The 55223-nt window shown below is 70.6% G+C and carries 53 protein-coding genes, 2 pseudogenes and 1 riboswitch (1 of these 56 running past the window's edge); of the genes and pseudogenes, 17 read left to right on the plus strand and 38 right to left on the minus strand.

The annotated features are described in order from the left end of the window. From FHX80_RS29605 to FHX80_RS29620, 4 genes are all read right to left on the minus strand, one after another. On the minus strand, nucleotides 1-197 hold a 197-nt coding region (locus FHX80_RS29605; protein WP_145767565.1), incomplete at its 3' end, for a CNNM domain-containing protein. Beyond that, a complete protein-coding gene (locus tag FHX80_RS29610) occupies nucleotides 194-1531 on the minus strand; it encodes a hemolysin family protein (protein WP_145767566.1) in 1338 nt (445 codons plus the stop codon). The genes FHX80_RS29605 and FHX80_RS29610, both read right to left, overlap by 4 nt. Nucleotides 1532-1804: 273 nt before the next feature. Then, the gene (locus FHX80_RS29615; protein WP_145767567.1) at nucleotides 1805-2230 is read right to left on the minus strand and encodes a GNAT family N-acetyltransferase; all 426 of its coding nucleotides are present in this window, start codon (nucleotides 2228-2230) and stop codon (nucleotides 1805-1807) included. A 114-nt stretch (nucleotides 2231-2344) separates the two neighbouring features. Then, nucleotides 2345-3637: a cytochrome P450 gene (locus tag FHX80_RS29620; protein ID WP_145767568.1), complete on the minus strand. Its 1293-nt coding sequence runs from the start codon at nucleotides 3635-3637 to the stop codon at nucleotides 2345-2347. 355 nt (nucleotides 3638-3992) lie between these two features. Between FHX80_RS29620 and FHX80_RS29625 the strand changes: the two genes are divergently transcribed. Beyond that, nucleotides 3993-4220 (plus strand): antitoxin, encoded by a 228-nt coding sequence (locus FHX80_RS29625; RefSeq protein WP_093551072.1) that lies wholly within the window; start codon nucleotides 3993-3995, stop codon nucleotides 4218-4220. Further along, on the plus strand, nucleotides 4217-4588 hold the full coding sequence (locus FHX80_RS29630) for a fic family toxin-antitoxin system, toxin component (RefSeq protein WP_145767569.1): 372 nt from the start codon (nucleotides 4217-4219) through the stop codon (nucleotides 4586-4588). Before FHX80_RS29625 ends, FHX80_RS29630 begins: the two co-directional genes overlap by 4 nt. A gap of 90 nt (nucleotides 4589-4678) precedes the next feature. On the opposite strand, the gene FHX80_RS29635 is transcribed toward FHX80_RS29630, so the two are convergent. The 4 genes from FHX80_RS29635 to bioB all read right to left on the minus strand — a co-directional run bounded on the left by FHX80_RS29635 (nucleotide 4679) and on the right by bioB (nucleotide 8702). Then, nucleotides 4679-5377, minus strand: coding sequence for a class I SAM-dependent methyltransferase (locus FHX80_RS29635; RefSeq protein WP_145767570.1), 699 nt, complete (start codon nucleotides 5375-5377; stop codon nucleotides 4679-4681). A 164-nt stretch (nucleotides 5378-5541) separates the two neighbouring features. Beyond that, a complete protein-coding gene (gene bioD, locus FHX80_RS29640; protein ID WP_145767571.1) occupies nucleotides 5542-6231 on the minus strand; it encodes a dethiobiotin synthase in 690 nt (229 codons plus the stop codon). A gap of 1 nt (nucleotide 6232) precedes the next feature. After that, nucleotides 6233-7537 carry an adenosylmethionine--8-amino-7-oxononanoate transaminase gene (locus FHX80_RS29645; protein WP_145767572.1) on the minus strand — a complete coding sequence of 435 codons (1305 nt, stop codon included), beginning with the start codon at nucleotides 7535-7537 and terminating at the stop codon, nucleotides 6233-6235. Beyond that, on the minus strand, nucleotides 7530-8702 hold the full coding sequence (gene bioB, locus FHX80_RS29650; RefSeq protein WP_145767573.1) for a biotin synthase BioB: 1173 nt from the start codon (nucleotides 8700-8702) through the stop codon (nucleotides 7530-7532). The genes FHX80_RS29645 and bioB overlap by 8 nt, the downstream gene beginning before the upstream one ends. Before the next feature lie 142 nt (nucleotides 8703-8844). Here bioB and FHX80_RS29655 point away from each other — a divergent pair, with 142 nt between their 5' ends. Next, entirely contained in the window at nucleotides 8845-9987 is a 1143-nt protein-coding gene (locus tag FHX80_RS29655; RefSeq protein ID WP_145767574.1) for an 8-amino-7-oxononanoate synthase, read from the plus strand. A 45-nt stretch (nucleotides 9988-10032) separates the two neighbouring features. Here the strand turns inward: FHX80_RS29655 and FHX80_RS29660 are convergent, their stop codons facing one another. Both FHX80_RS29660 and FHX80_RS29665 read right to left on the minus strand, forming a co-directional pair. Next, nucleotides 10033-10239 (minus strand): DUF397 domain-containing protein, encoded by a 207-nt coding sequence (locus FHX80_RS29660; RefSeq protein WP_145767575.1) that lies wholly within the window; start codon nucleotides 10237-10239, stop codon nucleotides 10033-10035. A gap of 25 nt (nucleotides 10240-10264) precedes the next feature. Next, nucleotides 10265-11125, minus strand: a complete 861-nt coding sequence (locus tag FHX80_RS29665) for a helix-turn-helix domain-containing protein (RefSeq protein ID WP_145767576.1) — start codon at nucleotides 11123-11125, stop codon at nucleotides 10265-10267. Nucleotides 11126-11329: 204 nt separating this feature from the next. Between FHX80_RS29665 and FHX80_RS29670 the strand changes: the two genes are divergently transcribed. Continuing rightward, nucleotides 11330-11761, plus strand: a complete 432-nt coding sequence (locus tag FHX80_RS29670; protein WP_145767577.1) for an ATP-binding protein — start codon at nucleotides 11330-11332, stop codon at nucleotides 11759-11761. Nucleotides 11762-11786: 25 nt separating this feature from the next. Here the strand turns inward: FHX80_RS29670 and FHX80_RS29675 are convergent, their stop codons facing one another. Beyond that, the gene (locus FHX80_RS29675) at nucleotides 11787-12704 is read right to left on the minus strand and encodes a LysR family transcriptional regulator (RefSeq protein ID WP_145767578.1); all 918 of its coding nucleotides are present in this window, start codon (nucleotides 12702-12704) and stop codon (nucleotides 11787-11789) included. A 72-nt stretch (nucleotides 12705-12776) separates the two neighbouring features. Between FHX80_RS29675 and FHX80_RS29680 the strand changes: the two genes are divergently transcribed. Beyond that, nucleotides 12777-13433, plus strand: coding sequence for a LysE family translocator (locus tag FHX80_RS29680; protein WP_145767579.1), 657 nt, complete (start codon nucleotides 12777-12779; stop codon nucleotides 13431-13433). Between the two features lie 46 nt (nucleotides 13434-13479). Here the strand turns inward: FHX80_RS29680 and FHX80_RS29685 are convergent, their stop codons facing one another. The 3 genes from FHX80_RS29685 to FHX80_RS29695 all read right to left on the minus strand — a co-directional run bounded on the left by FHX80_RS29685 (nucleotide 13480) and on the right by FHX80_RS29695 (nucleotide 15410). Further along, complete coding sequence (locus FHX80_RS29685; RefSeq protein WP_145767580.1) at nucleotides 13480-13953, minus strand: C40 family peptidase; 474 nt, start codon at nucleotides 13951-13953, stop codon at nucleotides 13480-13482. A 3-nt stretch (nucleotides 13954-13956) separates the two neighbouring features. After that, nucleotides 13957-14129: riboswitch (cyclic di-AMP (ydaO/yuaA leader) on the minus strand. A gap of 329 nt (nucleotides 14130-14458) precedes the next feature. Beyond that, complete coding sequence (locus FHX80_RS29690) at nucleotides 14459-14767, minus strand: hypothetical protein (RefSeq protein WP_145767581.1); 309 nt, start codon at nucleotides 14765-14767, stop codon at nucleotides 14459-14461. 7 nt (nucleotides 14768-14774) lie between these two features. Then, a complete protein-coding gene (locus FHX80_RS29695) occupies nucleotides 14775-15410 on the minus strand; it encodes an ATP-dependent Clp protease proteolytic subunit (protein WP_145767582.1) in 636 nt (211 codons plus the stop codon). Between the two features lie 99 nt (nucleotides 15411-15509). Between FHX80_RS29695 and FHX80_RS29700 the strand changes: the two genes are divergently transcribed. Further along, the gene (locus FHX80_RS29700) at nucleotides 15510-15794 is read left to right on the plus strand and encodes a type II toxin-antitoxin system Phd/YefM family antitoxin (RefSeq protein WP_145767583.1); all 285 of its coding nucleotides are present in this window, start codon (nucleotides 15510-15512) and stop codon (nucleotides 15792-15794) included. A gap of 203 nt (nucleotides 15795-15997) precedes the next feature. Here FHX80_RS29700 and FHX80_RS29705 read toward each other — a convergent pair whose 3' ends face one another. Both FHX80_RS29705 and FHX80_RS29710 read right to left on the minus strand, forming a co-directional pair. Further along, entirely contained in the window at nucleotides 15998-17047 is a 1050-nt protein-coding gene (locus tag FHX80_RS29705; protein WP_145767584.1) for an NAD-dependent epimerase/dehydratase family protein, read from the minus strand. Nucleotides 17048-17111: 64 nt separating this feature from the next. Further along, nucleotides 17112-17825 carry a lysophospholipid acyltransferase family protein gene (locus tag FHX80_RS29710; RefSeq protein WP_145767585.1) on the minus strand — a complete coding sequence of 238 codons (714 nt, stop codon included), beginning with the start codon at nucleotides 17823-17825 and terminating at the stop codon, nucleotides 17112-17114. Nucleotides 17826-18652: 827 nt separating this feature from the next. Between FHX80_RS29710 and FHX80_RS29720 the strand changes: the two genes are divergently transcribed. Continuing rightward, nucleotides 18653-19096 carry an Ldh family oxidoreductase gene (locus tag FHX80_RS29720; RefSeq protein ID WP_244318740.1) on the plus strand — a complete coding sequence of 148 codons (444 nt, stop codon included), beginning with the start codon at nucleotides 18653-18655 and terminating at the stop codon, nucleotides 19094-19096. A 113-nt stretch (nucleotides 19097-19209) separates the two neighbouring features. On the opposite strand, the gene FHX80_RS29725 is transcribed toward FHX80_RS29720, so the two are convergent. From FHX80_RS29725 to FHX80_RS29740, 5 genes and pseudogenes are all read right to left on the minus strand, one after another. Continuing rightward, nucleotides 19210-21330: a glycoside hydrolase family 6 protein gene (locus FHX80_RS29725; protein ID WP_145767587.1), complete on the minus strand. Its 2121-nt coding sequence runs from the start codon at nucleotides 21328-21330 to the stop codon at nucleotides 19210-19212. A 237-nt stretch (nucleotides 21331-21567) separates the two neighbouring features. Continuing rightward, nucleotides 21568-22314 (minus strand): annotated as a pseudogene (locus FHX80_RS36120) (cellulose binding domain-containing protein); the annotation flags it as partial. A gap of 39 nt (nucleotides 22315-22353) precedes the next feature. After that, nucleotides 22354-23148 (minus strand): annotated as a pseudogene (locus tag FHX80_RS36125) (GH12 family glycosyl hydrolase domain-containing protein); the annotation flags it as partial. Then, the gene (locus tag FHX80_RS29735; protein WP_145768110.1) at nucleotides 23145-25898 is read right to left on the minus strand and encodes a glycoside hydrolase family 48 protein; all 2754 of its coding nucleotides are present in this window, start codon (nucleotides 25896-25898) and stop codon (nucleotides 23145-23147) included. The pseudogene FHX80_RS36125 and the gene FHX80_RS29735, both read right to left, overlap by 4 nt. Before the next feature lie 174 nt (nucleotides 25899-26072). Continuing rightward, nucleotides 26073-27611 (minus strand): glycoside hydrolase family 10 protein, encoded by a 1539-nt coding sequence (locus FHX80_RS29740; protein WP_208764832.1) that lies wholly within the window; start codon nucleotides 27609-27611, stop codon nucleotides 26073-26075. A gap of 1007 nt (nucleotides 27612-28618) precedes the next feature. On the opposite strand from FHX80_RS29740, the gene FHX80_RS29745 reads away from it, so the two are divergent. Continuing rightward, nucleotides 28619-29011: an SSI family serine proteinase inhibitor gene (locus FHX80_RS29745; RefSeq protein WP_145767588.1), complete on the plus strand. Its 393-nt coding sequence runs from the start codon at nucleotides 28619-28621 to the stop codon at nucleotides 29009-29011. Nucleotides 29012-29135: 124 nt separating this feature from the next. Here FHX80_RS29745 and FHX80_RS34915 read toward each other — a convergent pair whose 3' ends face one another. The 5 genes from FHX80_RS34915 to FHX80_RS29770 form a co-directional block, all read right to left on the minus strand. Next, nucleotides 29136-29294, minus strand: coding sequence for a hypothetical protein (locus tag FHX80_RS34915; RefSeq protein ID WP_167523771.1), 159 nt, complete (start codon nucleotides 29292-29294; stop codon nucleotides 29136-29138). A 66-nt stretch (nucleotides 29295-29360) separates the two neighbouring features. Then, complete coding sequence (locus FHX80_RS29755; protein ID WP_145767589.1) at nucleotides 29361-30311, minus strand: cytochrome c oxidase assembly protein; 951 nt, start codon at nucleotides 30309-30311, stop codon at nucleotides 29361-29363. 139 nt (nucleotides 30312-30450) lie between these two features. Beyond that, the gene (locus FHX80_RS29760) at nucleotides 30451-31476 is read right to left on the minus strand and encodes a 6-phosphofructokinase (protein WP_145767590.1); all 1026 of its coding nucleotides are present in this window, start codon (nucleotides 31474-31476) and stop codon (nucleotides 30451-30453) included. A gap of 143 nt (nucleotides 31477-31619) precedes the next feature. Then, a complete protein-coding gene (locus FHX80_RS29765; protein ID WP_145767591.1) occupies nucleotides 31620-32348 on the minus strand; it encodes a type 1 glutamine amidotransferase in 729 nt (242 codons plus the stop codon). A 34-nt stretch (nucleotides 32349-32382) separates the two neighbouring features. Next, nucleotides 32383-33621, minus strand: a complete 1239-nt coding sequence (locus tag FHX80_RS29770; protein WP_145767592.1) for a Mur ligase family protein — start codon at nucleotides 33619-33621, stop codon at nucleotides 32383-32385. 486 nt (nucleotides 33622-34107) lie between these two features. On the opposite strand from FHX80_RS29770, the gene def reads away from it, so the two are divergent. Further along, nucleotides 34108-34662 (plus strand): peptide deformylase, encoded by a 555-nt coding sequence (gene def / locus FHX80_RS29775; RefSeq protein ID WP_145767593.1) that lies wholly within the window; start codon nucleotides 34108-34110, stop codon nucleotides 34660-34662. Nucleotides 34663-34676: 14 nt separating this feature from the next. Here def and FHX80_RS29780 read toward each other — a convergent pair whose 3' ends face one another. Continuing rightward, entirely contained in the window at nucleotides 34677-35327 is a 651-nt protein-coding gene (locus FHX80_RS29780) for a TetR/AcrR family transcriptional regulator (RefSeq protein ID WP_145767594.1), read from the minus strand. Between the two features lie 172 nt (nucleotides 35328-35499). On the opposite strand from FHX80_RS29780, the gene FHX80_RS29785 reads away from it, so the two are divergent. Further along, nucleotides 35500-36729: an acyl-CoA dehydrogenase family protein gene (locus FHX80_RS29785; protein ID WP_145767595.1), complete on the plus strand. Its 1230-nt coding sequence runs from the start codon at nucleotides 35500-35502 to the stop codon at nucleotides 36727-36729. Between the two features lie 155 nt (nucleotides 36730-36884). Next, entirely contained in the window at nucleotides 36885-37283 is a 399-nt protein-coding gene (locus tag FHX80_RS29790) for a hypothetical protein (RefSeq protein ID WP_145767596.1), read from the plus strand. 54 nt (nucleotides 37284-37337) lie between these two features. Here the strand turns inward: FHX80_RS29790 and FHX80_RS29795 are convergent, their stop codons facing one another. The 3 genes from FHX80_RS29795 to FHX80_RS29805 all read right to left on the minus strand — a co-directional run bounded on the left by FHX80_RS29795 (nucleotide 37338) and on the right by FHX80_RS29805 (nucleotide 39208). Then, nucleotides 37338-37826 carry a glutathione peroxidase gene (locus FHX80_RS29795; RefSeq protein WP_145767597.1) on the minus strand — a complete coding sequence of 163 codons (489 nt, stop codon included), beginning with the start codon at nucleotides 37824-37826 and terminating at the stop codon, nucleotides 37338-37340. A gap of 220 nt (nucleotides 37827-38046) precedes the next feature. Further along, on the minus strand, nucleotides 38047-38613 hold the full coding sequence (locus FHX80_RS29800) for a GNAT family N-acetyltransferase (RefSeq protein ID WP_145767598.1): 567 nt from the start codon (nucleotides 38611-38613) through the stop codon (nucleotides 38047-38049). 13 nt (nucleotides 38614-38626) lie between these two features. Then, nucleotides 38627-39208, minus strand: coding sequence for a helix-turn-helix domain-containing protein (locus tag FHX80_RS29805; protein WP_167523772.1), 582 nt, complete (start codon nucleotides 39206-39208; stop codon nucleotides 38627-38629). Between the two features lie 165 nt (nucleotides 39209-39373). Between FHX80_RS29805 and FHX80_RS29810 the strand changes: the two genes are divergently transcribed. Further along, on the plus strand, nucleotides 39374-39811 hold the full coding sequence (locus FHX80_RS29810; protein ID WP_145767599.1) for a DUF7144 family membrane protein: 438 nt from the start codon (nucleotides 39374-39376) through the stop codon (nucleotides 39809-39811). Nucleotides 39812-39954: 143 nt separating this feature from the next. Then, complete coding sequence (locus FHX80_RS29815) at nucleotides 39955-40143, plus strand: DUF6011 domain-containing protein (RefSeq protein WP_244318741.1); 189 nt, start codon at nucleotides 39955-39957, stop codon at nucleotides 40141-40143. A gap of 57 nt (nucleotides 40144-40200) precedes the next feature. Here FHX80_RS29815 and FHX80_RS29820 read toward each other — a convergent pair whose 3' ends face one another. Together FHX80_RS29820 and FHX80_RS29825 are read right to left on the minus strand one after the other, a co-directional pair. Beyond that, nucleotides 40201-41082 carry an acyl-CoA thioesterase gene (locus FHX80_RS29820; protein WP_145767601.1) on the minus strand — a complete coding sequence of 294 codons (882 nt, stop codon included), beginning with the start codon at nucleotides 41080-41082 and terminating at the stop codon, nucleotides 40201-40203. Between the two features lie 46 nt (nucleotides 41083-41128). After that, nucleotides 41129-43642, minus strand: coding sequence for a DEAD/DEAH box helicase (locus FHX80_RS29825; protein ID WP_145767602.1), 2514 nt, complete (start codon nucleotides 43640-43642; stop codon nucleotides 41129-41131). 182 nt (nucleotides 43643-43824) lie between these two features. On the opposite strand from FHX80_RS29825, the gene FHX80_RS29830 reads away from it, so the two are divergent. Continuing rightward, complete coding sequence (locus FHX80_RS29830; RefSeq protein ID WP_145767603.1) at nucleotides 43825-44616, plus strand: metal-dependent hydrolase; 792 nt, start codon at nucleotides 43825-43827, stop codon at nucleotides 44614-44616. A 24-nt stretch (nucleotides 44617-44640) separates the two neighbouring features. Here the strand turns inward: FHX80_RS29830 and FHX80_RS29835 are convergent, their stop codons facing one another. After that, nucleotides 44641-45402, minus strand: coding sequence for an Lrp/AsnC family transcriptional regulator (locus FHX80_RS29835; protein WP_244318665.1), 762 nt, complete (start codon nucleotides 45400-45402; stop codon nucleotides 44641-44643). Between FHX80_RS29835 and FHX80_RS29840 the strand changes: the two genes are divergently transcribed. Together FHX80_RS29840 and FHX80_RS29845 are read left to right on the plus strand one after the other, a co-directional pair. Beyond that, nucleotides 45389-45817 (plus strand): hypothetical protein, encoded by a 429-nt coding sequence (locus tag FHX80_RS29840; RefSeq protein WP_244318666.1) that lies wholly within the window; start codon nucleotides 45389-45391, stop codon nucleotides 45815-45817. The two genes, FHX80_RS29835 and FHX80_RS29840, sit on opposite strands and share 14 nt — an antisense overlap. A gap of 144 nt (nucleotides 45818-45961) precedes the next feature. Beyond that, nucleotides 45962-46834, plus strand: coding sequence for a methylenetetrahydrofolate reductase (locus FHX80_RS29845; protein WP_145767604.1), 873 nt, complete (start codon nucleotides 45962-45964; stop codon nucleotides 46832-46834). 27 nt (nucleotides 46835-46861) lie between these two features. Here the strand turns inward: FHX80_RS29845 and FHX80_RS29850 are convergent, their stop codons facing one another. From FHX80_RS29850 to FHX80_RS29865, 4 genes are read right to left on the minus strand one after another with little or no spacing between them, the layout of a single operon-like run. Further along, complete coding sequence (locus FHX80_RS29850) at nucleotides 46862-48634, minus strand: ABC transporter ATP-binding protein (protein WP_145767605.1); 1773 nt, start codon at nucleotides 48632-48634, stop codon at nucleotides 46862-46864. Further along, a complete protein-coding gene (locus FHX80_RS29855; protein WP_145767606.1) occupies nucleotides 48631-50391 on the minus strand; it encodes an ABC transporter transmembrane domain-containing protein in 1761 nt (586 codons plus the stop codon). The genes FHX80_RS29850 and FHX80_RS29855 overlap by 4 nt, the downstream gene beginning before the upstream one ends. Before the next feature lie 55 nt (nucleotides 50392-50446). Beyond that, the gene (locus tag FHX80_RS29860; protein WP_145767607.1) at nucleotides 50447-52228 is read right to left on the minus strand and encodes an ABC transporter ATP-binding protein; all 1782 of its coding nucleotides are present in this window, start codon (nucleotides 52226-52228) and stop codon (nucleotides 50447-50449) included. Further along, complete coding sequence (locus FHX80_RS29865) at nucleotides 52225-54081, minus strand: ABC transporter transmembrane domain-containing protein (protein ID WP_145767608.1); 1857 nt, start codon at nucleotides 54079-54081, stop codon at nucleotides 52225-52227. The genes FHX80_RS29860 and FHX80_RS29865 overlap by 4 nt, the downstream gene beginning before the upstream one ends. A 270-nt stretch (nucleotides 54082-54351) precedes the next feature. Between FHX80_RS29865 and FHX80_RS29870 the strand changes: the two genes are divergently transcribed. Beyond that, a complete protein-coding gene (locus tag FHX80_RS29870; protein ID WP_375885405.1) occupies nucleotides 54352-55092 on the plus strand; it encodes a L,D-transpeptidase family protein in 741 nt (246 codons plus the stop codon). Here FHX80_RS29870 and FHX80_RS29875 read toward each other — a convergent pair. Beyond that, on the minus strand, nucleotides 55083-55223 hold the 3' portion of the coding sequence (locus FHX80_RS29875; protein ID WP_145767609.1) for an FAD-binding and (Fe-S)-binding domain-containing protein. 2799 nt of this gene lie beyond the right edge of the window; only the last 141 of its 2940 coding nucleotides appear in the window; the start codon falls outside the window, past its right edge — the gene reads right to left on this strand; its stop codon occupies nucleotides 55083-55085. The two genes, FHX80_RS29870 and FHX80_RS29875, sit on opposite strands and share 10 nt — an antisense overlap.

A 55223-nucleotide genomic window follows, 5' to 3' on the forward strand; every position in this document is an offset into this window, starting at 1 on the left:
ATGCCCAGCTGCGCCGCGGCGAGCAGTGCCGAGACATGTTCGAGTCCCCAGATGACGCTGCGTGCGCGCCGGTTCCCGTTCTCCGCCTGCGGTTCGATCTGGCTGCGCCGTACGGAGATCAGAGCGAACTCCGCACCGACGAAGAAGGCGTTCACGACCAGTGTCATCAGGCCGATGAAGAGCTGTACGGCGGTCATCGCTCGTCCTCCGGCAACTCGTCGGAGCCAGGCAGCGGCGCGTGCAGCAGTGCCCGCGCGGCACGGCGCCCGGAGGCGTCCACCACGTCGAGCCGCCAGCCGGCGAACTCGACCGAGTCGCCCACCACGGGGATCCGGCCCATCTCCGAGGCGATCAGCCCGGCAAGCGTCTCGTACGGTCCGTCCGGCACTCTCAGTCCGATCCTCTCCAGCTGGTCGGTCCGGGCCGCGCCGTCGGCCGACCACAGGGTGCGGCCGTCGGCGTCCTCACCGGCCGGTGCGAGGTCCGGCGTCTCGTGCGGGTCGTGCTCGTCTCGCACCTCGCCGACGACCTCCTCGACGATGTCCTCCAGCGTCACGACGCCCGCCGTGCCGCCGTACTCGTCGATGACGACGGCCATGGCGAGCTTGCCGGAGAGCCGGTCCAGCAACCGGTCCACGGTCAGTGTCTCCGGTACGAGCAGTGGCTCGCGCAGCAGGTCGGCGACCCGCTTACGGGGCCGCAGTTCGGCGGGGATCGCCAGCACGTCCTTGATGTGGGCGACGCCGACGACGGTGTCGAGGCTGCCCCGGTACACGGGGAACCGGGACAGTCCCGTCGCCCGCGTGGCGTTGGCGACGTCCTCCGCGGTGGCCCGTATCTCCAGTGCCGTGACCTGGACCCGCGGGGTCATCACGTTCTCCGCGGTGAGCTCCGACAGATTGAGTGTGCGAACGAAGAGTTCGGCGGTGTCCGCCTCCAGGGCGCCCACCTTGGCGGAGTGCCGGGCCAGCGCCACCAGCTCCTGAGGACTGCGGGCCGACGCCAGCTCCTCGGCGGGTTCGAGCCCGAAACGGCGCACGATCCGGTTGGCCGTGTTGTTGAGGTGGCTGATGAAGGGCCGGAAGAGGGCCGTGAAGGCCCGCTGCGGGGTAGCCACGGTCTTCGCCACCGCGAGCGGCGATGAGATCGCCCAGTTCTTCGGGACGAGCTCGCCGACGACCATCAGGAACACGGTGGACAGCGCCGTACCGATGACGAGGGCCACGGACGACGCCACGCTGGGCGACAGCCCGAGGGCCTCGATCGGTCCGCGGATCAGTTTCGCGATGGAGGATTCGGAGAGCATGCCGACCACCAGATTGGTGACGGTGATGCCCAGCTGGGCCCCGGAGAGCTGGAAGGTGAGGCTGCGTACCGCCTTCATGGCGCTCGCGGCGCCACGTTCCCCCTGCTCCACGGCCCGTTCGAGCTGGCCGCGTTCGACTGTGGTCAGGGAGAACTCCGCTGCGACGAAGGCGCCGCAGGCAAGCGACAGCAGCACCGCCACGAGCAGCAGAAGCACTTCGATCATCGGTTCACCTCCGTCCCATGATCGAGCAGGGACAGGGGGATCGCTCGGTGTCGGCGATATCGGCTACTGGGAGGCTCGCCCATGGGCGGACGCTCACACCTTTCGTCAGGATCGGCAGGGGGAACACCTATGGTAAAGGATCAGCAAAGTCACTCGCAGCTCCACCCGCCGGTACCCCTATTCCCCGGCTATTTCATCAGGCGTACGCGGGCCGCAGGGGCCGGAGCCGTCATCGGCGGCTGCCGCGCGTCACTCGCCCTCGCCTCTGACCCCTCACCCCCGCAGCGGCTTCACCCAGCGCCGCCAGTGGTCCTCGCGGTGGTAGCCGGACGCGGCCCAGGTGTGGTGCGCGCGCTCGTTGGCCTCCAGGACCATGGCATCGGCGCGTCGTCCGCCGAGCGCGGTGAACCGCTGTTCCGCCGCTTCCATCAGCGCGGTGGCGATGCCTTGCCGGCGGCACCCCGGGGCAACGGCCAGTCGGTAGGCGGAGCACCGCCACCCGTCGAAACCGGCGATGACGGTGCCGACCATTACCCCGTCACGCTCCGCGAGGAGCAGGGCTTCCGGGTCGCGTGCGACGAGCCGTCCCACCCCGTCGCGGTCGTCACTGATGCTTGTACCTTCAGCCGCCGTGCGCCAGAACCGCAGCACGGCGTCGATATCGGTGGGGGCGGCGCAACGGATATGGAGATCACTCATCGGCTGAGCCAAGCAGAACGCCGCTCCGCACGGCGAACGAATTCTCCCCGATCAAGGGATCACGGGATCAGGCGATCGGGCGATCCCGTGTCACGAGTGTGCTCCTGCACCGCCTCAGCGCAGATGCACCGGCAGCGACTCGATGCCGTAGACGATCGACAGCTTGCGGAAGGTGAGATCCTGCGGCGGTACCGCGAGCCGCATGCCGGGAAACCGCCGGGTCAGGGCCGGATAGGCCGAGCGCAGTTCCATGCGCGCCAGCTCGGCCCCGATGCAGCGGTGGATGCCATGGCCGAAGGCGAGATGCCCTGCCGGGGTGGTGCGGTGCGGGTCGAAGCGGCCGTCGTCCTGGACGTACGACGGGTCCCGGTTGGCGCCGCTCAGGGAGCAGAGCACCATGTCACCGCGCGGAATGACCACCCCGGCTATCTCGATGTCCTGACGGGCGAACCGGGGGAAGGCGAGCTGCACGGCGGAGAGGTAGCGCAACGCCTCTTCGACGAACGGCACGGTCATGGTGTCGTCCGTACGCAGCCGAGCGAGGACGTCCTCGTTCCGCAGCAGCACGAGGGAGCCGAGCGCGATGGTGCTGGCCGTGGTCTCGAATCCGCCGGTGAGTACGCCGTCGGCGAGGCCCGCGAGTTCCTCGTCGTCGACGCTGTCGCCGTGCTCCCGCACGATCATGCCGAGCAGGCCGTCCCCCGGCTTCGCCCGCTGCGCCCTGACCACCTCCCTGAAGTAGTCCAGGGACGCGGACATCGCGCCGAAGGGCGCGGTCGTTCCGCCGAAGAGGTCGAAGCGGTCCATGGCCAACTGCTGGAAGTCGTCGCGGTCCTCGTACGGCACGCCGAGCAGTTCGCAGATCGTGAGGGAGGGGATGGGCAGCGCGAACGCGTGCACCAGGTCGACCGGGCCCCGCACGGCCTCCATCGCGTCGAGGCGTTCCTCGACGATGGCATCGATCCTGGGAGCCAGACGACGGAGCCGGCGCATCGTGAACTCAGGGGTGAGGATGCGGCGCAGCCGTGTGTGCACGGGCGGGTCGCTGAACCCCAGTCCGCCGGGGCTCTGCTCGGCATTGATCCCGGCGTTCGTGGCGAGATGGGCGAAGTCCGTGCTGAATCCTTCGGCGGAGCCGAGTACGGCCTTGGATTCCTCGTAGCCGGTGACCACCCAGGCGTCCATCCCGAACGGCAGCGAGACCCTGGACACCGGCGCGCTCACCCGGGCGTCGGCCAGTTGCCGCACCGGATCCAGACCGTCCCTGCGCAGCAACATCAGCAGATCCTCGGGCAGCAGCCTGATCGTGGAGGACCCGATCCCGTGCTTCTGAATCCTGGCCAGGTAGCTGCGACCGAATCTGGCGGTGATACGAGAACGGATCGTCGTACTCAATGTGCACTCCATGAGTCGTCGCGAGATCTGGACGGTTGGCACGCACACGACGCCGGGAATCGGCCGACCGCGCTGATGTCGCCTGCCTGACCAGGAATTATGACTACTTGTTCGGACGAGGGGGCACTCGGGTGCGATATCCGTCGGTCATCTTCGACCGTAGGCGCGCGGGGGCGCCGACGGTCGTGCCCGGCGGGCTGCGGAGATGTGGGGCATGCGGCCTGCGCCGTTGCGCCGGGCGGCTGCGATACGGCGCCCCGCGGCGCGGCCCGGAGGACTGGGATCCGCCTTCGGCCCGCGCTCGTCAGCGGTCGTCTGCGGCCGGCTCCCCTTGCCGATGCTAGCGGTCCCGCGCTAGCGTGATGGGGTGCCCAAGACTCAGCTGAACGTTCGAGTGGACGAGGCCACCGCCGAGGCCGCGCGACAGCGCGCGCTCCAGAGGGGGATGAGCGTGAACCGCTACATAGAGGAGCTTGTCAGACAGGATGCGGGCGAGGTCGGACACACCTTCGTCGAAGCAGCCGCCGACTTCATGAAGCAGTACGAATCGGTGTTCGCCGAGGAGTTCGGCCCGGAGCGCAAAGGCACCCGTTGAACCTCCGGATCCATCTTTCCTGGCTGCTCATGGTCGCGGAGCACAAGACGCCCGGCGACCCTCAGGTCACCGACTGGGGCGCGCTCGTCGCCGCCGTCGCCCGGCACGAGGCGGAGATCTTCGGCAGCCCCGTCTACAGCGACCCGCACTCCAGGGCCGCGGCACTCCTGCAACTGCTGCTGCACGTGCCCGCGCTGGAGCGCTCCAACGCGATGTTCGCCTCAGCCGTGGCATACGGCTATCTCGTCGCGTCGGGGCTGAAGGTCATCACCTCGCCCGAACAGGTGCGCGACCTGGCACTGCTGGTCAAGGAGGGCAAGGCGGACGTCCGCGCCATCGCCGACGAACTGCGCCAGTGGAGCCTGTGACGGGCTGACCGCACCCCCGACGGCAAAAGGGCCGGGGCCGGACGCCTGGGCCCGCGCCCCGGCAGGGACGCGCCGGACGCCCCCGCGCGGTCACCTGCGCGGGGGCCGCCCCGGCTCAGCCGCGGTCGGCCGTCGCGCCACGCCCAGTACACAGGCGGACGTGGGAAGCCGGACACCGCCCTCGGGAATGCGGATGCCCCGCTGCCTCTCCACCACGAACCCGGCTGCCTCGATCGCGGCCCGCGCATCGCGCGACGTGTGACAGCCACCGGTCAGCAGCGGCCAGAACGTCCGGTCCAGCACCCGCTGCGTGGCGGCCATGGCCCTGTCGTCGGCCCGCACGTGTTCGAAGAAGCGCAACTCGCCGCCCGGCCGCAGAACCCGTCGGATCTCCGAGAGCGACCGCCGCACATCCCGTACGGTGCACAGCACCAGTGAGACTACGGCGGCGTCGAACGTCTCGTCCCTCACCGGGAGCGCCTCCGCCGTACCCGGCACGACATCCACCGGAATCCCGGCGCCGAGTGCTGCCCGTTCCGCCAGTTGCCGCAGCGTGCGCTCCGGTTCGATCGCCACCACCTCGGACACCGCCGTCGGGTAATGGCCGAAGTTGAGACCGTTGCCCGCCCCGACCTCGATCACCCGGCCCGAGAGCCCCGACAGCAGTTCCGCCCGCACCGCGGCGATGCCCGCCGTGGTATCCGCGGCCACACTCATCCGGGCGTAGTAGCGGGCGAAGACGGGGTGATGCACCGCGTCTTTGGGAACCTTCGTGTTCCGCAACCGCATGACGGACCTCCTCGACGGGGCCGGCGAGCGGGAGCCGGGGCGCCGGGTGCGCCCGGCCCGGTCCGCTCGACCGATCAGGTTCGGCCACCCCGATTCTGCCCCGTCCCGCCCGGCCCGGGCGCTCCACCCGGGGGCCGGCCCGCGTCCCGCTCAGTCCGTCCCGGTCAGCCCGGCGGGCGGACCCCGCCCAGTTGTGCGGTCAGCCAACTCCCCGCCCGGGCACGGAAGTCCGCGGGGCTCAGGTATCCCGCACCCGCCGGGATCACACCGAGCAGCGGTGCCCCCGCGGCCACCGGGAGATCCGTCAGATTGCAGCGCTCCGCCAGATCCGGTTCGGCGGGCATGCTGCCGACCACCACGCCCAGGCAGTCGAGTCCTCGGGCGCGCAGTGCCTCCGAGGTCAGCGCCGTGGAGTTGAGCGTGCCGAGCCCGGCGGGCGCCACTACCAGGACCGGCGCCGACAGCAGCCGTGCCGCGTCCGCCAGGGTGGACCCGTCGTCGTCGAACCGTACGAGCAGCCCGCCCGCGCCCTCGACCAGGACGAGATCGTGCTCGGCCGCCAGTTTCTCGGCCGCCTCGACGATCTCGTACGGGCGTACCGGCGCGAGCCCGGCCCGTCTGGCGGCCGTGGCGGGCGCCAACGGCTCGGGGAAACGAGCCAGTTCGACCGCCGTCACATGGCTGCCCGCCAGCCGCGCCACCTCTGCGGCGTCACCCGGCTCACCGGGTGCCAGACCCGTCTGCGCCGGTTTGAGCACCGCTACCCGACGGCCCGCCCAAGCCGCCGCCACGGCCGCGGTCACGATCGTCTTACCGATCTCCGTGCCCGTACCCGTCACCACCAGAACACTCATCTCAGCCCTCCCGCGCTGCCGCGCACACCGCACGGCAGATCCGTGCCACGTCGTCGTCCCCGGTCACATACGGCGGCATGGTGTAGACGAGATCGCGGAACGGCCGCAGCCACACGCCCTCGCGCACCGCCGCCCGGGTCGCCGCCGCCATGTCCACCTCGTGATCGAGCTGTACGACGCCGATGGCACCGAGCACCCGTACGTCCCGGACTCCGGGCAGTCCGGACGCCGCGGCCAGACCGTCGCGCAGACCGGCTTCGATCCGCTTGATCTCCTGTTCCCAGTCCTGACCGAGCAGCAGGTCGACGGAGGCGCATGCGACCGCAGAGGCGAGCGGATTGCCCATGAACGTCGGGCCGTGGGCGAGTACCGGTACCTCGCCGCGCGAGATCCCCTCGGCGACCGCGGTCGTGCACAGCGTCGCGGCCATCGTCAGATAGCCGCCGGTCAGGGCCTTGCCCACGCACATCACATCGGGTGAGACCCCGGCGTGTTCCGCGGCGAAGAGCTTGCCCGTACGGCCGAATCCCGTGGCGATCTCGTCGAACACCAGCAGCACGCCGTGCGCGTCACACGCCTCGCGCAGCACGCGCAGGTAGCCGGGTGAGTGGAACCGCATCCCGCCGGCCCCCTGTACCACCGGTTCGACGATCACCGCGGCCAGCTCATCGGCATGGTGCGCGATCAGTTCCCGCAGATGCGCCGCGTACGCGGCGTCCGGCTCCATGCCGAAGCCGGCCGGGGGCTCGTCCGCGAAGACCTGTTGCGGCAGCGCACCCGACCACAGCTCGTGCATGCCGCCCTCGGGGTCGCACACGGACATGGGCTGCCAGGTGTCCCCGTGATAGCCCCCTCGCCAGGTCAGCAGGCGCTGCTTGGCGGGCCGGCCGGCCGAACACCAGTACTGCAGGCACATCTTCACGGCGACCTCGACCGAGACCGAGCCGGAATCGGCGAGGAAGACGTGTTGCAACGGTTCCGGGGTGATCTCGACCAGCCGGGCCGCCAGCCGGACGGCGGGCTCATGGGTGAGCCCGCCGAACATCACGTGGCTCATCCGGTCCAGCTGGCCGCGGGCGGCCTCATTGAGCACCGGATGGTTGTAGCCGTGCACGGCCGACCACCAGGACGACATGCCGTCGACCAACTCGTTCTGCCCGTGGGCCGGTTCGGCGAGCCGGAGCCGTACCCCGGACGCGGACTCCACTACCAGCGGTTCCTGCCGGCCCGGCATCGGGCCGTACGGGTGCCAGACGTGGGCCCGGTCCAGGGCGCGCAGATCCGCGGGGGAGAGCGGCTCAGGCATTGGGTGCGAGATCCGTACCCGCGCCGCGACGGCGGACCGCCACCAGATCCGTGCGTGCCACGGAGGCCTCCGAGGCTTCCGCCGGAGCGGCCGCCGCCTCCGGTCCTTCGCCGCAGGGCGCGCATCCGCCGGAGTGCGAACCGCAGTCTGCGCCCGCCTCCGCACGGTGCCGGGGAAGCGTGGTCGTACCGGCCCCCTCGACCTCGAACCCGGCGTCCGCGATCATGTCGAGGTCCGCCTGCCCGGCCTGGCCCTCGCTCGTCAGATAGTCGCCCAGGAAGATCGAGTTGACCAGGTGCAGGGCGAGCGGCTGCATCGAGCGCAGATGCACTTCGCGCCCGCCCGCGAGCCGTACCTCCACATCCGGGCAGACGAACCGCACCATCGCCAGGATCCGCAGGCAGCGCTGCGGAGTCAGGTTCCACTCCTTGGCGAGCGGCGTCCCTTCGAACGGGATCAGGAAATTGACGGGCACCGAGTCGGGGTCCAGTTCGCGCAGCGCGAAGACCACATCGACCAGATCGGAGTCGCTCTCACCCATTCCGGCGATCAGCCCCGAACAGGCGGAGAGACCGGCGGCCTGCGCCTGGTGCACCGTCTCCACCCGGTCCGCATAGGTGTGGGTGGTCGTGATGTCCCCGTACGTCCCCTCGGACGTGTTGAGGTTGTGGTTGTACGCGTCGGCGCCCGCGGACCGCAGCCGGCCGGCCTGGCCGTCCGAGAGCAGACCGAGGCAGGCACAGACCTCGACGCCCTCGTTCTGCTCCTTGATCGCCTCGATGGTCTGCGACACCCGGTCGACGTCGCGGTCGGTCGGACCGCGACCGCTCGCCACCAGGCAGACCCGCTTGGCGCCGCCCGCGACCCCGGCGGCAGCCGCCTTCGACGCCTCGTCGGGCTTCAGCCAGGTGTACTTGAGGATCTCGGCCTTGGAGCCCAGCCGCTGCGAACAGTACGAGCAGTCCTCGGGACAGAGCCCCGACTTCAGATTGACCAGGTAGTTCAGTTTCACGCGCCGCCCGAACCACTGGCGTCGCACCTTTCCGGCCGCGGCCACCACGTCGAGCAGATCGTCGTCCGGGCTCGCCAGTACAGCGAGCGCTTCTTCACGGGTCGGCAGCTCGCGCCGCAGTCCCTTGTCCACCAGCGTGTTCAGGAGGTCCATGGCGATGATCCTGACGCACGGCACGCCTCCGAGCCAAGGAAGAACCGGACAACAGAGAGGCGTGAGGGTGTGTGCATGGCCACACCCTGTCCGGCTTCGCCCCCGGTTAAGGTCTGTGAGTTGCCTACAAAAGGGACCGCCAATGCCCTTCGCCCCGTTCGACTGGATCGACGACGAGGCGCGCCGCCGCGCGGACGCCGGACTCGTCCGGACGCTCCGGCCCCGGCCCGCCGAAACGGAACTGCTCGATCTCGCGAGCAACGACTACCTCGGCCTGACCAGACACCCGGAAGTGACCGCGGCGGCGGCCCGCGCGGCGTGCCGCTGGGGTGCGGGGGCCACCGGATCCCGGCTGGTCACCGGGTCCACCACGCTGCACGCCGAGCTCGAACGGGAACTGGCCGAATTCTGCGGTTTCGAGGCCGCCCTCGTGCTGTCGTCGGGCTACGCGGCCAACCTCGCCGCGCTCACCGCCCTCAGCGGCCGGGGCTCACTGATCGTGTCGGACGCGGGCAACCACGCCTCGATCGTCGACGGCTGCCGGCTCTCCCGGGCCGAGACCGCCGTCGTGCCGCACACCGACCCCGAGGCCGTGCGCAAGACGCTCCGCGCGCATGACGGCAGGGCGCTGGCGGTCACCGACTCGGTCTTCTCCGTCGACGGCGATGCCGCGCCGCTGGCCGCGCTGGCCGAGGTCTGCCGTGCGGAGGGCGCCGCGCTGCTCGTCGACGACGCGCACGGTCTGGGGGTGCTCGGGGAAGGCGGGCGCGGCGCTCTCGCGGCCGCCGGTCTCGCGGGCGGCGAGGGCGTCGTCGGCACGCTCACCCTCTCCAAGGCCCTGGGCAGCCAGGGCGGCGCGGTACTCGGCCCCGCCCGGGTCATCGACCACCTGGTCAACACCGCCCGTACGTTCATCTTCGACACCGGTCTCGCCCCGGCCGCCGCCGGCGCCGCACTCGGCAGCCTGCGGCTGCTGCGCCGCGAACCGGAACGAGCGGGCAGGGCCCGGGCGGTCGCCACCGCACTGTACGAACAGTTGACCGCGGCCGGTCTGGTCGCCGTACGGCCCGATGCGGCCGTGGTCTCGGTACGCGCGCCTTCGGCCGACTCCGCGGTCCGCTGGGCGGCCGACTGCCGTACGGCCGGTATGGCGGTCGGGTGCTTCCGGCCGCCGTCGGTGCCGGACGGCATCTCCAGGCTGCGACTGACGGCGCGGGCCGACCTGACGGACGCGCAGATCGCGACCGCGGTCGCGATCGTACGGCGGACCGCTCCGGACGCCTGAGACGGCAGCGCCGCCATCGGGCGCCGTGACCGGCCCGCCGTCGGGTCAGCGGACCGAGTTGCGGCTCAGACCGTGGACGAAGGAGGTCCAGGCCGCGGCCGAGAACTGCAGCGGCGGCCTGGACACATCCTTGGAGTCGCGCACGGCCAGCTGTCTGCCGCCGAACGGTGCGGCCTCCACGCAGTTGTTCATTCCCGTGCTGCGGCTGCTGCGCCGCCACCGTAACGCGTGCTGTGCGAGGCAATCCGACATGACGCCCCCCTCGGGCAGTCCGTAGTTACTGACCGGCGCGGTCGATCGCGGCGATCAGGTCCAACGAGTGCTCCGGCGACAGCGCGTGTGCCTGCAGGGTGCGGAAGGCCGAGCTGTACGCCTCAAGGTCTTCTTTCCGCTCCAGGTAAAGGCTACTCGTCAAATGGTCAAGAACGACCACATCCAGATCAGAAGTGGTCGGAAAAGAGAAGATAACGAAAGGTCCGGTGAGGCCGACGTAGCCGCCGACCGAGAAGGGCAGCAACTGAAGGTTCACGTGCGGAAGCTGGGCCAGCCGGATGAGATGACGCAACTGCTCCCGCATCACCCGTTGGCCGCCGACCGCGCGCCTCAGCACCGCCTCGTCGAGCACCGCGCTCAGTCGCAGCGGCGGATCGCTCCGCAACACCCCCTGCCGGGCGAGCCGCACCTCCACCAGTGAGTCCAGCTGGCCGGCCGGCAGCCCGTCGAGTGCCGCCCGGGTCACCGCACGTGCGTAGTCGGCTGTCTGCAACAGGCCCGGCACCACCGAGGTTTCCAGCGTGCGGGCCGTACGCGCCTGCGACTCCAGGCTGATGAAGTCACGGTACTGGGGCGGGATGAGACCGCGGTAGGCGTGCCACCAGCCCGCACCGCCACCGCCCGCCGAACCGGCGAGCGCCTCCAGGACGCCCCGCAACTGCGGGTCGTTCACGCCGTACGCGTCCAGCAGCCGGGTGACGTCCCCCGGCCGCACCCCACTGATGCCGGTCTCGATCCGGCTCACCTTCGACTGGTGCCAGCCGAGCAGTTGCGCGGATTCCCGGCTGGTGAGCCCCGATGCATGGCGCAGACTCCGCAGCTCCTCCCCGAGCTTGCGGCGTCGCACCGCAGGTCCGTGCTGCATGTAGTGACTCCCTCCCAGTCCCTGCCGAGCGGACAGTGTGCCGCTCCCGCACGGCATCCAGCGAAGAGTTCACCGCTTTGAGCGACAGATATATGCATATCTTGGTGGATCGTCGTCACAGAGGGCAGCATCAGTGGCAATGTGGCGCGAAGCACAGCACGGACCGATCGCGGGTCGGTCCGGGTGGGAAAGGGGCGGCCGGCCATGGCGGACCATCAAGAGGCAAGTGTCACGCTGCCGAGCGAGCCGGTCTCGGTCGCCGCGGCCCGCAGGTATGTGGCCAGAGTGCTGGCCGAATGGGGACTGTCCGACGGGAGCGAGGCCGCCGACACCATCCGGCTGATCGTCTCGGAGCTCGCGACCAACGCGGTCCAGCACACCTTCGGCCAGTCGCCCATCTTCACCGTGGACCTCCGGCTGGAGCGCGAGGAACAGCTGCACGTCGGAGTGACGGACAGTCACCCCCGCTGGCCCCAGCGGCTGCCCGCCGCCGTCCAGCAGGACAACGGGCGCGGCATGGTGATCATCCGCTCGCTGGCCAAGGAATACGGTGGCAAGCTGACCGTCACGCCCACCGCCGACGGCGGCAAGACCGTCTGGATCGCCCTCCCCTGGAACGTCCCCGTCCAGAGCTGACCGGACCCGTGGCCCGCCGCCCCGGTCACTGCGTCGCGGCGGCCCGTCCGAATCCGCTGCGCAACAGGGCCCGCAGGGTCTCCGCAGCGGCGCTCGACCGGTCACCGCGGTGCACCACCGAGATCGTCCGGCGGAACGCGGCAGGAGCCAGCCTCCGTACGGACAGCGGGGTCGGCGACATCGCCGCGACCATCTCGGGGACCACCGCGATCCCGATGCCCGCGCTGACCAGCGCGCACACCAGCGCATAGCCGGGCGACTCGCAGACCACCGCGGGCAGTGCGCCCGCCTCGGCCAGTGCGCTCTCCACCCCACGCCGCGGTGGATGCGTGGGCGCGCTGCTGATCAGCGGCCGGCCGGCGAGGTCCGTCACCGGGAGCCGCCCGCTGCCGTCGGCCAGGACCTGCCCGACGGCGGTGATCAGCACCAGTTCCTCGACCAGCAGGGGCACGGTACTGACGCCGGAGGGCAGCGGTGTCGCGGTGGCCGGTTCGTACGCGTGCGTCAGCGCGAGGTCGACCTCGCCCGCCGCCACCGCCGCCACCCCGCCCGGCGGCTCGTACTCCGTGACGACCAGCTCCACATCCGGGTGCGCCCGGCGGAAGGCGCTCAGCACGGGAGGCAGCAGATGAACCCCCGCAGTGGTGAAGGTGCCGACCCGCAGACGTCCGCCGGAGAGCCCGGCGAGACGGGCCAGCTCGTGGCGGGCCTGGTCCATCTCGTCGAGGATCCGCCGGGCCCGGCCGGCGAGCAGCTCACCCGCGGCCGTGAGACGGGCGCCCCGGTGGTGCCGGACCAGCAGTGCGGCACCGGCCTCCCGCTCCAGTTTGGCGAGCTGCTGGGAGAGAGCGGGGGCGGTGTAGCCCAGGCGCGCGGCGGCCCGGGTGATCGAACCGGCCTCGGCGACCGCGACCAGCGCCGCAAGCCGTGTCGGGTCGTACATTAAGCATTCCTTTTGGCAGACCCACGAGATTGCAAGTACATGCTAAAGGCGGTTCGGGTCCAGGGTGGAGCCATGGACGCCCAACTGACGGCCTTCCTCGGGGTTGCCGCCGCCATGGTCGCGCTGCCCGGAGCCGACTTCACCGTCGTCGTACGCAACGCTCTCGCCTCGCGGTCGGCGGGGGTGGCGACCGCGCTCGGCGTCGCCGGTGGCCTGCTCGTCCACACCGCGCTCGCCGTCGCGGGGCTGGCCGCCGTGCTGGTGGCGGTGCCGGTGCTGTTCCGCACGGTTCAGCTACTCGGCGGGGCGTACGTGCTCTACCTGGGCGTCAGTGCGCTCCGCGCGGCCCGGCGCAGCCAAGGGCGGGCACACGCCACCGAAACCGTGGCGGACCGGGCGGACGACGACGCGGAGCCCGCGAAGGGGACCCGGCGCGCACTGCGCCAGGGCTTCCTCACCAACGCGCTGAACCCCAAGGCGCCTGTGCTCTTCCTCAGCCTGCTTCCGCAGTTCGTCCCCGCCGGGTCCGCCCCGCTGCCCAGAACGCTGCTGCTCGCCGCGATCGTCGTACTGCTGGCACTGATCTGGTTCCCGGCCGTGGCGCTCCTGGTGGACCGCCTGGGCCGGTGGCTGCGCCGGCCGCGTACCGCCCGGGCGATCGAGGGCGGCAGCGGCGCGGCACTCACCGTGCTGGGCGTGGTACTGGTGACCGGCACCCTGCTGCACTGACCCGACAGCCCCTCGCACGCGGGTCCGGCGGTGGGACGAGGGTCCGTCAGCGGACCCGCCCGTAGTAGACGTTCTTCGTCCAGATCTTCTCCATCCGGACCACGGCGCCGGATTTCGGCGAGTGCCAGATCCTTCCGCTGCCCGCGTAGATGCCCACGTGGTAGACGCTGCGGCCGGAGTGGAAGAAGACCAGGTCTCCGCGTTGCCGATTCGAGGCCGAGATGTGACGGGTCTTGTTGTACTGCTGCTGGGCCGTGCGCGGGAGCTTCTTGCCCGCTTTCCCGAACGCGTAGAGCGTCAGGCCCGAACAGTCGAAGCGGCTTGGGCCGGTGGCACCCCACCGGTAGGGCGATCCCTTCTTCGACGCGGCGATGTTGAGCGCCTTCATCGAATGAGTCGCGGCCTGGGCGTCGGTCACGGCGCCGGGGACGAACAGTGTGCCGCCGACGGCGGCGAGAGTCATGACCGAGGCCGTGGTGGCGCGGGCGAGCAGAGACGGGACATGAACCTGCGCAGTCATGCGCAACCCTTCGTCAGCCGCCTGTGAAGGATGACCTGTCGGGTTCGGGCTGGCGAAGTTGCCCGGCCGCACATGGCGGCTTCACCCCGAGGGACAACCGGATAGCCGGTCGGCCCGTTGTGCTCGGGTCCTCCACTCCTGCCGATCCACTCCTGTCGACCAGGCATCCGGACAGCGGCAGGACTCGGCGTCCGCCCGGACCGCCCCGCCGCGGTGGCGGGGGCTTGTCGTCCCAGGGATCTTGACTCACCGAACGCCGGATTTCCGGGATAAAACAGTCATATGTGAGGATCGGCACGACTAACCTGATCAGGTGGACAATGGGCCTTACGGGGACCTGCCGAGCCTCCCCTGTCAGCGCCGTACCAGCGACGGAACGGCAGATTTCGCCCACGATCCACCTCGAAAGCGCAAGTCGAGCCATCCCTCGTGCGAGGCATCGGGTACGCCGAACGAGCGAGAAATTCTGGTCAAGCCGTCGGGCGTGTCGGCGTAGGCGAGTTGATCAACTCGTCGGGGCCGGCGGCACGGTGATCCGTCCGGTGCGTCGTTCGCCGTCCAGTACCCGCAGCGCCCGGGTCAACGTGGCGGAATGGATACGCGCTTCGCCCCGCTCGTGCATCAACGCGAGTGCGTCCCGCAGCGCCGCCGCGTACGAGGCGAGCGCCTGGGCGGCGCGCAGGGCACGGTAGGTGTCGTCGGCGTGGGCCGGGTTGATCCGGCCCAGCTGGTCGACGACTTCCAGATAGCGGTCGATGAACTCGCCCTCCGCGCGGGTCAGGGCGGGCAGTGGTGGGAACTCCGGTGGCTGCATCGGGGGTTCACCGCGCGGCGGCCGGTGGCAGCGCGGGGCCGCGGTTCTGCACGATGTGGTCGATCAGCCCATAGGCCTTGGCGTCCTCGGCGTCGAGGATGAGATCGCGCTCGGTGTCGGCGGTGATCTGCTCGGCGGAGCGGCCGGTGTGACGGGCCAGCATGCCGGTCAGCGTCTCGCGCATCCGGGCCAGTTCCCGGGCCTCGATCTCCAGGTCGGACGGCTGTCCCTGTACCGGTTCGGCGAGCTCGGGCTGTTGCATCACGACCCGTGCGCCGGGCAGCGCGTGCCGTCGGCCGTGAGCTCCGGCGGCCAGCAGTACGGCCGCGCCGGCGCCCGCCTGGCCGAGGCAGAAGGTCTCCACCTCGCAGGTGAGGAACGCCATCGTGTCGTAGACGGCGGTCATGGCCCCGAACGAGCCGCCGGGGGAGTTGATGTAGAGCTGGATGGGCCGGTCCGGTGCGTCGTGCTCCAGGTACATGAACTGGGCGACCAGGTCGTTGGCCGCCGTGTCGTCGACCGGGGTGCCGAGGAAGACGACGCGTTCGGCCAGCAGCTTGGAGTAGGGATCGAGGGTGCGCGTCCCCTGGGACGTGCGCTCGGTGAACTCGGGCAGTACGTAGCGGGCGGCGGGGCGGTGCATGGCGAAGGCCTCTCCTCCGGTGCGCAGGGGTCCGTGCGGGCGCCTGCGCACGCATCCGTAAAAAATGTACAGGACGTACAGAAGGATATGATGGGGAGCATGGCCTACGAGATTCCGGTGACGCAAGCCCGAGCTGAGCTCGCCGAACTGATCAACCGTGTTGTCTACGGCGGTGAGCGAGTGGTTGTGACGCGGCACGGCAAACCGCTCGTGGCGCTGGTATCGGCCGCTGACCTGGAGCGACTTGAGGACGAGGAGGCGGCGGAGCAGGAGCAGGTGATCAGCTCGGTCTCCTCGATCGGCTCTTTGCCGTCCGCTACCGGCGAACGGCACCGCTTCGGGATCGCCGCGGAACACCGGGGGCGGCAGGGCCCGGGGGAGTGATGCGGAAGTGCTGTGCACCCCTGCCCGTGACGGGCAGGGGTGCACAGCACTTCCCGACGACGAGCCGGACACCGGCCCAGCCCGCAACGCCGAAGCCCCGGCACCCTGCCAAAGGGCCGGGCGGACGGGGATACGGGCGGACGGGTATCCGGGCACCGCACCGACCGACCGTCTACGACCGTCCGCCGTCCTCCGCGGCGCGCTCACACCGTACGGTCGTACCGTTCCAGCCAGGCGTCCTCTGCCGCGTAGTCGAAGAGGCCGGTGCCGTAAGCCCACACCATGGCGGGGTAGGCGTCCTTCCAATCACGCCCCGCCAGTTGCGCGGTGATCCACTCGACGGACTCCGGGAGCGACTCGGCATAGCCCGTCACCGGCCGGTAGCCGAGCTCCCGTTCGGCGGCCGTCATGTCGTACACGATGGGATGCGGGGCGCCCCAGGGCGACAGGCCGACGCCGTCGGGCGAGGCGTCGCCCGGCATCAGCACGGTCTCGGTCTCCCACCCCAGCACCGCGTCGACCGCCGCACCGATCTCCGCGACCGTCGGCGCCTGCGGGTCGGCTGCGTTGAGCACCCGGGAGCCCGGCCGCAGGGCGGCAAGCCGGATCAGCTCGGCCGCGTTGGCGGCGTGCAGCGGATGGAAACGCGACCTCCCCCCGTACGCCAGCACGCGCCGGGCGCGGCGGTCCAGAGCACGTTTCACGAAGTAGAGCTCGCGCGGCGAGCGGCAGTACGGACCGTGGATCGCGCCCGCCCGCAACAGCGTGACCGGCAGCGTGTCGCCCGCTTCGAGGAGATCCTGCTCCAGACGGATCTTCCTGGTCCCGTACGTGGCCTCGCCCGGCCGGACCGTGGGCTGCGACTCGGGTATCGGTACCGGGTAGCAGGGCGACCCGTCGGGTTCTTCCTGCGTGTCGAAACTGCGGCCGCGGTCGTCCTCGTACACCGCACCGCTGGAGACGACCACGGCCGACCCGATCCGGTCCGCCAGATCCGTCAGCTGCCGGGCATGCTGCCCTCCGTACGCCACCATGTCGACCAGTACGTCGCAGCCGTCGCCGAGGGCCGCCGCGAGCGCACCGTCCTCGTCGCGGTCCAGTGCCGCCGTCCGTACCTCGTCGCCCCACCTGTCGTCGCGGACGCCGCCTCGCGAGGCCGCGGTCACCGTCCAGCCGTCCGCCACGAGCGCGCGCACCGCGGCCCGTCCGATCTGGCCGGTCGCTCCCAGCACCCATGCGTGTCCTTTGCCCATGGACCTCACGCCAGGGGGAGTCAGGAGCACCGAGAAGCGTGGTTCACCGAGCGCGAATCCGCCGTCAGCGTCGCAGTTTCGGGAACTTTCCCGGACGCTCCGCCTGCTCGGCCGCCTTCACCTTGGCCGCGTACTCATCGACGTACTCCTGTCCGGAGAGACCCAGGATCGCGTACATGATCTCGTCGGTGACAGCCCGGACCGCCGCCTTCTCGTCCTCCAGCCCGGTGTAGCGCGAGAAGTCCAGCGGCTCGCCGAAGCGGATGGTGACCTGCTTGATGCGCGGTACGACCTTGCCGGGAGGCTGGATCTCGAACGTGCCGACCATGGCGCACGGCACCACCGGCACCTGTGCCCGGATGGCCATGACCGCGACCCCGACCTTGCCCTTGTAGAGCCGCCCGTCGTGCGAACGGGTGCCCTCCGGATAGATGCCCAGCAACTCGCCCCTGCTCAGCACCCCGAGCGCCTCGCGGATCGCCGCCTGCCCGGCCTCCTTGCCGGACCGGTCCACCGGGATCTGCCCGGCGCTCCGGAAGAACGCGGCGGTCAGCCGGCCCTTCACACCGGGACCGGTGAAGTACTTCGCCTTCGCGAGGAAGGTGATGCGCCGTTTGATGATCGCCGGCATCAGGAAGTGGTCGGAGAACGACAGATGATTGCCGGCGACGATGGCCGCACCGTCCGCCGGAATATGCTCCGCGCCCTCGATGACCGGGCGGAAGAACAGCCGCAGCAGCGGCCCCAGGACGACGTACTTGAGCAGGTAATAGAACACGGGGCGGCTCCCAGGTCGGCCGGATCGGCTCCACAGCTGCGTTTTACCAGGTCAGCGGAGACCTCAGCAGAGGACACCCTATGTGCAGCCGTCGTCCCGTCTACCCGCCCTCGGGCGGGTCGATGCCGTGCCTTTGGCGGCTTTGCCGACCGGACTCCGGTCGGGCCGGGCGCTCCGGGGCACGGCCGGTACGGGCCGGGGGCGGTCCGTCGCCGCCGGGGAGCGCCTGAGCGGTGACGTCGTGGAGGTACCGCACGGCGAATTCCTCGGGTGGCGGCGGCGCTCGATCGCCGCGCCGGAGTCGTGGAGCCACCGCCGGTAGCCGAGGGGTCCGAAAAGTTCACCGCGGCCGAGTCCCGTCGCACCGTGACGCACCCGGATCCAGGACCGGTCCTCGATCCACCGGAGGTCGAGCGGCCCGGCGGATGCTGCGCGAGGGCGCCGGCCGGACCGCCGTCGCGGTCCCACAGGATGGCCGGGGCGTCAGCGCGCTCGCCGGAATCGGAGGCCCGCGCGCACTCGAAGCCGAGGTGGGAAAGAGGCGGCCCGACGAGCGTGACGACCGTGCGGGGTCCACCCGACGTGCTCCCGGTGAACCCCGCCACCAGGGCCGTTCACGAGCTGATCGCCGTGGCGGTCACGGGCAGTACTGAGGGGCACGACCGCCCCCAGGATGTCCGACGTGTCGTCCGGGTCCACCGAGGTCAGGAAGACGGGGACACCGTCCTTCCTCGCCCTGGCGATGTCGCCGGGAAGGGCGTCGATGTCCACGCTCTGCACGATCAGCGCGTCGCAGGATCCGCCAGGCGAGGGCGAGCGGTACGCCACTGCCCGAGGGGGCCGCAGACGGCGCCCCGACCACCGACCCGGCCGAAGCCGTCATGCCGTTGCCGCTGGGCGGCGCCAAGGGGTCCGGGATGTCGCTCGCCTTCGAGCTGATCACCAGCGTGCTCGTCGGCGCGCCGATCTTCTCGGCCTTCCACTCGGGCGACCCCCAGGGCCGCAAGCACCGGCAGAACGCGCTGATCGTCGCGATCGACCCAGCGGCCTTCGGCGACCCGGACGCGTTCGTCGCCTCCGTGGACACCACCCTGGACACCCTCAAGCGGCTGCCCCCGGCGGCTGCCGCGGACGGGGTCCACTACCCGGGTGAACGCAGCGCCGCCACGGCCGCCGTCCGGGCCGGGAGCGCAATCGCGGTGGCGCCCAAGGTCTGGCAGCAGCTGACCGCCGCCGCTGAGGCGGGCATCACCGTCCCGGGCGTGCTCTGAACGCGGCGGCGCCCGCCCCGCGGGCATGACACCGCCCCCTGCCGGATGTCCGGCAGGGGGCGGGCCGTTGGGTGACCTTCTCGCCCGGTCGGTTACCTGAGCGGGTGGAAAGGTCAGGGAGCGGTGCCCCAGGCGAGCGCGCCGGCCACGTACACGCCGATCTTCGTCGAGTCGGCGTAGCTCGTGTTTGTCGAACGGCTGTAGTCGTCCGCCTCGTTGAAGTTGGACCAGTCGCTCTTGTTCAGCCGCAGTTGCATCTCACCCGTGGAGGCGCCCGCGGCGAGCGTGCCGCTGCCGAAGCTGACCTCCAGGTAGTGGCTGGCACCGGCGGCCGAGCTGCCGGAGGACTTCACGCCGAGGGACAGGTTTCCACAGCCGATCACCGCGTAGTCGCACGCCGTGCCGAAGGTGGAGGACCCGGCCTCGGGGGTGAACCAGTACCGCACCTTCACCGTGGACAGATCCACCGAGGTGCTGCCGGTGTTGACCAGTTGCAGACCCATCCGGATCTGGTTGTCGGTGGGGGAGGAGTCGGTGTTCTTGTACTGGACCTTGAGCGAGCCCGTCCCGGTGCCGCCGCCCGCGGACGTGGTGGCCGAGACGGCGGCGGAGGCCGCCGACACATTCCCTGCCGCGTCCTTGGCCTTGACCGTGTAGCTGTAGGTGGTCCCGGCCGTCAGACCGGTGTCCGTGTACGAGGTCGTGGTGGTGGAGCCCACCCGCACGCCGCCGCGGAACACGTCGTAACCGCTCACCCCGACGTTGTCGGTCGACGCGGTCCAGGACAGCGAGACGCTGCCGCTGGTCTTCGCCGTTACGGTCACGCCGGTGGGCGCGGTCGGCGCCTGGGTGTCACTGCCGCCGCCGTCGCCGCCGCCGAGCGCCGGGTAGGCGTTGCGCACGAGCTCCTGGAACTGCGCGGAGAACCAGTGACCCGCGAGCGGGGAGTTCGGCAGGGCGCCGGTCAGGCTGTTGCCGTTGCGGCCGTTACCGGTGTACGTGGGGTCGCACATCCGGTCGAAACCCTTGCCCTCGTCGTTCGCGACGGGGGCGCTGTTGCCGTCGGACTCGCCCGGGGGCTTGGCCCAGACGTACGCGTCGATGCCGGCCGCGGGGGCGGTGGTGGGACGCTCGCCGATACCGGCGCCGCTCTGGTTGCACCAGTTGCCCGGGTGGATGCGCCGGTCGACCCGGCCACCGTCCACATAGGCGTCCACACTGGTCTGCGGACCGGGGCCGGCGGGCCGCTTGGTGCCGCCCCAGCCGTTGCGGGCCGTGTCGATCAGCATGCCGATGTTCGAGGCGAAGCCCTGGCTCACCAGCTCGGTGCGCAGTGCCTGGGCGAACGACAGCTCATCGACGTAGTAGTTCCAGTCGACCCACTTGGACTGGCGGACCTGGGTGCCGTTCACCGTGTCGGTGACCTTGAAGTTCGGCTCCTTGGTGGCCGAGTAGTTGGCGGTGTTCACGATGAAGCCCGTGACGTCGGCGACCGTGGCGCCCTCCGACGTGGCGGCCTTCTTGAACTCCTGCGCAGACGGGACGAAGTTGGAGTCCCAGCCCAGCCAGCCGTGGTGGGCGGCGTCCACGTAGTTGTAGACGTTGGGGATGGCACCGAGGGTGTGCAGGGCGTAGCCGACACCCTTCTCGTAGTTGCCGTTCGCCTTCATGGTCGCGCAGGCGTCGGTGGAGCCGGCCGAACCGCCCGCGTTGGTGACCAGGTTGGGCAGCGAGTCGGGCTCGATGATCGTGACGATGCGCAGGTTCGCGTACGCCGGGTCGGCGAGGATCGCGGAAATCGGGTTGATGTACTCGTTCTTGTACCGGCTCAGCTCGGTGGGGCCGAGCTCACCGTTGGACGCCAGCGCGGCGCAGTCGCGTCCCGGCAGGTCGTAGATGACGACCTGGAACAGGTTGGCGCCCTGGCGCAGTGCCGTGTTGAGGTGCTCGCGCAGGCTCATCGCCTGGGCCGAGCCCTGGATGGCCGCGATGCGGTCCATCCAGACGAATCCCGGTTCGTTGGCGATGACACTGCCGCCCGGTTCGGCCGCCGCCTTGGCGGACCAGTCGGGGTTCACGTATGCCTTGGCGCCCACATAGGGGTTGTCGACCCGTGCCGCCGCCGCTGATGCGGTGGTGGGGATGGCGACCGCCAGTGCCGCGCCCATGGCCAGGGCGGAGAGTGCGGCCAGTTTTCGGCGTAGCCCGTGCGTGATGGTGCCTCTGGTACTCATTGCGGCTCCGTGCTCCTCTCGTACGTCTGCGGAAGCTCCCCGCAGACGGGTTCGTGGGGTGTTGCCGGGGGATGGGCCCGGTGGGGCCCGATGCCCCGTCAGGCCGCCGTCCACGGACGGCGATCTGCGGTGCGTCGGCGAGGACGCCGGTGGTACCCCGATGGCGAGTGCAGCGGGGCGGATGGGCGACCCGCCATCGGGAGTGCGGTGCGGTGGCCGGCCGCGGTCAGCGGCCGGTCACGGTGCGGTGCCCGAGACCAGGGCGCCGTTGATGTACACGGCGACCTTCGAGGCGTCGGCGAAGACCGTGTTGACGGCCCTGCTGTAGTCGTCGGTCTCGTCGAAGACGGACCAGTCGGTCTTGTTGAGCCGCAGCTGGATCTCGCCGGTGGAGGCGCCCGCGGCCAGGCTGCCGCCGGTGAAGCCGACCTCCAGGTAGTGGTCCGCGCCCGGCGCGGCGGAGCCGGACGGCTGCACCCGGTGGGTGACGGTGCCGCAGCCGATCACCGCGTAGTCGCACGCGGTGCCGTACGAGGCCGCGCCGGACTCACCGCTGAACCAGTAGCGCAGGGTGACCTTGCTCAGATCGACCGCTGTGGTGCCGGTGTTCACCAGTTGGAGGCCCGGCCTGATCTGGTTGTCGCGGGGTGAGGAGTCGTTGTTCTTGTACTGGGCCTTGAGCGCGCCGGTCGTCCCGCCGCTGCCTGCCGCGGTGGTCGCGGTGACCTGTGCCGAGTCCGCCGAGGTGTTCCCGGCCGCGTCCCTGGCACGCACGGTGTAGCGGTGCGTGGACGAGGCGGCGAGTCCGGTGTCGGTGAACGTGGTCGCTGCGGTGGTGCCCGCCTTGACCCCGTCGCGGTAGATGTCGTATCCGCTGACGGCGGTGTTGTCCGTCGACGGCGTCCAGGACAACGAGACCGAGCCGGCGGTCGTGCCGGTCACCGCCACATTCGCCGGCACCGTCGGTGCCTGGGTGTCGCCCCCGCCGCTGTCCGGTTTCGTGCTCGCGGTGAAGGAGAACTTGTTCATCCCGAGGCCCTGACCGCCCTGCCAGATCTCGAATCCGGCCTCCGCGTCGATCAGATAGTGTGCGCGGTTGATCGATCCGCGGCCGACGCCGTCGTCGATCAGGCCCTTCACATTGAAGTCGGTGAGCTCGGTGGCGCCGCTCTGCAGGACGTACGAGATCACCTTCCAGCCCGAGGCGCCCGGCCCGGTCCAGACGTCCCAGGTCCGGCCGTCGAGCTGGACCGTGGCGGTGCGGGACCCGATGGGCTGGACACCGCCGCGCTGGTTCATCCAGATCATCAGCTCGGTGCCGTCCGGCTGGTCGTCGGTGACCGGCGCCGAGTTGAACCAGATGTCCATCGACACGTTGTACGCGCCGGAGCCGACCTGGGTGGTCGACCAGTCGGTGCGTACGCTGCCCAGCTCGTTCACCCGCAGCGGCAGCCCGCTGTTCGTCGTGCACAGACCCCAGTGGCAGCCCTTGTAACTGGAGGGGTACGTGGCCGGGGCGCCGTTCGTCGGCAGCGAGAACGAGGACTTGGTGACGCTCCACGCTCCCGTCTGCGGGTCCACGGTGACGCACTGCTCGGTCTTGGAGTTCCACTCGTTCTGCTGGTACAGGTACTCCCCGCCCCGCAGTGCGGTGGTCCCCCACGGCGTGCAGTCGGTGACCGGGGCGGCCGAGGCCGGGGAGGCGCCGGTGAGCATCGAGGCCGCGGCCAGCACGACGGCTGCCAAAACCCCTGCCAGGGACGGGAATCGGGGGCCGGTGCGTCCGGCCGCTGTGTCTGTCACGCGGTGGCCGCTCATGGCTCGATCCCCCAGGCGAGTGTGGTGCCCACATACGCCGTGACCTTCGAAGCGTCGCTGTACGTGGTGTTGGCGGCGTGGCTGTAGTCGTCGTTCTCGTTGAAGTTGGACCAGTCGCTCTTGTTGAGGCGCAGTTGGAGCTCGCCCGTCGAGGCGCCGCCGGCCAGGGTGCCCGCACCGCCGGTGAAGCCGACCTCCAGATACCGGTCGGCACCGGTCTTCGGTCCGGCGACGGCGACCACCTTGTGGGTGATGTTCGCCGAGCCGAGCGCGGCGTAGTCGCAGTACGTGCCGAAGGTGCTCGAGCCGCCGTCGGAGGTGAACCAGTACCGGATCTTCACCGTGGACAGGTCGATCGGCGCGCTGCCCGTGTTCAGGAGCTGGAGGCCCAGCCTTATCTGGTTGTCGGTCGCGGAGGAGTCGTTGTTCTTGTACTGGACCTTCACCGCACCGGTGCCGGTCGAGCCGCCGGGCTTCGTGGTCGCGGTGACCGGGGCCGACAGCGCCGAGGTGTTGCCGCCCGCGTCCCGTGCCGCGACGGTGTAGCTGTACGCGGTGGCCGCGGCGAGATTCGTGTCGGTGAACGTCCGCGTGGTCGCGTTGCCCGCCAGCACCCCGTTGCGGTACACGTCGTAGCCGGTCACCCCGACGTTGTCGGTGGAGGCCGACCAGGACAGCGACACGCTGTTGCTGGTCGTCGCGGTCACGGTGAGCCCGGCCGGTGTCGTCGGTGCCTCGGTGTCCCCGCCGGTTCCGCCGCCCTCCACCAGCAGCTCCGCGTAGATCGCGAAAGCCAGTGCGAGTGCCGCCTGCGCCCAGAAGCGGTGATACGTGAACGTGGGCGCCGCGCCGCCGTCCAGGTAGGCCTGCACCTTCGGCCAGTCCGGGTCGCGCTTGTACCAGCTGCGGATGTCGATGAAGGTCGCACCCGGTTTGACGGTGTCGCCGTTCGGCATCGTGCCCGACCATCCGGCCGGGATGTACACCTCGTCCTTGAACCGGTTGTAGTCCTTCCTGGTCTCCGGCACCGAGATGCCCTTGGCGGTGGTGTTCAGGGCCATCGCGTCCAGCAGCGCCTTGGCCAGCGCCGCGGCTTTCTTGTCGCCCGACTTGGCGGCGTAGTAGGTGAGCGTCTTGACGTATGCGGCGCCGATGCCGACGTCGTTGGCGTAGTCCACGACCGAGACGTGCAGGCCCGCGTTCTTCCCGGGGGACGCCGCGTTCCAGGTGTCGGGCCGGCCCGTCCAGCTCAGGGTGGAGGGGAAACGGAAGGTGCCGTCGGCGCCCACCGTCGTCTCACCGGAGGCCCAGGCGACCCACTTGGACAGCACCGCCTTCGCGGACGCGTTGCCGGTGACGTAGTAGTACGCGGCGACGCGCTCCATGCCCCACGCCTGGAAGCCGAACCAGTTGTTGCTCGGCGGGTCGTGGTAGACCGGCTGCCAGTCGTAGGCCATGCCGTAGAACGTGGGCGTGCCCGCCGGCGGCTTGCCGTACCGGCCCTCCCAGCTGTTGGTGCAGCCGCCCGCGAAGGCGCCCTCGCTGGACTGCAGCCAGGTCAGGAACTCCAGCTGCCGGGTCAGGCTCTTGGACCAGTCGCCCCTGGCCGTCGCCGACTTGGGGGTCAGTGCCGGTACGTTGGACAGCGCCCAGGCCGACAGCGGGTTCTGATAGCCCTGGTGGGAGGCACTGTCACCGATGCGCCACGCCCAGCCGCCGCCACTGCCCGCCGCGGCGCCGCCCCAGGCGTAGTACCAGGACAGCAGGTAGTGCTGGGAGTCCCGGCCCGATGCGGCGGGGCAGGAGCCCGGGTCGGTGCAGTCGCCGATCCGCTTGAAGTACTTGTCGAACATGGCGTAGCGGAGGTAGTCGCCCATCTTGGCGGCCTTCGCGACCGAGGCCGCGACCTCGCTCGCCTTGCCCTGGGCCGATGCCCAGCGGAACGCCCAGTAGGCGGCCTGCACCGCGCGGGCGTCGGCGTCCGGCGCGTTGGTGTACTTCCACTGCTTGGCGTAGCTCGCGTCGCCGACGAAGAGATCGAGATACCCGTTGCGGCCGCCGTAGTTGAACAGGTCGGTGGTGGGCTGCGGGACCGTCTCCCACACCGACTCCTGCGCGCCGCGCTGGTAGGTGTTGATGTACGAGGCCCCGGCGCCCGGCCCGGACTCGCCGCCGGTGCCCGGCTTGTTGCCGTAGCCGTAGATGTTGTCCAGGTCCATGAGCCAGTGCATGCCGTAGACGTCCATCGTCCCGTAGGACGAGGCGAGTTCGGTGGCGAGCGGGTCCGTGCCGACCGGGACGGAGCCGTCCAGGGCGGAGGGGTAGTTGTTGGGCAGCGGGTGCTCGGGTGCGTAGGTCGCGGGGGCCCCGGGGTTGTACGAGCCGCTGGTCGACTGGTCGGCGTGCTGCGGGATGATGGTCTTCTCCGCCACCGTCCAGGCCGCGTTGAACGGGGCCCAGTTGCCCGTCACCCGGCCGTAGGCCGCCTCCAGCCACATCCAGAAGCTGACGGCCTCCGAGGTGGTCTCGTGGCCGTGGTCCGGAGCCTCGACCATCAGGGTCTCGACCGAGTGGTACGGGAGACCTTCCGGGCTGAAGTAGCCGTTGGCGGCCGCTTTGATCTTCCCGTACTGGGTGAGGAACGCCTGGGTGTAGGGATCGTTTGCCGCTGCGGCGCGGGTGCCGCCGGAGGCCGCCGGGGCGGTGGGCTTGGCGACGGCGGTGCCCTGTGCCAGGCCCATGGCGAGCAGGCTGCCGCCCATGGCGCTGCTGAATGTTCTACGATTTATCGACACAAATCCTCCATTGGGGGGTGTCGTTGGAGAGGGGGGAGGGAGGGACGGAAAGGGGGGACGGGGGAAAGCGCGGGGAGGAGCGGGGAGGAGCGGGGAGGTGAGTGCGGTGGGTGCCGGTGGAGCCGGCGGTCAGGGCTCGATGCCCCAGGCGAGTTCGCCGCCGACGTAGACGGCGATCCTGGTGGCGTCCGCGTACGCGGTGCCGGTGCCGTGGCTGTAGTCGTCCGACTCGTCGAAGTTCGACCAGTCCGTCTTGTTCAGGCGCAGCTGGATCTCGCCCGTCGAGGCGCCGGGGGCCAGGCTGCCGGCGGTGAAGCCCACTTCGAGGTAGTGGTCGGCGCCTGCCACCGGGGTGGTCATGGCGACGACCCGGTGGGTGACGGTGGAGCAGCCGATCGGTGACCAGTCGCACCAACTGCTGTATGTCGAGGCCCCGTTGTCGCCGGTGAACCAGTACCGGGCCGTCACCGAAGAGAGGTTGACCGCCGTACCACCGGTGTTCACGAGTTGGAGGCCCGGCTTGATCTGGTTGTCGGCCGCCGCGTTGTCGCTGTTGCGGTACTGGATCTTCAGCGCGCCGGGGTCGCCGCCCTCCCCGCCGCCGTCGTCCTTGCCGCCCAGCGCGGTCCGTACCGCGTCGTAGGCCGGCTTCGGGGCGAGGTTCCCGTCATAGAGGTTGGCCGCCCCCTCGCCGGGAAACGTGCTCGGGACCCAGGAGTACTTGTCCGTGTAGTCCCACACGGTGACGCCGACGCAGCGGGCGACCGCCAGACAGGCCTCGACGACCTGCCGGTAGTAGCTGGACTGGGCGGCCGTCTTGGTCGCGTCGGTGGGCAGCTGCATTCGTACGTCGAGTTCGGTGACCGCGACATCGAGGCCCAGATCGGCGAACCGCCGCATGTTCTCCCGCATCGCGTACGGGAAGCCGTACTGAACGGCCAGATGCGCCTGCATCCCGACGCCGTCCAGCGGCACGCCCTCGTCGATCAGCTTGCTCGCCAGGGCGTACATGGCGTCGCTCTTCGCGCCGAGCCCCTCGATGTTGTAGTCGTTGAGGTAGAGCTTGGCGGCCGGGTCCGCGGCATGCGCGGCGCGCAGGGCGGTGGCTATGTAGTCGCTGCCCATGGCGGTGGAGAAGGGGCTCGTACGGAAGGTCCCGTCCTCGTTGAACGGCTCGTTCACCACGTCCCAGGCGGCGACCGCACCGCGGTAGTGCGTGGCCTCCGCGGTGATGTGGTTCTTCATCGCCGCCTGCACCTGCGCCGACGGCAGCGCGGAGACCCAGCCGGGCAGCTGGCTGTGCCAGACGAGAGTGTGGCCGCGCACGGTCTGGCCGTGCCGCCGTGCGAAGTCGGTGACCACATCGCCCTTGGTGAAGTCGAACCGGCCCTGGGCCGGCTCGACGGTGTCCCACTTCATGGAGTTGCCCGGGGTGATCTGCCCGAACTCGGAGCCCAGGGTGGCCGCATAGGCGGCATCGGGCAGCTCGGGGTTGTCGGTGGCGGAGCCGAAGTACTTGCCCTGGGCGGCGGCGAGTTCATGCAAGGTGCTCGGTTGGACAGCGGTCGCCGGTCCGCCCACCAGGGTGGTGGCGACGGCGAGGGAACCGACCAGGACGGTCGGGAGCCCTCTGGTGCGGCCGTGCCTGCAGCGCTTCACCAAGGTCATGACAAACGCCTTCCTCGACCGGGTGGCGCGGAGCGTCACGGGGAGCGCGGCTGCGCCCCGTAACACCCGTCTCGTCACCCGGCATTGGGGGAGAAGGGAGGGGGATGGAGTGTGCAAGTCTTGATTGTGGGAGCGCTCCCAAAGTGGCGTGGTGATAGGCACCTGTCAAGACTTAAATCACAACTGTCTTACGGGCGCGTTAACTCGGCCACGCCCCGAACGGGCGTTCCGTGGAGCCCAGTTGCCCGTTCCCGAAGGGCGGTGCCGGACCCGGCGGCGCGAGCTTCCGGGCCGGTCCGGCGATGCGTTCGCGGCCGCGCGCGGAGCACCTGCCGGGAGGGCGTGCCGCGGCCGGGCGGGGATCGTTCGCATTCGCGTGGGGGCGGCTTTGCGGAGATCTCGGCGGAGCGCGGTCCGTGGTGTCCGGGGCGGATGCGTGCGGTGACGGAAGGAGCTGCCGCACGTCGGGTGCGCGCAGTGCCGGAGCTTCCCAGAAGGCGACGCGGAACGTTTGTGGAGCACGAGGTGGCCGTGCCGCGCGGTGAGCAGGCGGCCTGGGAGGCCGGGGGGGAAGTGCCTGGCAGAGGGCAGGGACACGCGGGGTGAGAGCGTGGACACGCAGGGCGAAGGTGCGGCGAATGGCGAGTGGCGGGAGTGTCCGCGCCCGGGGGGCCGGTACGTGACACCGACCGGCCGCGTGTGTGCCAGGCATCGACGGAGAGTGACAGGTGGCTGGTTCGGCGCGCGAGGGACGAGTGAGCCGCGAGGCGCCCTGGCCATCCCGTTCCGCGTACGCGATGGTGTACACGGCGGCCGTGAACGGTGCGGGCGCGGACGGTGCGATCGTGAACGGTGGGGGTGCGGAACACCGGTCGCACGTACTCCGGGCGGACCCGCCCGCTCACCCGGAGGTGGGGCGCACGGCGCGGCTGCTTGTCACGGCGGCGGCGCCGGGATGATCTGGCCGGGGCCGTGGAGCCCCGAGCCGCTGATCCCAGGAGCCCTCCATGCGCGTGCGCGCCGTGCTTGCCACCGTCGCCCTGCTGACCCTCGGCGCGGCCGTGCCCGCCGGAGCCGCCCCGCCCCCGGCGCCGGACAGGGGAGTCCTCCTGACCGTTTCCGGCAGCGAGAACACCTGGATCCGCGGGGTCATACTGCACTGTCCGCCCGGTCCTGACGACCGGCACCCCGACGCGACAGGCGCCTGCGCGGCGATCGACGAGGCGGACGGTGACTTCGGCGCCCTCCCCGGCGATCCGCATCCCTGCACCTATGAGTACGACCCGGTGACCGTCACGGCCGAGGGTGTCCGAAGGGGCGAGGTCATCGCCCGCTGGCGGCACACGTTCCCCAACGCGTGCCTGATGGACGCGTCAACCGGCCCGGTGTTCCGCTTCTGAACCCGCCGCTTCTGAACCCGCCGGGCCTGAACCCGCCGGGCCTGAACCCGCCGGGCCTGAACCCGCCGGGCCTGAACCTGTCCGGCCCGGGTCCGTTCCGCCCGAGCCGGTGTCCACGCCCGGCTCAGGTCTCGCGGGTGGCGACCATCCCTATCGTGATCAGCCCCAGCACCACCCAGCCGAACCAGAGCCAGCCGTTGCTCCCCAGCGCCACCGTGTAGGCGGTGACCGTCACCAGGGCCCCTACGGTCATTACTCCCATTGCCTTCGTGGATCCGGACATGCGCGCACGCTCCTCGCCGGCCGCGCGGCCGTGACTGCCATCGTCACCCCGAAGGCATGTCCACCGCTACCGTCCGCGCGCCTGCAACGAGGCGAGATAGGCGTTGTACGCGTGGAGCTCCTGATCCCCGTCACGGTCCGCGGCACGGTCGGAGCGCTTCGCGGTCCGCTGATCGGAGCGGTACCACTGGAAGACCAGGGCGAGCAGCACCAGCACCGACGGGATCTCGCTGAACGCCCAGGCGATCCCGCCCGCCGCGTTCTGATCGGCCAGGGCGTCGATGCCGAGGGAGGCCGACGGGTTCTTGTAGACCTCGACCATGGGCTGGGAGGCCATCATCAGCGCGATGCCGAAGAACGCGTGGAACGGCATCCCGGCGAACAGCTCCAGCATCCGCATCAGATAACCCGGGCGGTGCGGCCCCGGGTCGATGCCCATGATCGGCCAGAAGAAGACCAGGCCGACCCCGAGGAAGTGCAGCATCATCGCGAGGTGCCCGACCGTCGAGCCCATCAGGTAGTCGAAGAGCGGGGTGAAGTACAGGCCGTACAGGCTGGCGATGAACAGCGGGATGGTGAAGACCGGATGCGTGATGACCTTCATGTACCGGCTGTGCAGCAGCATCAGCAGCAGCTCGCGCGGCCCCTTCCGGCCACGTACCGCGACCGGCAGTGCGCGCAGCGCGAGCGTCACGGGTGCGCCCAGCAACAGCAGGATCGGTGACAGCATGCTGATCACCATGTGCTGCACCATGTGCACGCTGAACATGACCATGCCGTAGTCGTTGAGCTTGGTGCACATCACCAGCGCGATGCTCAGCACACCGATGACGAAGAAGACGATGCGGTTGACCGGCCAGTCGTCCCCGCGTCTGCGCAGCCGCAGCACCGCGTATCCGTACAAGGCCACGGCGAGCACGCAGCCGGTCAGGAAGAACGGGTCCGCGGAGAACTGGAGCCCGCGTCCCAGCGTGAACGGCGGCAGATCCATGTTCATGCCGTGCCCGCTGTGATCCATCTGTTCACTCCTGATGGGGGCGCCGGGACGTCCCCGTTTCGTGCCGGTTGTCCCGACCAGAGTAGAACTGCCCCCGGCCGTGTTCGCGGCCGGGGGCAGTCTTCAGGTGATGGTGTCGCTCAGGGCACGCGCTCGGCGCTCAGAGCACGCACTCGGCCTCGGCGTACCGCTCGGCCGGGACCGTCTTCAGGGTCTCCACGGCGTCCGCGAGCGGAACCATGGTGATGTCCGTGCCGCGCAGCGCCGTCATCATGCCGAACTCGCCGCGGTGCGCCGCCTCCACCGCGTGCCAGCCGAAGCGGGTGGCGAGGACCCGGTCGTACGCGGTCGGCGTTCCGCCGCGCTGCACGTGGCCGAGGATCACCGGGCGGGCCTCCTTGCCGAGGCGCTGCTCCAGCTCGATGGAGAGCTGGGTGGCCACGCCCGCGAAGCGCTCGTGACCGTAGATGTCCTTCACCCCGGTGTTGAACGCCATGGAGTCCGCGCGCGGCTTCGCACCCTCGGCGACCACGACGATCGCGAACTTCTTGCCGGCCGAGAAACGCCGGCCGACCAGCTCGGTCAGCTCGTCGATGTCGAAGGGGCGCTCGGGGACGACGATGGCGTGCGCGCCGGCCGCCATGCCCGAGTGCAGGGCGATCCATCCGGTGTGACGGCCCATGACCTCGACGATCATGACCCGCTGGTGGGACTCGGCGGTGGTCTTCAGCCGGTCGAGGGCCTCGGTGGCCACACCCACCGCGGTGTCGAAGCCGAAGGTCACGTCCGTGGACGCGATGTCGTTGTCGATCGTCTTCGGTACGCCGACGATCGGCAGCCCCGCCTCGGACAGCAGGCTGGCCGCCTTGAGGGTGCCCTCGCCGCCGATCGGGATGATCGCGTCGAGACCGAGGTCGGCCACGTGGCCCCTGGCCTGCTCCACGCCGCCGCGCAGGTGTGCGGGCTGGACCCGGGAGGAGCCGAGGATCGTGCCGCCGCGAGCGAGGATGCCGCCGACCGCGTCGAGGTCGAGCTTGCGGTAGTCGCACTCCAGGAGGCCCCGCCACCCGTCGTGGAAGCCGATGACCTCGTCACCGTGGTCGACCACCGCACGGTGGACGACGGAACGGATGACCGCATTGAGGCCGGGGCAGTCGCCGCCGGAGGTGAGCACACCAATTCGCATTGCCCGGGAAACCTTTGCAACGTGGACCGACGACCGGACCACGTCGTCCGGCTGGAATCCCGCCACCCTACCGGCGCAGGGTGGCGGGACCGAACCGGGCGTCCGCCTGCTGGACTCCGCTCAGCTGAGCGAAATTCGCCTCATCAGGCGGGCTGCGTGGCCGAGGCGATCCGCTCGGCGCGCAGCGCCTCGTACCAGCGGTCGTCGGTCGGCGGCAGCGCGTTCACATCGAGGGCCAGCTTCAGCAGCAGGTCCGCGATCAGCGGGTTGCGGGCCATCACGGGCCCGTGCATGTACGTACCGAAGACGGTGTCGTTGTACGCGCCCTCGGTGCCGTCCCCGGTGCCGTTGCCCCGGCCGAACTGCACCCGGGCGAACGGGCGTGCCGTAGGGCCGAGATGGGTGACGCCCTGGTGGTTCTCGAAACCGGTCAGCGGCGGCAGCCCGAGGTGCGGGTCGATGTCCGCGAGTACGTCGCCGACGCACCGGTCGCCCTCGCCGCGGGTGGAGACCACGTCGAGCAGTCCGAGACCCTGCTCGCGCTCACCGAGGTCGTTGACGAACTCGTGGCCGAGGATCTGGTAACCGGCACAGACCGAGAAGATGATCGCGCCGTTGGACGCGGCCCGGCTGAGACCGCCGTCGCGGCGCAGCCGTTCCGCGGCGAGCCGCTGCGGACGGTCCTCACCGCCGCCGATCAGATAGATGTCGCCCGACGTGGGAACGGGCTGGTCGCTGCGCACGTCGACGCGCGAGACATTGAGACCGCGCTGATGGGCCCGGCGCTCCACCACCAGCGTGTTGCCCTGGTCGCCGTAGGTGCTCAGCAGGTCCGGGTAGACCCACACCAGCCGCAGGCTGTTGTTGCTCATGCTTCGTCCTCTCCGGAGGGGGCCGGCGCCGGGGTCAGTTGCCGACACGACGGCGCAGATCCTGGAAGGCGGTGTAGTTGGCGATGACCTCGATACGGCCGGGCGGTGCCTGCTGCACGGCCTCGTCGAGGTTCTCGCAGACGCGGAAGTCGAGACCGGCCACCTCCAGGCGGACCGCGAGGTCCAGCTTGCGGTCGCCGAGCACGAAGATCGGGTGACCCGCGAGCTGGGTGTAGTCCACGTCCCACAGCCAGGAGGTGTCCGTGCCGTCGGCGCCACGGGCGTTGACGGAGAGGATCACCGGTGTGGGCGGCGGGTCGATCAACGAGAACGTCTCCAGCCAGCCCGCCGGGTTCTTCGCCAGCAGGAGCCGCAGCTCACGGTCGAGGAAGGTGACCACGTCGTAGCGGCCCGCGACGGCCTGCACGTGGTACATCCGCTCCAGGGCGACCTGCGGCGGCACCCCGAAGACGGCTGCCACGGCGGCCGAACTGGTGGCGTTGGCCTTGTTGGCGCGGCCGGGCAGCTGGAGGTGGATCGGCCAGGCCGAACCGTGCGGGTCCAGCACGTAGTCACCGTGCAGCACCCAGCTGGGCGGCGGGCGGCGGAAACCGCACTCGCCGCAGAACCAGTCGTCGCCGGGGCGCTGCATCACACCGCCGCAGGACGGGCAGGACCAGGCGTCGTCCTTCCACGCCTGTCCGGCCGCGACCCACACCACGTTGGGGGAGGAGGACGCCGCCCAGACGATCAGCGGGTCGTCGGCGTTCGCGATGATCACGGCCTTCGACCCGGACAGTCCCTCGCGCCACTTCTCGGCGAGCATCCGGGTCTCGGCGGCCCGGTCCAACTGGTCGCGGGAGAGGTTGAGCAGCGCGATCACCTTGGGCGTCGTGTCGCGGGCGACGCCCGCGAGGTACTTCTCGTCCACCTCGATCACGCCGTACTGCGCGTCCGAGCCGCCGGCCAGGGCCGAGGTGATGCCCGCGGGCATGTTGGCGCCGAGCGCGTTCGACACGACCGGGCCCGCAGCTCGCAGTGCCTCGGCGATCAGCCGGGTCGTGGTCGTCTTGCCGTTCGTCGCCGACACCAGGATCACGTCCAGGTGCTGTGCCAGCCGCCCGAGCAGGTCGGGGTCGAGCTTGAGCGCCACCCGGCCGCCGATCACCGATCCGCTGCCTCGCCCGGCTGCCCGCGACACCGCCGCAGCGGCCTTGCCCGCCGTCACGGCCAGCTTGGCCCGCGGCGACAACGGCTCCGTGTTGCCTGCCATCGTCCTAGATCCTCCTTGCATCGGTCCTTGCCCAGCCTATCGATGTCCGGCGCGGCGGAGGCACGGCGGCACCGTCCGGGCCGTGGAGTTACCGTGGAACATGTGGCGGACCAAATAACACCACGTCGCCGATCTGGCAAACATGCAGGTCAGAAGCGGTTCGGTCGTTCGGGGTCGGTGCCCGGCTTTTTCGTGCCGGGTAGTGCCGACAAACCTGCGCGGTCATTGCCTCTCGTCATCAACTCTCGTCATACCGCCCCATACCTCCCGTGGGGTGCGTGTATGCACCCGAAGTCCAGGGTTTCGGCAAGGGGCTCCATGTGGCGTGACCGAAATCGGTTCCCCGGCGACCACGGCATGACCGCGGTCGTGCGCCGGAGTTCCTGAGGGAGTGTCACGGTCTTTCCACCGCGACCGGCCGGCCCGCGGGAGAGCCACATTTCCGCAGGTGACAGCTGTGTGCACGACGTTCCGCGGGAACGTACGATGGCGGCCATGCGAAACCGCCCGATCCCCGGCAGTTCCGGACTCGTCCGGGCCATGAGCCTGCTCGGCGACCCAGTGCTGCACAGCGCGTGCGACCCGGTCACCGACTTCGGGCCCTCGCTCGCCCAGTTGGTCGAGGACATGTACGCCACGATGTACGAGGCGCAGGGCGTCGGGCTGGCGGCCAACCAGATCGGCGTTCCCCTGCGGGTGTTCGTCTACGACTGCCCCGACGACGAGGACGTCCGCCATCTGGGACACCTCGTCAACCCCACCCTCGTCGAGGCGGACGGCATCTCCATGCGTGGCCCGGAGGGCTGTCTCTCGCTGCCGGGCATCGAGGCCGGCACGCCTCGCTTCGACCACGCGGTCGTCGAGGGGGTGACGGTCGAGGGCGAGCCGGTTCGGATCAGCGGCACCGGCTTCTTCGCCCGCTGCCTCCAGCACGAGTGCGACCATCTCGACGGCACCGTCTACACCGACCGGCTGACCGGGCTGCGCAGGGCGCGCGCCCTGCGCGCGGCCCGCCGGGCGCCCTGGGGGCGTACCGGCTGACCGGGCAGCGGCGTTCAGAACCCGGGTCCGCCGGGGCGGTCGCCCGCCCCGGCCAGCCTGCCCCACAAGAGATCGGCCAGGCTGCTCACCAACTGAGCTCGTGAGCAGGGGCGTTCACCCAGCCACCAGTCGCCCGCCGCATGCATCATGCCGACGATGCCGTGGCCCCAGATCCGGGCCATGACCTGGCTGTCCGGCCCGAGGTCCACCCGCTCGGCGATCACCGTGGCGAGCTCCTCGCCGAGCCGGCGCAGCAGCGGGGCCGAGTGGCGTCCCACGTCGAAGCCCTGCTCGGGTGACGGCACCGCGTCGTCGGACGGGTGCATCAGGAACCGGTAGACCTGCGGGCGGGCCTCGATCGCGGCGAGGTAGGTGTCGAGTGTCGCCTCGACCCGGGCGCGGCGCTCGGCAGGGGCGTCGAGTGCGGCCCGGAGCGCGCTGAGCAGCGCGTCGGTGTGCCGCTTGGCCAGGGCGCGGTAGAGACCGCCCTTGTCGCCGAAGTGCCGGTAGAGAATGGGCTTGGTGATCCCGGCCTCCGCCGCGATGGCGTTCATCGAGGCTCCGGGGCCGTCCCTGAGCACCACGCGGTCGGCGGCCTCGAGCAGCTCGCGGCGGCGGCGCTCGGCCGCGGTGCGCTGTCGCTCGGCCTGTCGTGTGGTCTCCATGCGGTTTCTCCCACCCCTGGCCTTGCTTGTACGTCCTGCCTGCGCAACGTAACACCCTGCTCAGTGGTGCGCGGATAGGCGGCCGACCGGTTGACAGAGGCTACTTGCCGGTAACAGACTGTTGTTACCGCAAGTAACGAATGACTTTTGACGGCAGTACGTGGAGGGGAAAATGGCCGAGTTCACGCTCGAGCTCAACGACGACCAGAAGCAGGTCCGTGACTGGCTTCACGGCTTCGCCGCGGATGTGATCCGTCCGGCCGCTTCGGAGTGGGACGAGCGTGAGGAAACGCCCTGGCCCGTCATTCAGGAGGCGGCCAAGGTCGGCATCTACTCGCTCGACTTCTATGCCCAGCAGTTCTTCGACCCGACCGGCCTCGGCATCCCGATGGCGATGGAGGAGCTGTTCTGGGGCGACGCGGGCATCGCCCTGTCGATCGTCGGCACGGGCCTGGCGGCCGTCGGCGTCCTCGCCAACGGCACCGAGGAACAGATCGGCACCTGGATCCCGCAGATGTACGGCGACGCGAACGACGTGAAGGTCGCCGCCTTCTGCTCCTCCGAGCCCGACGCCGGCTCCGACGTCGCCTCGATGCGCACCCGCGCCGTCTACGACCAGGCCAAGGACGAGTGGGTGCTCAACGGCACCAAGACGTGGGCGACCAACGGCGGAATCGCCAACGTCCATGTCGTGGTCGCGGTCGTCGACGCGGAGGTCGGCTCGAAGGGGCACGCTTCCTTCATCGTTCCGCCGGACACCCCCGGACTCTCCCAGGGCCAGAAGTTCAAGAAGCATGGCATCCGGGCCTCGCACACCGCCGAAGTCGTCCTGGAGGACGTGCGCGTACCGGGGCACTGCCTGCTCGGCGGCAAGGAGAAGCTCGACCAGCGCCTCGCGCGGGCCCACGAGCGCGCCGCCTCCGGTGATGGCGAGCGTGTGAAAAACGCCGCGATGGCCACGTTCGAGGCGTCCCGCCCGGCCGTCGGCGCGATGGCGGTCGGCACCGCCCGTGCCGCGTACGAGGTCGCGCTCGACTACGCGAAGACCCGGACCCAGTTCGGCCGCCCGATCATCGACAACCAGGGCGTCGCCTTCCAGCTCGCCGACATGCGCACCCAGATCGACGCGGCCCGGCTGCTGGTCTGGCGCGCCTCCTGGATGGCAGCCGCCGGCAAGCCGTTCGAGTCCGCCGAGGGCTCCATGTCCAAGCTGTACGCGAGCGAGACCGCCAAGAAGGTCACCGCGCAGGCCATCCAGATCCTCGGCGGCAACGGCTTCACCCGTGAGTACCCGGTGGAGCGCATGCACCGGGATGCCGCGATCTACACGATCTTCGAGGGTACGAGCGAGATCCAGCGCCTGGTGATCGCCCGCACGCTCTCCGGGATGCCCATCCGCTGACGGCTCCGGTCCGTACGTCCCAGGCCCCTGTTTCCCGCCGCACCGGCGGGAAACAGGGGCCTGTCCGTTGTGTCGGCCGGATGGTGTGGTGTGCTTGCCGTGCCCCTGTAGATTTCCCGTGAAGATCATGACCGGCTGACGGAGAAGACCAACCCATGCCGAAGTTCACCGCGGGGCGCGCCGTGGCCGCTGCCGCCGCCGCGTTCGGGCTGGTCATCGCCGCGCAGGGCACGGCCCCCGCCGCGCCGAAGCCGATCGAGGCGACCTTCGGCGGTCACGGTGAATGGAACCCCGACCCCTACGGCGGCATCCCCGGCGACTCGATCCGCGCCTGTGACACGACGGCGGACGGCTGGGGGATCGAGGTGAAGCTCGACATCGGCCGCGACGGAACCTGGGACCGGACCGCGAGCACGCGCGGTCACGACTCGCCGTACTGCAGCCCGTGGAAGAGCGGCAACATCAAGGAAGGCACACCCGTGAGCATTCAGGTGGCGAATGTGAGCGGCGGTGTCGCCTACCCCAAGGGCTCACTCCTGCTCAGCCACGCCTGAGAGGCTGCCGGGTGACCGGCGATCACCGGTTCGCAGACCACCCGACAGCTGCTGTCAGGCGGGGAGCTGGGCCTCGATGGCCGTGACGAGCTCCGGGGCCTCGGGCTCCGTACCGGGACGGATCCGGGCGACCGGCTCGCCCGCCGGGGAGATCAGGAACTTCTCGAAGTTCCACTTGATGTCACCGGCCTCGCCGTCCGCGTCCGCGAGCCGCACCAGTTCCGCGTAGAGCGGGTGTCGGCCCGCGCCGTTGACGTCCGTCTTCGCCAGCAGCGGGAAACTCACCCCGTACGTCGCGGAGCAGAACGCCTGGATCTCCTCCGAGCTTCCCGGCTCCTGGCCGGCGAACTGGTTGCACGGCACGCCGAGCACGGTGAACCCCCGGTCCCCGTACGTCTTCTGGAGCCGCTCCAGGCCGGCGTACTGCGGAGTCAGCCCGCACTTGGAGGCAACGTTCACCAGCAGAACGGCCTGCCCCCGATAGGCGCCCAGCGTGGTCGGCTCGCCGGTCAGGGTGTGGAGCGGGATGTCGTACAGCGTCATGAGGCTCTCCTCGTAAGTGGCTTCCACAACCATTCTTACGCCCCCAGGTCCCCCCTTATGCCCACAGGTTCATCGCCGCGAAGCCGATCGCCCGGCCATCCGGGTCCGGCGGACGGCATCGCCGAGCACGGCACCGGCCTGAGTGAGCCGGGGCACTCGTGGACCGCGGCATGACCGTGACGGGCGCGCTGCGCGCCGGAACCGCGGCGGCCCTCGTCGCCTACAAGGACGTCGACGGGCTAGCCGACCGAGCCGGCGGGGTCCCGCCCGGGCCGACCGCCTTGTAGTAGAGAGTGGTCGGCTTGAGAACACCCGCCGGGTCACCGGCGTAGTCCGGGACGGACCCGCACTCGGTCCAGCCCGCCGAGCGGTAGAGCCGCTCGGCAGGACTGCCGCTCTCGGTGTCCAGGACGAGCAGTGTGACGCCGGCATCGGCCGCCGAGTGCTCGACCGCGTCCAGCAACGAGCGGCCGAGACCCCGGCCCTGCGCCGACGGACGGACCATCAGCTTGGCGACCTCCGCGCGATGGCGGGCGTTCGGCAGCAGTGCCCGGACCAGACCGATGGTCCCGGCGATCCGCTCACCGTCCCGGGCGATCCAGACCTGATGGTGCCCGGCAGCCACGGACTCGGCCCGCTCCCGCCACCAGCAGGCTGCGGCGCCCCGGTCCAGCGGCGCGAGGAATCCCACGGAGGACCCGCCGTCAACGGTCTCCACCAGGAGCGCGGCCAGCTCATCGGCGTAGGTGACCAGTTCGGGTCCGGACACCTGGACGATCTCGGTCATGCGGCAGGTCCTTTCACGGCAGAACGATCATCAGTGCGTACCGGACCCTTGCCGGGCCCGGACAGTGGAAACGCGAAGGGCCGCGGAGCCGGAATCGCAGACAGTCGCCGGTACGGACGGTGTGCACGGTGTCGTCGACGGTGATCTCGACCGCTCCCTCCAGGACCCAGATGTGCTGCTCCAGGCCGGGGACGGGCGGGTTCTCGTACGCGATCGTGGCACCCGCGTCGAGTGCCCCCTCGATGACCTCCGCGCGCAGTCCGGCATGCGGCGGTGAGACCGACCGGCGCACGAAGCCGGCCTCCTCGTCCCGCCACACCGTCTGCTGCCCGGCGGGCACCAGCCGCGGTGGTTCCGCCTCCACCTCCAGCAGCAGCCGCGACATGGTCCGCCCGTGGACGGTGCACAGCCGGCCGAGCAGGGCGGCGGTCGGACTCAGCTCGCCGCGCTCCAGCCGTGAGAGCGTCGAGCGGCTCACCCCCGTACGCTGCGCCAGCTCCTCCAGCGACCAGCCGCGCTCGGTGCGGAGCTCGCCCAGCCGTGCCGCGAGCCTGGCATCGACGGTGCCGGGCTCGGCGCCCTCCACGTCTCTCACAGCAGAGATCCTATCTCCATTTCGAGAAAACCTGGCTGGGGTTCCCGTCCGGGGATTCCGTCGTCGTGCCGGTCGGCTGCTCTCATGACACGCTTGGCACCGGGGGAAGGTCCGGCCGGGCCTGTCGGGCCCAGCCGGACGGCTCTGCTACCCGAGGAGGCCGACATGGCCAGTACCGGCAGCCAACCGCGAGCGGCACACCGCACCGCCCCGAACTCACGACATCCCTTCGAGACGGGATGGACCGTCTTCGCCGCGGTTCTGATGATCTTCGGCGGGATCATGGCGATCTTCCAGGGGATCTCGGCCATCGCCAAGGACGACGTCTTCGTCACCACGCGCAACTACGTCTTCCAGTTCGACCTGACCGGCTGGGGCTGGATCCACCTCATCCTGGGCATCGTGATCGTCCTCGCCGGCTTCGCGTTGTTCACCGGCGCGGCATGGGCACGAGCCGTCGGTATCGTCCTGGCCGGACTCGGCGCGCTCGCCAACTTCATGTGGCTGCCGTACTACCCGCTGTGGTCCATCGTGCTCATCGCCATCGACGTCTTCATCATCTGGGCGCTCTGCGCGGGACCCGGAATGCGGGAGAACGCCTGACGGCACGGCGGCAGCCGAACGAGGCGGTATCCATCGCAAGCGGTATCCGCCATGGGGTGACGGTTCGAGAGCCGGGTTCTTGAGAGGATCGGGCCGTGGAGTCCTTCGAACCGTCCCCCGCGACCGCGACCGAGACCGAGCCGCTGCCCGGCACCACCAAGGCCACCGGCCGCCGTCAAGTGCGCTGCCGACTGTGCGGACGCCCGCTCACCGGAACGGCATCGCGCCGAACCGGCCTCGGCCCCGCCTGCGACGCCAAACTGCACCCGGCGCCGCCCGACATCCGCACCCGACGTCACGAGGTCGCGCAGGACCCGCTGCCCGGCACCTGAGCCGTCGGGCAGGCTCCGGCAGCTGAGCCGTCACTGACGGCTCAGCTGCCGGAGCTGTCAGGAAGACTGCTCGCCCAGCCGCCGGAACAGCCCCTCCTGCACCACGGACACCAGCAGATTCCCCGCGCGGTCGTAGATCCGGCCGCGCGCCAGACCACGCCCGCCCGTCGCCACCGGCGACTCCTGGTCGTACAGGAACCACTCGTCGGCCCGGAACGGACGGTGGAACCACATGGCGTGATCCAGGCTCGCCAAATCGAAGCCGCGCGGCCCCCACAGCGGCTCCACCGGGATCCGCACCGCGTCCAGCAGCGTCATGTCGCTCGCGTACGTCAGCGCACACGTGTGGACGAGCGGGTCGTCGCCGAGCGGGCCGACCGCACGCATCCAGACCGCGCTGCGCGGGTCCGCGTCCCTGATCTCCTCCCGCGTCCAGCGCAGCCGGTCGACGTAACGGATGTCGAACGGCTGGCGCCGCGCCATCCGCTCCAGCGCGTCGGGAAGCGTCCCGAGATGCTCACGGACCTCCTCGGCGACGGTCGGCAGCTCCTCCGGGTCCGGCACCTCACGGGCCGGCGGCAGCTGGTGCTCGATGCCCGCCTCCTCGGGCCGGTGGAAGGACGCCGTCAGACTGAAGATGGTGCGCCCCTGCTGGACGGCCGTCACCCGGCGGGTGGTGAAGGACCGGCCGTCCCTGATCCGCTCCACCTCGTAGACGATCGGCACCCCGGGACGGCCCGGCCGCAGGAAGTAGGCGTGCAGCGAATGGACCGGCCGGTCCCCGTCGGTGGTGCGGCCGGCCGCCACCAGCGCCTGCCCGGCGACCTGCCCGCCGAAGACCCGCTGCAGGGACTCCTGCGGGCTGCGGCCGCGGAAGATGTTGACCTCGATCCGCTCCAGGTCGAGCAGGTCGACCAGGCGCTCGGCAGGGTTCGTCATGCTGTTCGTCTCCACTCCCGTCGCGGCGCCGTCATCGCGCACCCGCTCACAACTGACCCACGGAGGTGACCCGGACGACCGCCCGGCCCTCCTCGTCGGACGCGGCCAGATCGACCTCGGCGCTGATGCCCCAGTCATGGTCGCCGTTCGGGTCGGCGAACGTCTGCCGGACCCGCCACAGCCCGTGCTCGGCGTCCTCGTCGATCTTCAGCAGCTTCGGCCCGCGCGCGTCCGGACCGGTGCCCAGCTCCTCGTACTCGTCCCAGTACGCGTCCATCGCCTCGCCCCACGCGTCCTCGTCCCAGCCCGCGTCGCCGTCCAGCTCACCGAGATCACGGACCCGGTCCAGCGCGGCCAGCTCGACCCGGCGGAACATCGCGTTGCGGACCAGCACCCGGAAGGCGCGGGCGTTGGCCGTGACCGGCTTGACCTCGTCGGCCCGCTCCTGCGCCTGCTCGGCCGTCTCCACCTCGGGATTGGCGAGCTGCTCCCACTCGTCGAGCAGACTGGAGTCGACCTGCCGGACCATCTCGCCGAGCCAGGCGATGAGGTCCTCCAGGTCCTCGGACTTGATGTCGTCCGGGATGGTGTGCTCCAGCGCCTTGTACGCGCCCGCGAGATACCGCAGCACGATGCCCTCGGTCCGGGCCAGCTCGTAGTTCGAGGTGAACTCCGTGAACGTCATGGCGCGTTCGTACATGTCACGGACCACCGACTTCGGCGACACCGGATGGTCACCCACCCACGGGTGGCTCTGCCGGTAGACGTCGTACGCGTGCCACAGCAGCTCGCTCAGCGGTTTCGGGTACGTGACCTCCTGCAGGAGCTCCATCCGCTCCTCGTACTCGATGCCGTCGGCCTTCATCTGCCCGACCGCCGCACCACGTGCCTTGTTCTGCTGGGCGGCGAGGATCTGACGCGGGTCGTCGAGCGTCGACTCCACCACCGAGACCATGTCCAGCGCGTACGAGGGCGAATCGGCGTCCAGCAGCTCGAACGCGGCGAGCGCGAACGTGGACAGCGGCTGGTTCAGCGCGAAGTTCTGCTGGAGGTCGACGGTGAGCCGCACGATGCGGCCCTCCGCGTCCGGGGTGTCGAGCCGCTCCACCACGCCGCCGTCCAGCAGCGAGCGGTAGATGGCGATCGCCCGGCGGATGTGGCGCAGCTGCGCCCGGCGCGGCTCGTGGTTGTCCTCCAGCAGGTGCCGCATCGCCTCGAAGGCGTTGCCGGGACGCGCGATGACCGACAGCAGCATGGTGTGCGTGACCCGGAAACGGGAGGTCAGCGGCTCCGGATCGGACTGGATCAGCTTGTCGAACGTGCTCTCCGACCAGGACACGAAGCCCTCGGGCGCCTTCTTCCGGACGACCTTGCGCTTCTTCTTCGGGTCGTCGCCGGCCTTCTTGACCGCCTTCTCGTTCTCGACGACGTGCTCGGGGGCCTGCGCGACGACGAAGCCCGCCGTGTCGAAGCCCGCCCGCCCGGCCCGGCCCGCGATCTGGTGGAACTCACGGGCGCGCAGCGTACGCACCCGGGTGCCGTCGTACTTGGTGAGCGCGGTGAACAGCACCGTGCGGATGGGGACGTTGACGCCCACGCCGAGCGTGTCGGTACCGCAGATCACCTTCAGCAGACCCGCCTGCGCGAGCTTCTCCACGAGCCGGCGGTACTTCGGCAGCATGCCCGCGTGGTGCACCCCGATGCCGTGCCGCACATAACGGGAGAGGTTCTGGCCGAACTTGGTGGTGAAGCGGAAGTTGCCGATCAGGTCGGCGATCTTCTCCTTCTCCTCCTTGGTGCACATGTTGATGCTCATCAGCGACTGCGCCCGCTCGACGGCCGCCGCCTGCGTGAAGTGCACGATGTAGACGGGAGACTGCCGGGTGTCCAGGAGTTCGGTGATGGTCTCGGTGATCGGCGTCAGCCGGTACTCGTAACTGAGCGGGACCGGGCGCGTGGCCGAGCGCACCACGGAGGTGGGGCGGCCGGTGCGGCGGGTCAGGTCCTCCTCGAACATCCTGACGTCGCCGAGGGTGGCCGACATCAGGATGAACTGGGCCTGCGGCAGCTCCAGGATCGGGATCTGCCAGGCCCAGCCGCGGTCCTGCTCCGCGTAGAAGTGGAACTCGTCCATCACGACCTGGCCGATGTCCGCGTACTTCCCGTCACGCAGCGCGATGGAGGCCAGCACCTCGGCCGTGCAGCAGATCACCGGGGCGTCCGCGTTGACCGAGGCGTCGCCGGTGAGCATGCCGACGTTCTCCGTGCCGAACAGCTTGCACAGGTCGAAGAACTTCTCCGAGACCAGCGCCTTGATCGGCGCGGTGTAGAAGGTGACCTTGTCCTGGGCCAGGGCAGTGAAGTGAGCACCGGCCGCGACCAGGCTCTTCCCGGAGCCGGTGGGGGTGGAAAGGATCACGTTGGCCCCGGAGACCACCTCGATCAGCGCCTCCTCCTGAGCGGGATAGAGGGTGATGCCCTGCGTCTCGGTCCATGACGAGAATGCCTCGAAGAGGGCGTCGGGGTCGTCGGTCGGGGGCAGCTGATCGATTAGGGTCACGCCCCCATCTTGCCTGTCTTCCGCCCGGATGAGGGAACCGGACGACCGCACGAAGATCACGGACGATACGCTTCCCTCTCAACTCGGCCACTCCACAACGACGGTGGCCCGAGCCCGGACACAGCGACAGCTGTCAACACTTTGTCAATACCTGGTCACTATCTACGGGGGCGGAAACAGTCATGATGGGACCGGCACACTCGCTGTCAGGGGCTGCGGCCTGGCTGGGGGTGGGCGCGGCTGCGGCAGCCGCGGGACACACCATGCCGTGGCCCGTCCTGGTCGTCGGCGCGCTGATCACCGCGGGCGCCGCACTGGCACCGGATCTCGACCACAAGTCGGCGACCATCTCGCGCGCCTTCGGGCCGGTCTCCCGAGGCCTCTGCGACATAGTCGACACGCTCTCGCACGCCGTCTACAAGGCCACCAAGATGCGGGGCGACTCGAACCGCAACGGTGGCCACCGGACCCTGACCCACACCTGGCTGTGGGCGGTCCTGATCGGTGCCGGGGCCTCCGCCGCGGCGATCACCGGCGGCCGGTGGGCGGTGCTGGGGATTCTCTTCGTCCACCTGGTGCTCGCCGTCGAGGGTCTGCTCTGGCGGGCCGCCCGGGTCTCCAGCGATGTCCTGGTGTGGCTGCTCGGCGCGACCAGCGCGTGGATTCTCGCGGGCGTCCTGGACGAGCCGGGCAACGGCTCGGACTGGCTCTTCAACGCCCCCGGCCAGGAGTACCTCTGGCTCGGGCTGCCGATCGTGCTGGGCGCTCTCGTCCATGACATCGGCGATGCGCTGACCGTCTCCGGCTGCCCGATCCTCTGGCCGATCCCGGTGGGCCGCAAGCGCTGGTACCCGATAGGCCCGCCGAAGGCCATGCGGTTCCGGGCCGGCAGCTGGGTGGAACTCAAGGTGCTGATGCCGGTGTTCATGGTGCTCGGGGGAGTGGGCGGCGCGGCCGCGATGAACCTCATCTGACGCGGCCCGCATCCGGCCCCCGGTCTAGCCGGGCGCCGGATGCACGAGGCGGCCGTGGGCGATGAGGGAGGCGGCCTGCTTGAGGCGGCGGACCCGGATGCTGACCCCGTAGGCGTCGACACCGGGCACGGCCGCGAGGCGGGTGGTCAGATAGCGGTAGAAGGCCTCGGCGTCCCGGCAGGTGACGATGGCCAGCACGTTGTGGTCGCCGCTGGTGGCGCCGGCGAACGCGACCTCCTCGTGCCGGGCGATCTCCTGTCCGGTGCGCTCCAGGTGGGCAGGGGCGACGCGCAGCCAGAGAGTCGCGTTGAGGTGATAGCCGAGGCGTTCGGGCAGCAGATCGATGTCGTACGAGAGAGTGCCGGACGATTCCAGGGCCTCCAGCCGGCGGGCGACGCGGCCCTTGGACCAGCCGGTGAGCCCGGCGAGTTGCGTGTGCGAGGCACGGCCGTCCTCGGCGAGGGCGTCGAGGAGCGGGACATCCTCGGCGGTCGGGGGCAGGAGAGGGCCGGCCGGGGCGGGGGACGGGCCCCCGGTCAGCACTTGTTCCTGTTCGGGGGTGAGGTGCCCGCCGTAGCCGGTCCACCCGGCCGCGCCGGGGCTGTCGAAGGGGTGGATGAGTAGATCGATGCTCATGTCGAGCACCGCGGCGGACCTGGGCAGCTGCTGGAACAGCATGTCCTCGCGCTGGGCGGCCAGTGGTGAGCGGATGACGCAGATGATCTCCGAGCCGCCGGAGGCGATGCTCGCGTAGGCGATGTCGGGGCGCCGGGTGAGGGTAGGCAACAACGCCTTCCGGCAGGTCGGCGCGGCACTCGGCCCGGCCGTCCTGGGGGCCCTCCTCACCGCCCGCGCCCTCGATACCTTCCCCGCGCACCTCGCCGACGCCGGGATCACGGGAGCGGCCGGACAGAGCATGGCCGAGACCGCGCGGGAGGGCGGTCTCGGCGCGGTCGCCCGGATGAACCTGGGCGCCGGCACCGGTCAGGCCCTGGGCGCCGGCACCGGTCAGGCCCTGGGCGCCGTGGGCGACGCCTTCCTCGACGGCCTCCGCCTCTGCCTGATCGTCGCCGCCGCTCTCACGCTGTTCGCCGCCCTGGTCTCCGCGATACTCCTGCGCCGCCCGCGCGGGACGTCCACCTCCACCGTCACCGCCTCCTCCAGCGGTGAGCCCGCCGCCGCCCAGGCCCACGCGGGCTGACGGACGGCTGCCCGCGACCGGGCACAGCGCCGGGAAGCAGCTCCCGCGCACCGGCCCGCGGCCGGTGCCCGGGACCGCTGCGTCCTGTCCCCGCCCCTACCGGCAGACTGGAGCCAAGGGAGAACCGCACGAACAAGGAGCACCATGGATTCCCTCTCCACGGCCTCTGCCCCAGCCGTCGGCCCGCTGCTGGAGGACTTCTCCCTGGAGATGACGGGCAAGGACGTCCCCCGGCTCGAAGAGGCCCGCGACCGCATCCCGGCCGGCACCCGGATCAATGTCACCTTCCTCGGCAACGAGGACCTGGGTGTGCGGCTGGCCGCAGCCCGCGCCGTCCGGCAGCTCGGGTACACCCCGGTCCCGCACATATCGGCCCGCCGCCTGCGCTCCCGGTCGGAACTGGAGGAACTCCTCGCCGCGTTCCGCGCCGACGGCACAGCCGACAACGTCCTCGTCATCGGCGGTGACCCCGCCACACCTCACGGCCCCTACGACGACTCCCTCGCGCTCATCCGCTCCGGGCTCCTCCAGTCGTACGGTGTACGGCACGTCGGCATCGGCGGCTACCCCGAGGGGCACCCTTCCATCGCCGGACAGGTGCTCTGGTCGGCGATCGAGGACAAGACCACCGCCCTTGCCGGGCAGGGGCTGTCCGGCGATGTCATCACCCAGTTCGGCTTCGACGCGGACCCGGTCCTCGCCTGGGTCGAGTCGCTGCGGAAACGGGGCATCGACGCACCGGTGCGCGTCGGGGTCCCCGGCCCCGCCGGGATCAAGCGGCTGATGACGTACGCCGCGCGCTTCGGCGTCGGCACGAGCGCGTCCATCGCGAAGAAGTACGGATTCTCGCTCACCAACCTGATGGGCACGGCCGGCCCCGACCGCTTCATCCGTGCCCTGGCCGACGGCTACGACGCCCGCCGCCACGGCGTTCTCAAGCTGCACTTCTACACCTTCGGCGGGATCGGGGCCACATCGCGGTGGGTCACCGAGTTCCTCGCCGTGGAGGGGAACTGACGCGTCGCCCGCCCCGGTCGGGCCGGTTCAGGAGGAGGCCTGCCGCTCGCCGTGCCATGAGGTCCAGAGCGCGGCGTACGCGCCCCCGGCCGCCACGAGATCGTCGTGGGCACCGAGTTCGGTGATCCGGCCGTCCTCCATCACGGCCACCCGGTCGGCATCGTGCGCCGACTGCAGACGGTGCGCGATGGCGATGACGGTCCGGCCTTCGAGGACGGCGGCCAGCGCGCGCTCCGTGTGCCGGGCCGTTCTCGGGTCAAGGAGCGCGGTGGCCTCGTCGAGTATCAGCGTGTGCGGGTCGGCCAGTACCACGCGCGCCAGGGCGAGCTGCTGTGCCCGGGCCCCGTCCGGCCGGTGCCCGCCATGGCCCAGATCGGTGTCCAGGCCGTTCGGCAGCTCATCGGCCCACTCGGCGCCGACGGCCGCGAGTGCCGCGTGCAGTTCGGCGTCGGTGGCGCCGGCCGAGGCGATCCGCAGATTCTCCCGGACCGTGCCCAGGAACACGTGGTGCTCCTGGGTGACGAGGACGACGTGCCGGCGCAGCCGGTCGGGGTCCAGGCCGGCGACCGGGACCCGGCCCACCGTCACCGAGCCGGTGCGCGGTGTGTCCATGCCTGCCAGCAGTCTGCCCAGCGTGGTCTTGCCCGCGCCTGACGGGCCGACGATCACCAGTCGCTCGCCGGGCCGGACCGTCAGGTCGACGCCGTGCAGGACGTCGCCCCCGTCGTCGTAGGCGTAGCGCACCCCGGCCACTTCGATCCGGTCGTCGGCCGGCGCGCAAGAGGCGGCCTGCGGTGCCTGCGCCGCCGTGCCGAGACCCTCCACTCTCGCGAAGGAGGCACTGCTGCTCTGGAGCTGCTCCATCTGCTGGAGGATGACGTCCAGGGGCTGGGACAACTGCCGCAGGTACAGGGCCGAGGCGACGACCGCGCCGACACTTATCGCGCCCTGGTCGTGCAGCACGCCACCGATCAGCAGGACACCGGCCACGGGGATGACGTAGGAGATGTCCACGGCCGGGAAGAGCACACTGCGCAGGAACAGTGTCCGGGTCCGGGCGCTCCGGCACTTCTCGATACCCTTCCGGCACGCCGCGACGCGGCGCTGCTGCAGCCCCAGCGCCTCGACGGTGCGGGCTCCCGCGGCGGTGGCCGCGAGCTGCTCCGCGAGCTCCGAGTTGGCGGCTCCCTCGGCGAGGTACGCGGTGAGCGCCCGGCGCAGGTACCAGCGGGCGGCGAACCAGATCCCGAGCAGACCCAGCACCCCGCACGTGCCGAGCAACGGGTTGAGCAAGAAGACCGCTCCGAGGATGAACAGCGCCTGGACCCCGGCGACGAGGACCTCGGGCCCGGCATCCCGGAGGGTCGCGCCGACCGCGGCGACATCGGTGGTGCCGCGGGTCATCAGGTCGCCCGTGCCGGCCCGCTCGACGGCCGCTGCGGGCAGCGCGAGCGCCCGGTCGGCGAACTGCTCCCGGATGCGCGCCAGGGTCCGCTCGCCGAAGCGGTGTCCGATGTAACCGGCGTAGCGGACCAGCAGGAGCTGCGCCACGGCGAAGCCGAGGATGGTGAGTGCGAGGCGGTCCACCGCGGCCACCCCGCCGCCCGCCCGGACCTCGTCGATGATGCGGCCGAGCAGCCACGGGCCGACGAGTCCGGCACCGGCGGCGAGTGCGTTGAGGCCGATCATGGCGGCGAAGGCGCGGCCGTCCAGCCGGATCAGCCGGAGCGCGGCCCGGCGTATCCGGAACGGTTCGGCGACGGGCAGGGCCCGGTCCGTCGCCCGGGAGTCCGCGGTCATCGCACGGCCTCCCGGGACGGCGGGACGGTTCCTTCGGCCGAGCCGCCGGGGGCGTCGTCGTCCACACCGCGGGACACCAGCCGGCGGTACCCGGGCTGCCCGTCCAGGAGCTCACGATGGCTGCCGACGGCCACGACGGAGCCGTCGACCAGGTAGTACACGGTGTCCGCCCGGTCCAGCAGGAGCGGCGACGTGCTGGTGACGACCGTCGTGCGGCCGGTGCGTGCGGCGTGCAGCCGGGCCGCGACGGCCGCTTCGGTGTGTGCGTCGACCGCCGAGGTGGGCTCGACCGCCAGGAGTATCTCGGGATCGGCCAGCAGGGCCCGGACCAGCCGGACGCGCTGCCGCTGTCCGCCGGAGAGGTTGCGGCCCTGCGCGTCGACCGGCGAGTCGAGTCCGTCCGGCAGACCGCGGACGATGTCCTGCGCCATGGCCGCGTGGACGCCGCGGCCGATGGTCTCCTCGTCCCGGTCCCGCGCGCCGCAGATCACCTCGCGCAGCGGTCCGGCGAACAGATCGGCCTCGTTGTCCGCGACCAGGATCCGCCGGCGAACCCGCGTCAGGTCGATCTCGTCGAGGCGTATCCCGCCCCAGGTCGCGGCGGACTCCACGAACCGGCCGAGACGGTCGACCACCGCGGCGGAGTCCGACGGCCGGGCGCTGACGAGTGCGGTCAGCCCGCCGGGCACCACCTCGACGCCGGATTCCGGATCACGGAGCGTGGACGGCGCCCCGGGTCCCTGCGAAGTCGCCTCCCCGCCCGCGGAATCGGGCTCCATGGCCAGGAACCGGATGACCCTGCGGGCGGCGACCAGCCCGCGGCTGAGGTCGTAGCCGCCCTCGATGAAGAACGAGACCGGCACCACCAGCACCGCCGTGTATCCGTAGACCGCGACCAACTCGCCCACGGTGATGGTCCCTTGGGCGGCCATCCGGGCCGCCAGCCAGGTCACGACACCGAGGAACAGGGTGGGGAGGCCGACACCGAGGGCCTGGATCCAGCTGGTCACCCCGCCGACGCGGTACCCCTGAGCCTGCAACTCCCGCGAACCGCGCCGGTAGCGCTCGGCGTACGCCTCCTTGCCGCCGATGCCGTTGAGGACGCGCAGGCCCCCGACGATGTCCTCGAAACGGGCGGCGAGCCCGCCCTGCTGCTCCCGGTACGCCGACTCGACGCCCTGCAACCGCCACAGCAGTGGGCCGACCAGCACCGCGAGCAGCGGTACCCCGAGCAGCACCACCACGGCGAGCAGCGGCGAAACGGTCAGCAGCAGCGCGGCCACGACGACATAGGCGAGGACCGCGCCGACCCCGGGGCCGGTGATGGTCAGCGTGCCGGAGATCACGGCGACATCGCGGAACCCGATCGTGACGATCTCCCCGGCCGTGACCCGGCGCGGCAGCGCCCCGCCGAGCACGGTCGCCTGCCTGACCACGACCGCCACGGACCGGAAGGCGGCGTCCATCCGCACCCTGGTCATCGTGCGGTGCCGCATGATCGCCAGCCACGCGTTCAGCACCCCCACGCCCAGCAACGCCGCTACCCAGCCCGCCAGTGCGGACCACTGCCCCGGCTCCAGCCCGTCGTCGATGGCGCGCGACAGCAGGTAGGGAGGCAGCGTCAGGCAGACCATCCAGAAACTGCCGAGCAGCGCACCGGCGGCGATCCGTCGGCGCTGACTGGTGATCAGCCACCACAGGTACCGCAGCGCGCTGCGACAGTCAGGGGTACCCGGATCCACATAGGAATCTGTCATGTACCGACCCTAATGATCCCGGAGCGCCGGTCCACCGGGGGACGCCCCACCCCCGTCAGCCGTGCCAGGACCGCCACAGCGCCGCGTACGCGCCGTCCGCCGCCACCAGCTCGTCATGGCTGCCCAGCTCGCTGATCCGGCCCTGCTCGACGACCGCGATCACATCCGCGTCGTGCGCCGTGTGCAGCCGGTGCGCGATGGCCACGACCGTACGGCCGTCCAGCACCCGGGCCAGCGAGCGCTCCAGATGGCGAGCCGCGCGCGGGTCGAGCAGTGACGTCGCCTCGTCCAGCACCAGCGTGTGCGGATCGGCCAGCACCAACCGGGCCAGCGCGATCTGCTGGGCCTGCGCGGGAGTGAGCGCCAGACCCCCGGAGCCGACCTCGCAGTCCAGCCCCTCGTCCAGGGCCCTGGCCCAGCCGTCCGCGTCGACCGCGGCCAGTGACGCCCACAGCTCCGCGTCCCCGGCGTCGGCACGCGCCAGCAACAGGTTGTCCCGCAGCGAACCCACGAACACATGGTGCTCCTGGTTGACCAGCGCCACATGCGTACGCACGCGCTCAGCGGTCATCCGCGACAACTGCGCGCCGCCCAGCGAGACCTCGCCGGTGCGCGGGGCGTAGATCCCGGCCAGCAGCCGGCCCAGCGTGGACTTGCCCGCACCGGACGGGCCGACCAGCGCCAGCCGGGTACCCGGAGCGACGTCCAGCGACACCTTGTGCAGCACGTCGAGACCGGCCCGGTAGCCGAAGTGCACCTCGTCGGCGCGGACATCCCGGCCGTCCGGGGTCACCGCCGCGTCGCCCGCGTCCGGCTCGATCTCGCGGACACCCACGAGGCGTGCCAGCGACACCTGCGCGACCTGCAACTCGTCGTACCAGCGCAGGATCAGGCCGATCGGGTCGACCATCATCTGGGCGAGCAGCGCACCCGTCGTCAACTGCCCGACGGTGAGCCAGCCCTCGATCACGAACCAGCCCCCGAGCATCAGGACCGCACCGAGGATCGTCACGTACGTGGCGTTGATGACGGGAAAGAGCACCGATCGCAGGAAGAGCGTGTACCGCTCCCAGGCCGTCCACTCCTTGATCCGCCGGTCCGACAGCGCGACCCGGCGCGCACCCAGCCGGTGCGCCTCCACGGTCCGTCCGGCATCCACCGTCTCCGCGAGCATGGCCGCGACCGCCGCGTAACCGGCGGCCTCCGAGCGGTACGCGGACGGCGCCCGGCGGAAGTACCAGCGGCAGCCGACGATCAGCACCGGCAGCGCGATGAGCACCGAGAGCGCCAGCGGGGGAGCGGTGACGGTGAGAGCGGCGAGCAGCAGCCCCGCCCACACCACACCGATGGCCAGTTGCGGCACCGCCTCGCGCATGGCGTTGGCGAGCCGGTCGATGTCCGTGGTGATCCGGGAGAGCAGATCGCCCGTCCCGGCCCGCTCCAGTACGCCCGGCGGCAGTCGCACCGACCGCACGAGGAAGTCTTCGCGCAGATCGGCCAGCATCTCCTCACCGAGCATCGCGCTGCGCAGCCGCATCATCCGGGTGACCACGGTCTGCACGATCAGCGCGACGGCGAACACCGCCGCGGTGCGCTCCAGATGAAGGTCGGTGACCCCGTTGGACAGGTCCTCGACGAGCCTGCCCAGCAGGTACGGTCCGGCGATGGAGGCGACCACCGCGACCGTGTTGAGCAGAGTGACCACGGTGAACGGCCGCCGGTGTCGGCGTATCAGCTCACTCGCATACGTCCTGACGGTCGTGGGGGTGCCGACCGGCAGGGTCGTGGCCGACTCAGGGGCGGCCGGGTCGTAAGCCGGTGGTGCGACGCCGATCATGCCCTCTCCTCGATTTCCTCGATGGTGTCGATCGCGTGGATCGCTTCGTCCTTGCCCGGCGGGGCAGGTGCCGGGATCTCGTCGTCGGTCTCGCGGGTGACGACGGCCCGGTAGCGCGGTTCGCCGCGCAGCAGTTCACGATGGGTGCCGACGGCCACCACCGTGCCCCGGTGGACCAGCGCCACCCGGTCCGCCAGATCGAGCAGCAGCGGTGACGAGGCGAAGGCCACCGTCGTACGGTTCTTGCGCAGCGCCTTGATGCCCGCGGCGACCCGCGCCTCCGTGTGCGAGTCGACGGCGGAGGTCGGCTCGTCGAGCACCAGCGCCTCCGGGTCGGTCACCAACGACCGGGCCAGGGCGAGCCGCTGGCGCTGGCCGCCGGAGAGCGACCGACCGCGTTCGGTGATCCGGGTGTCCATCGGATCGCCGCCGGAGTCGACGGATGCCTGCGCCAACGCGTTCAGGACGTCGTCGCACTGCGCGGCCGACAGCGCGTCCTCGGCGGTCACCCGGCCCGACGACGGCACGTCCAGCAGTTCGCGCAGGGTGCCGGAGAGCAGTACCGGGTCCTTGTCCTGGACCAGAACGGCGGTCCGCGCCGCATCCAGTTCCAGTTCGTCCAGGGGTACGCCCCCGAGCAGCACGGACGGCACCTCGTGGTCCGTCGCACCCTCCTCGACGGCACCTTCCTGTGACACCGCCGGCTGGGCGTGGCCGCCGAGCCGGTCCGCGAGCCGGCCCGCCTCGTCGGGATCGCCGCAGACCACCGCGGTGAACAGGCCCTCGGGCGCCATCAGCCCAGTGGCTGGGTCGTACAGATCCCCGGTCGGAGCGGCATCCACCGTCGACGGCCGGGCTACACGGCTCAGCGAGAGCACCCGGACCGCGCGCTGTGCGGACGGCCGGGAGAAGGAGTACGCCATGGCGATCTCTTCGACGTGCCGCAGTGGGAACAGCAGCAGCGTCGCTGCGCTGTACACGGTCACCAGCTGGCCGACGTCGATCTTCCCGTCGCGGGCCAGCGCGGCCCCGTAGGTGACCAGGGAGATCAGCAGCACACCCGGAAGCAGGACCTGGATCGCCGAGATCAGCGACCACATCTGCGCGCTGCGTACCGCGGCCTTGCGGACCTCCTGCGAGGCACGCCGGTAGCGTCCCAGGAAGAGTTCCTCGCCGCCGATGCCGCGTAGCACGCGTAGCCCGGCCACGGTGTCCGAGGCCAGTTCGGTGGCCTTGCCGGCCTTCTCGCGCTGGAAGTCGGCGCGGCGGGTGGCACGGGGGAGGAACGGCAGGACGCCCAGGGCGAGCACGGGCATGGCGAGCGCCACGAGCACACCAAGCGAGGGCAGATAGACGACGAGCCCGACACAGATGATGACGAGGGCGACAGCGGCGGCGGCGAAGCGGGAGAGTGCCTCGACGAACCAGCCGATCTTCTCCACGTCACCGGTGGACACCGCGACGACCTCGCCCGCGGCGACCTGGCGGGTCAGTGCCGAGCCGAGTTCCGCGGTCTTGCGGGCCAGCAGTTGCTGGACCCGGGCGGCGGCCGTGATCCAGTTGGTGATGGCGGTCCGGTGGAGCATGGTGTCGCCCACCGCGATCAGCACACCGAGGACCGCGATCAGCCCGCCGGACAGTGCGAGCCGGTTGCCGGACCGGTCGACGACCGCCTGGACGGCGAACCCGATGACGAGCGGCAGTCCGGCGATGGAGCACTGGTGCAGCAGGCCCCACGACAGGGACTTGAGCTGTCCGCGGATCTGGTTGCGGCCGAGCCAGATCAGAAAGCGAGGGCCGGACCGGACATCGGGATCGCCGGGATCCGTATACGGAAGGTCGCGAATTTGCATGACGTCCCAAAGATCGGAAGGAGCTGAGGTCCGCGAGGACCTCCAGAATCACGTGGGGGGGAAAGCGTGCGGGGGGACCAAACCGTCCAATCCTCGCGTCCCGTCGGGGGCGCGGCAAACCCTTTTACGGGCAGGCAGAGCGGCCTGGGCGCGAACCCGGGCGGAGTGAGCGCCAGTTACGGGTGGGTGCGGTGTAAAGATTCGGCACGCATTCGCTGCGGCCCGCAGCGGTGGGCGGGGCCGGACACGACGGAGTGCGAACATGGGCGGATGCATATAGCGGGTGCGGTACGAGTGGTGGTCTCGGCGGCCGCCTGCGGGGTCCTGCTCACGATGCTGACGTCGTGCGGCGACGGACAGGGCGCGGAGAAGAGCGACGCGCGGTCGGCCGGCGGCGAGCAGTCGAAGGACAAGCCGCGGACCGTCGACCTCAAGCGCATTCCGGATGTCGGCGACCGGATGCGGTCGCAGATCCCGGACAACTCCCGTCAGGTCGTCACCGTCTACGGCGCGGGCAAGAACTCCGCGGACTCCACAGTCGTGCTCTACACCAGGACCGGCTCCACCTGGGACAAGGCCGCCGGCTGGAAGGCCCACAACGGCAAGAAGGGCTGGGCCGCCGACCACCACGAGGACGACAAGCGCAGCCCGGTCGGTGTCTTCACCCTCACCGACGCGGGCGGTGTGCTGCCCGATCCGGGCGCCCGGCTCCCGTACACCGAGTCGGCGTCCATCCAGGCCCCGCGCTACTGGGCCAAGTCCCACTGGCACGACTTCGACTACGTCATCGCCATCGACTACAACCGCGTCAAGGGAACGCCTCCCAACGACCCGACGCGACCGGAGGGCCAGACCAAGGGCGGCAGCATCTGGCTGCACATGGACCACGGCAGCGGCACATCGGCCTGTGTGAGCCTGCCGAAGACGGCCATGGAGAAGCTGTTGCGCACCCTCGACCCGAAGCAGCACCCGGTCGTGGTCATGGGTGACCGCGCCAGCCTTCAGGCCTGACCGGGATCGGGCCGGGTGGCCCGCTCCAGCTCCATCAGCACCGAGTAGTACGAACGGCCCGTCGCCCGGTCCATGCCGATCTCGCACATCCGGTTGGCCGAGAGATACGTGTCGTACTCCCTGGTGTTCAC

It is taken from the genome of Streptomyces brevispora (assembly GCF_007829885.1).
GTDB lineage: Bacteria > Actinomycetota > Actinomycetes > Streptomycetales > Streptomycetaceae > Streptomyces > Streptomyces brevispora.

What these genes read in the sequence shown, in the direction of transcription:
- FHX80_RS29610 (WP_145767566.1), bottom strand. Translation starts at nt 1,531, where the DNA reads ATGATCGAAGTGCTTCTGCTGCTCGTGGCGGTGCTGCTGTCGCTTGCC.
- FHX80_RS29615 (WP_145767567.1), bottom strand. Translation starts at nt 2,230, where the DNA reads ATGAGTGATCTCCATATCCGTTGCGCCGCCCCCACCGATATCGACGCC.
- FHX80_RS29620 (WP_145767568.1), bottom strand. Translation starts at nt 3,637, where the DNA reads ATGGAGTGCACATTGAGTACGACGATCCGTTCTCGTATCACCGCCAGA.
- FHX80_RS29635 (WP_145767570.1), bottom strand. Translation starts at nt 5,377, where the DNA reads ATGCGGTTGCGGAACACGAAGGTTCCCAAAGACGCGGTGCATCACCCC.
- bioD (WP_145767571.1), bottom strand. Translation starts at nt 6,231, where the DNA reads ATGAGTGTTCTGGTGGTGACGGGTACGGGCACGGAGATCGGTAAGACG.
- FHX80_RS29645 (WP_145767572.1), bottom strand. Translation starts at nt 7,537, where the DNA reads ATGCCTGAGCCGCTCTCCCCCGCGGATCTGCGCGCCCTGGACCGGGCC.
- bioB (WP_145767573.1), bottom strand. Translation starts at nt 8,702, where the DNA reads ATGGACCTCCTGAACACGCTGGTGGACAAGGGACTGCGGCGCGAGCTG.
- FHX80_RS29655 (WP_145767574.1), top strand. Translation starts at nt 8,845, where the DNA reads ATGCCCTTCGCCCCGTTCGACTGGATCGACGACGAGGCGCGCCGCCGC.
- FHX80_RS29660 (WP_145767575.1), bottom strand. Translation starts at nt 10,239, where the DNA reads ATGTCGGATTGCCTCGCACAGCACGCGTTACGGTGGCGGCGCAGCAGC.
- FHX80_RS29665 (WP_145767576.1), bottom strand. Translation starts at nt 11,125, where the DNA reads ATGCAGCACGGACCTGCGGTGCGACGCCGCAAGCTCGGGGAGGAGCTG.
- FHX80_RS29670 (WP_145767577.1), top strand. Translation starts at nt 11,330, where the DNA reads ATGGCGGACCATCAAGAGGCAAGTGTCACGCTGCCGAGCGAGCCGGTC.
- FHX80_RS29675 (WP_145767578.1), bottom strand. Translation starts at nt 12,704, where the DNA reads ATGTACGACCCGACACGGCTTGCGGCGCTGGTCGCGGTCGCCGAGGCC.
- FHX80_RS29680 (WP_145767579.1), top strand. Translation starts at nt 12,777, where the DNA reads ATGGACGCCCAACTGACGGCCTTCCTCGGGGTTGCCGCCGCCATGGTC.
- FHX80_RS29685 (WP_145767580.1), bottom strand. Translation starts at nt 13,953, where the DNA reads ATGACTGCGCAGGTTCATGTCCCGTCTCTGCTCGCCCGCGCCACCACG.
- FHX80_RS29690 (WP_145767581.1), bottom strand. Translation starts at nt 14,767, where the DNA reads ATGCAGCCACCGGAGTTCCCACCACTGCCCGCCCTGACCCGCGCGGAG.
- FHX80_RS29695 (WP_145767582.1), bottom strand. Translation starts at nt 15,410, where the DNA reads ATGCACCGCCCCGCCGCCCGCTACGTACTGCCCGAGTTCACCGAGCGC.
- FHX80_RS29700 (WP_145767583.1), top strand. Translation starts at nt 15,510, where the DNA reads ATGGCCTACGAGATTCCGGTGACGCAAGCCCGAGCTGAGCTCGCCGAA.
- FHX80_RS29705 (WP_145767584.1), bottom strand. Translation starts at nt 17,047, where the DNA reads ATGGGCAAAGGACACGCATGGGTGCTGGGAGCGACCGGCCAGATCGGA.
- FHX80_RS29725 (WP_145767587.1), bottom strand. Translation starts at nt 21,330, where the DNA reads ATGAGTACCAGAGGCACCATCACGCACGGGCTACGCCGAAAACTGGCC.
- FHX80_RS29740 (WP_208764832.1), bottom strand. Translation starts at nt 27,611, where the DNA reads ATGACCTTGGTGAAGCGCTGCAGGCACGGCCGCACCAGAGGGCTCCCG.
- FHX80_RS29745 (WP_145767588.1), top strand. Translation starts at nt 28,619, where the DNA reads ATGCGCGTGCGCGCCGTGCTTGCCACCGTCGCCCTGCTGACCCTCGGC.
- FHX80_RS34915 (WP_167523771.1), bottom strand. Translation starts at nt 29,294, where the DNA reads ATGTCCGGATCCACGAAGGCAATGGGAGTAATGACCGTAGGGGCCCTG.
- FHX80_RS29755 (WP_145767589.1), bottom strand. Translation starts at nt 30,311, where the DNA reads ATGGATCACAGCGGGCACGGCATGAACATGGATCTGCCGCCGTTCACG.
- FHX80_RS29760 (WP_145767590.1), bottom strand. Translation starts at nt 31,476, where the DNA reads ATGCGAATTGGTGTGCTCACCTCCGGCGGCGACTGCCCCGGCCTCAAT.
- FHX80_RS29765 (WP_145767591.1), bottom strand. Translation starts at nt 32,348, where the DNA reads ATGAGCAACAACAGCCTGCGGCTGGTGTGGGTCTACCCGGACCTGCTG.
- FHX80_RS29770 (WP_145767592.1), bottom strand. Translation starts at nt 33,621, where the DNA reads ATGGCAGGCAACACGGAGCCGTTGTCGCCGCGGGCCAAGCTGGCCGTG.
- def (WP_145767593.1), top strand. Translation starts at nt 34,108, where the DNA reads ATGGCGGCCATGCGAAACCGCCCGATCCCCGGCAGTTCCGGACTCGTC.
- FHX80_RS29780 (WP_145767594.1), bottom strand. Translation starts at nt 35,327, where the DNA reads ATGGAGACCACACGACAGGCCGAGCGACAGCGCACCGCGGCCGAGCGC.
- FHX80_RS29785 (WP_145767595.1), top strand. Translation starts at nt 35,500, where the DNA reads ATGGCCGAGTTCACGCTCGAGCTCAACGACGACCAGAAGCAGGTCCGT.
- FHX80_RS29790 (WP_145767596.1), top strand. Translation starts at nt 36,885, where the DNA reads ATGCCGAAGTTCACCGCGGGGCGCGCCGTGGCCGCTGCCGCCGCCGCG.
- FHX80_RS29795 (WP_145767597.1), bottom strand. Translation starts at nt 37,826, where the DNA reads ATGACGCTGTACGACATCCCGCTCCACACCCTGACCGGCGAGCCGACC.
- FHX80_RS29800 (WP_145767598.1), bottom strand. Translation starts at nt 38,613, where the DNA reads ATGACCGAGATCGTCCAGGTGTCCGGACCCGAACTGGTCACCTACGCC.
- FHX80_RS29810 (WP_145767599.1), top strand. Translation starts at nt 39,374, where the DNA reads ATGGCCAGTACCGGCAGCCAACCGCGAGCGGCACACCGCACCGCCCCG.
- FHX80_RS29820 (WP_145767601.1), bottom strand. Translation starts at nt 41,082, where the DNA reads ATGACGAACCCTGCCGAGCGCCTGGTCGACCTGCTCGACCTGGAGCGG.
- FHX80_RS29830 (WP_145767603.1), top strand. Translation starts at nt 43,825, where the DNA reads ATGATGGGACCGGCACACTCGCTGTCAGGGGCTGCGGCCTGGCTGGGG.
- FHX80_RS29845 (WP_145767604.1), top strand. Translation starts at nt 45,962, where the DNA reads ATGGATTCCCTCTCCACGGCCTCTGCCCCAGCCGTCGGCCCGCTGCTG.
- FHX80_RS29850 (WP_145767605.1), bottom strand. Translation starts at nt 48,634, where the DNA reads ATGACCGCGGACTCCCGGGCGACGGACCGGGCCCTGCCCGTCGCCGAA.
- FHX80_RS29855 (WP_145767606.1), bottom strand. Translation starts at nt 50,391, where the DNA reads ATGACAGATTCCTATGTGGATCCGGGTACCCCTGACTGTCGCAGCGCG.
- FHX80_RS29860 (WP_145767607.1), bottom strand. Translation starts at nt 52,228, where the DNA reads ATGATCGGCGTCGCACCACCGGCTTACGACCCGGCCGCCCCTGAGTCG.
- FHX80_RS29865 (WP_145767608.1), bottom strand. Translation starts at nt 54,081, where the DNA reads ATGCAAATTCGCGACCTTCCGTATACGGATCCCGGCGATCCCGATGTC.
- FHX80_RS29870 (WP_375885405.1), top strand. Translation starts at nt 54,352, where the DNA reads ATGCATATAGCGGGTGCGGTACGAGTGGTGGTCTCGGCGGCCGCCTGC.